The organism is Glutamicibacter sp. BW80, from assembly GCF_002332385.1.
Classification (GTDB): Bacteria; Actinomycetota; Actinomycetes; order Actinomycetales; family Micrococcaceae; genus Glutamicibacter.
On sequence record NZ_NRGV01000059.1, the window covers coordinates 137,105 to 187,992 of the forward strand.

Below are 50,888 nucleotides of genomic sequence, written 5' to 3' on the forward strand. Positions count from 1 at the left end.
GAACCTACCGAGGAACCAACGGCGGAACCGACCGTGGACCCTACTGAGGAACCAACAGTAGAGCCGACAACAGAACCAACAGTTGAGCCAACGGCAGAGCCAACAGAGGAACCGACCGCCGATCCGACGGCAGAACCAACTGATTCCCCAGAGGTCCCCAAAGCTCAAGAACCAGAGTCCGGCGATCAGGTAGCCCCAGGCGAGGAAAACTTGTCGTATGACAGTGAATCCTCTGCACCTGACGAGGGTAAGTTCGTTTTCAACACCGGTACCGATGTTGAAAACGGCGCGATTACCGTCAACTACCGCACTTCACCTGATGCCGAACCTCAGACCACCACCGGCAATGTCAGCGACGGCAAACTCACTTTGCAAGGCGACGATGCCTTCACCGACACCGTAAAGGACTTCAACCAGCTGCTCATCACTGTGCAAGACGCTGAGGGCAAAACCATCTCTTCCGTCCTCTCCGGCGCCAGCGTTCTAGCTTTGCAGTCCGATATCGTTGATAACCGTTTGGGGCTACCACTGGTTGAAGCTGGAGCAGTTGAGCTGGGCTTCGATGTACCCGCAGGGTTCCCAACTGTGGCTGAAGACAACTTCAGATTTGATGTGAAGTTCGTCGACACCCAGGGACAGCCAGTTTCCGTTTCGGACGTGGCTTTTACCGTCGAGGGTGAAACCCTGATCGTCAACGATCCACGAGTCGCAGAACTCACGGCCGGTACCTACTTCCTCTATGGTGAACAGCAGGCCGATGACGCAAACCGCAGCGCAGCAGCGTTTGCCCAGCCTGCAGCTGATCCAGTTGTCAGCGTGTCTACCTGGTTCGGACTGTTCGCCCCAGCGGCTGAGGTAACACCAACCCCTACCGAAGACCCAACGGCGGAACCAACGGCGGATCCTACCGACGATCCAACGGACGAACCTACGGGCGATCCAACCACGGAGCCAACGGACGACGAGGCCCCTACCGCTACGGCCCCTCCTACACAAGAAGCGCCAGAACAGGACAACAGCCCAAAGGACGATAATTCCAATAAAGACGAGCTCGCCGACACCGGCGCGAGCGACGGTTTGCTCATTGCGGGCAGCCTAGCGCTAGGACTCGTCATCTTGGGCGCAGTCGCACTGGGCCTGCGTCGACGCGGGCGCCACGGCTAGGCAGAACAGCAAACTTCGAAAGCACTGCTAGAGCCGTGCAATTGAAGCGAACCGGACGGCCGTTGGATCGATACGACAAAGTATGGATCCAACGGCCGTTTCGCATTCTCCCAAATTTGTTCCCCAGAACGGGACTATTCTCTGGATTACGCATGTTCTACCCATGGACGACTTAAAGACGTTTGGTATCCGCGTGCCGCCATCCGGCGCGCGGAGACAGGCTTACATCAAGACTAGGGAAAGAACTCCTATGACAACCATGGTCAACGCATATGCTTCCCCTTCGGCCACCGAGGGACTCATTCCCACACAGATCGAACGCCGCGATGTCGGGCCTCACGATGTACTAATCGACATCAAGTACTCGGGCATCTGCCATTCCGACATCCACACCGTACGTGGCGAATGGGGCCCGCAGACTTATCCGCTGGCTCCTGGCCACGAAATCGCCGGCATCATTGCGGAGGTCGGCTCAGCTGTCGCCAAGCACAAGGTCGGTGACCGCGTGGGTGTGGGTTGCATGGTCAACTCCTGTATGGAATGCGAGAACTGCCTCGCGGGAGACCAGCAATTCTGCGACAAGTCGGTGGGAACCTACGGTGCCACGGACCGCGACGGCACCATCACCCAGGGCGGCTACTCCACCCACGTGGTCGTCACCGAGAACTTCGTGCTGAGCATTCCTGAAGGTATAGAACTCGATGTCGCCGCTCCTCTGCTTTGCGCAGGCATCACAACTTTCTCTCCGCTGAAGCACTGGGGTGCCGGACCGGGCAAGAAAGTTGCAGTGGTGGGCCTTGGCGGTCTGGGCCACATGGCGGTGAAGATCGCCAGTGCCTTGGGTGCCGAAGTAACCGTGCTGTCCCAGTCCTTGAAGAAAAAGGAAGACGGGCTGCACATGGGGGCAAGCGATTACCGCGCCACCAGCGACGAGAACACCTTCAAGGAGCTGCAAAAGAGCTTCGATCTGATCATCAACACGGTTAGCGCCTCGATCAATGTCAGCGACTACCTTGGATTGCTGCGCGTCAATGGCACCATGGTCAACGTTGGCGCGCCGGCAGAGCCACTGCCGGTCAACGCCTTCGCGCTTATTGGCGGTCGCCGCTCATTCGCCGGCTCGCAGATTGGCGGCATCGAGGAAACCCAAGAGATGCTGAACTTCTGCGCCGAGCACGGAATTGGCGCAGAAATTGAGGTCATTGCCGCCGAGCAGATCAACGAAGCATACGAACGCGTGATGAAGTCCGATGTCCGCTACCGCTTCGTGATCGATACAGCGACGCTCGTCTAGGCGAACAAAACTTGATCGACTGAGGTGCACACGGCGTTCGAACTATTGACCGAAGAGTGAGTGGTTCGAACGCCGTTTTTGGAGGAAACACTTGCATCTACATCTGAACGCCCCGCCACTGCTTGCCGAGAAATCGGGGGAAGTACGGTGACCGCTCCCGATTTCACCGAATATCAGTGGGATTTCCTTGAACGCGGCAGCGTGCTATTGGTAACGCTCAGTGGACCTGCCAACCTCAGGCTCATGGATCCAGAAAATTTCGCGGCCTTCCAAGACGGTGCCGAATATGACTTCCATGGCGGAATGGCGCGCAAGGCACCCTACAGGCTCAAAGTCCCTCAGTCCGGTCCATGGTTCTTGGCGATTGATCTGACGGGACTGAGCGTCCGCGGAGTACGCCACGCGGTGAGCGTGGAACCACCGCAGAAACTCGTCGAGCGACGGTCCTAATCAAAAGCGCTCGGGTGTGCCAAAAGGCAGGTGGCCCGTTGGTCCGAATCAAAGGGTTGCGCGCAGATTGCTGCGATCTCTAACCTGCAAGTTTAAGTGAGAGATCTACTAGGCTCTTAGCGTCGAGCCCCGGCCAGCCATGGAGCTTGTCTAGCCAATCCTCTGGGATAGCCGGCAGCCCATAGGCAGCACCTACCAACGATCCAGCAATCGCCGCTACGGTATCCGTGTCAACTCCGCCACGTACCGCTGCTTCCAGGGAAGCAACTAAATGCGTTGACTTCTCCCCTACGGTATCCGTGGAAACGGCAATGGAGCTCCATGCTCCTTGGAAAGCTTCCACGACCCACCCGTTATGCGAGAAGTCGCGCGGCCGCTTGTCTTCGGCCTGTTGAATGCGCTGTTCCCAAACTACTGCGCGAGCGGGTTCCAAAAGCTGCAGCCCAATTCGGATATCCAGTTCACCGGTGAGCACAGCGTGACGCACGGCAAGAGTCCACAAGCCGCAAGCCTCTGCTGCCTCCTCGTCGAAGTGAGTCAGCCTGCTGATGGCAGTTGCCGCTTGATAGGCCTCGGCCGGCGTGCGCTCTAGATAGGCCAAGGCGACGGGTGCCGTTCGCATGAGGCTTCCGTTGCCAGCCGAGCGGCCGGTTCGCAGGTGAACGGATTCGGCAGCCTTCAGTGCGTCTTCTGCGCTGGGCTCGTGGCGGTTACTTTCACGCGCGCTTTTTTCGGCCTCGCCGAGGACGGCACGCGTCTGGCTGCCAACATCCGGTGCGCTCTGAGCCCAAATGGCCCACTGCCGCACCATGTAATCCGCTGCGTCACTATTGAGTGTTCTTTGGGAGTTTACGAGTGCCCGTGCAATCACGATTGCCATCGAGGTATCGTCCGTCCATTCCCCCGGCGCAAAGTCTCCGAGCCCTCCGCCGATCATGGCAACCGGGGCGTCCTGAGGCATCGGGGCATCGAATTCATAGCCAGCGCCAAGTGCGTCCCCTGCAGCCATGCCCACGAGTGCTCCACAGATACGGCTCTTCATGCCAGACGAAAACTCCATGCGGTCCCTCCACCAGAAAATTTGACTCATACTCAGCTACTGCTGTGTGTCTAAATTACCGTGCGCGCCCGACAAGATGGCCGGAAGCTACTACTTGTTCGAATCAAGAGGGAATACGAGAAGCGAGCTTGATGCGGTCGCAACGACCTTGCCGTTCTTATCTACGACTTCCCCTTCAGCGAAGATCACTCGCCGGCCCGGCTTGGTAACCCTCCCGGTGCATCGCAACGGCCCACTGTCGGCAAGCACTGGACGCAGGTAGTTCACTTTGATCTCGATAGAGGTATAGCCCATTCCTGCAGGAAGCGTCGAGTGCGCTGCGCAGCCGAGCGCCGAATCGAGCAGTGCACACACCAGCCCTCCGTGCACCGCACCAATCGGATTGTAGTGCGACTCCTCCGGAGTGCAGGTGAAGGCCACCGACCCCTCAGATACTTCGGCTACATCCATATTGAGATGCCCTGCGATGGGCGCCCCCGGAATTTCGCCGGAGGCCATCAGTTTCAAATACTCGAGCCCGGAAAACAACGGTAGCTGCTGCAGCGCGCTAGCAGGATCTCGCCACCTCACGACCTTTTCGTGTTCGCCCTGTCTAGCTTCCATCTGTTTTTCCCTCTTCGTTCCGGGCTTCAGTAACTTGCGAAGGCAACGGCACGTTTTGCAACCGCAACTGTCCGCGGGCAAGCACCTTGGAGCTGGCAACATCTGTGATGATGACTTCCCACAATTGCTGAGTAAGTCCTTGGTGTAGCGCGGTGGCTTCCACGCTTGCCAGTCCCGCACTGCCTGGCCGCAAGAAATCTGTGGCGTTATGTACACCGACGGCAAATTGGCCACGTTCCTTCACCGCATAGCTCGCCGCGATGCTGGCGGCGCTTTCAACGATCGTGGTGAACAGCCCGCCGTGCACCACTCCCCATGGGGTGTGGTGGTTTGCCCCTAGCTCCACGTGCCCACGGAGGAACGTCTTGCCGACCTCTTCAACGATAAAGCCGGAAGCGGCGACAAAGTCGCTAGCCGCATCGAGCCCCATGTCAGGAAGTACGTCGTTGCTTGTTTTCATTGATTGGCCTCTCAAAAGCTAACTGTTATATTTGAAGCTAGCTAGATCGACGGGACATGTCAACGGTAAGGAGCGCTCTTCATCATGCAATGGCTCGACTATGACACCGAGAATTGTTCGATTCAGCGCACACTGGACATCATTGGTGAAAAGTGGAGCCTCATGGTGCTTCGTGAAGCTTTTAACGGTGTGCGCCGATTTGACGAGATCCGCAATCATCTAGGGGCTTCCGAGGCGGTCATCGCTGCCAGACTGCGCACCCTAGTGGCAGCTGGAATTCTCTCGGCCACACCGTACAAGGAGCCAGGCCACCGTACTCGAAACGAGTATCGCCTGACGCAAAAGGGCTTGGATCTCTATCCCGTACTTATCTCGTTGCTCCAGTGGGGCGACAAATACGAAGCAGATACGGCTGGCCCACCGCTACTCGTCACGCATCGGGAGTGCGGCGAACCGGTGTCAGCAATTATCCAGTGCGCCGGTGCGCATGTTCTTGATTCACCACGAGAATCGCAAGTCTCCCCCGGCCCAGGGGCAAAACTCCGCAACTCCGTTACCTAAGGCCACGAGACCACAGCCCCGACTTTTTCCGGAACCGCGGCCAACTCGTTCAACACCCCGGTCCTCCAGAACAGATTAGCTGTCGTCAAGGCTCGTTCCTGACCCGAACGCGGACAGCGGTCGATTAGCTTTTAGCGCATTCCCGCCGCAATTTGTCCTTTGAGCTGTCCGAAATCAATTTTGCGTTGGTAGAGGGTGGCTCGGTATAAACCGACTACTTTCTAGCATCGCTAGCGGCGGCGCACCTCATTACCGCGACAAATACCAGCGGCATTCCTGCTATCTGCAGGGTCCAACCGCTTCTGGTCGCATCGACAAAATAAGTACTTTCGAATGACCTGGCGTTCAGCCTCCACACTCGATCATTTGGAGTTTTCAGATGTAGCCTGCATTGAGCTCAGCTACGAAGACCAGAGCCCATCACGCAATTTAGCTTGTTCGGAAAATCTTGCTCAAGGAAATTAGCAATAACCCCAGCAGAACCTCAGGAATTCGATACCTCATTTAGCTGAAATGCAAGAAACAAGTTACTGTGCAGTAACTCACCGAGCGAAAAACCACTGGAATTTAGCTGAAAACCCTGAGAGTTTCTTGCTAACCGCTGAAAATAGCGCGCCCGTGTACGCAGTGCGCTCCAACAAGGAATACGGTAGAGGTAGACGTTTTTTCGTTGATGACTCTAACGCATCAAACGATTGTTACTTCGTCGCGTCCGTGAACGGCGCGACAGCCCCGACACAAAGGCTAAATTTTGAACGGCAATGCCACTTTTAAACACCACAATGTGGCCCTCTTGGCGGTAAACAGCGTACTTGCACCTGAGGTCATGAGTTCGGCAGAATTCGACGAGCGTCTGGCTCCTAGCCTCAAGCGTCTGCGCCTCTCCAAAAAGCTGCTTGAACGCGTGTCGGGTGTCAAAGAACGCCGCTGGTGGTCCGAAGGCATGGAATTTGATGATGCGGCGATTCTCGCTGGCAAGAAAGCGCTGGCTCAGGCCGGCGTTGAACCAGGCCAAATTGGCCTCCTGATCAACACTTCGGTGACCCGACGCAACCTAGAGCCTTCGGTAGCCTCAAAGGTTCACAACGGATTGGGCCTGCCGTCCTCCGCCATGAACTTCGATGTGGCCAACGCCTGCCTGGGGTTCGTCAACGGTATGAGCCTGGCTGCAAACATGATTGATTCCGGACAGATCAAGTACGCGCTGATCGTGGCCGGCGAAGATTCCCGGCCCACCCAGGAGACGACGTTCCAGCGCCTCAACGCCGAGAACTCCACCCGTGAAGACTATATGCGCGAATTTGCAACTCTGACTCTGGGCTCCGGCGCGGCCGCCGCCGTCATTGGACCGGCGGATGTTCACCCTGACGGACACCGCATTCTCGGCGGGGTTTCCCGCGCAGGAACCGAGCACCACGAGCTTTGTGTCGGCGGTCCGACCGGCATGTACACCGACACCAAAGGCCTGCTGGACAACGGCTTGGAGCTGGTAGTTGATGCTTGGGATGAAGCACATCATTCCGGCTGGGACTGGAAGTCCATGGACCGCTACGTCACCCACCAGGTCTCGAAGTCCTACACCAGCGCCATTATCAAAGCCGTGGGCCTAGTAAAGGACCGAGTGCCGATCACCTTCTCCAAATGGGGCAACGTGGGGCCTGCTTCCCTGCCAATGACCTTGTCGCAGGAGGCCGACTCGTTAAAGCCTGGTGACCGCGTGCTCTGCATGGGCGTCGGTTCAGGACTGAACACCGCGATGATGGAGATCGCCTGGTGACCGAGATCTTTCCCGGCGTAGATGCAAAATACTCGGGCTACCTAGACGTCCCTTCTACTTCGGAGGTAGACGATCCAGGAACCACCCACCTGTGGCATTTGCTGGACAACGAAGAAGAACTCATCGCGCGTGGTATCCACCCAGTCGGCACCCTGGTGTGCGTGCACGGCAATCCCACATGGTCCTACCTGTGGCGCAGCCTGCTGAGCCACGTTTCGGACAACGCCTTGCCATGGCGTGTCATCGCCGTAGACCAGCTTGATATGGGATTCTCTGCCCGCACCGGGAAGTTCCGTCGGCTGGCCGATCGAGTCAACGACCTAGGCGATTTGATCGAAGGCCTCGGACTCAACGGCAAAGTCACCACGGTTGGCCACGACTGGGGAGGAATCATTTCCCTGGGCTGGGCCGTAGCCCACCAAGAGCAGCTGGCGAACGCAATCCTTACCAACACCGCCGTACACCCTGCGGGCTTCGAGCTACCAGCCGCCCTGCGTTTGGCTTCGAACCCTGCAGTCCATGGGTGGGGCACCAAGAGCACTGACGCATTCCTTCGAGTGACTCATTCGCTGGCTCAGCCGGCCTTGGAGGCAGACGTCCGCAAGGCATTCATGGCTCCCTACACCAGCGCGGACAAGCGCACAGGCGTCGCAAACTTCGTAGCGGATATTCCTTTTAGCGAAGATCACCCGAGCCGTCCTGCATTGGAGGAGATCTCCGACGCAATTCGCTCGCTCTCCGTTCCGGCGCTCATGCTGTGGGGCCCTAAGGACCCGGTGTTCTCCGATCGCTACCTAAGAGATCTGATGGACCGTCTGCCCCACGCTCAGGTGCACCGTTTCGAAGGCGCCAGCCACCTGTTGCCTGAAGACCGCGATATCGCCTCCCCCATTTTTAATTGGTTGGACGCCGAACGGGATTCTAAGAACTCCTCACGCGCCACCGCCCTGAGCGACTACCGTCCGATGCTCGCCGAGCTGGATTCACGCACAGATGACCACAGCATTGCGGTAGTGGATATCAATCCCCCGCGCTCCCTGTCCTGGTCTGAGCTCGGCGAACGCGTTAATGCTCTCGCCGCTGGCCTCGCACAGATCGGTGTCACCGCCGGATCCCGAGTCAATCTTTTGGTGCCTCCAGGCATCGAATTGACTTCACTGATCTACGCTTGCCTGCGCCTGGGCGCGGTCATTGTGGTGGCAGATGCGGGCCTGGGCACCAAGGGCTTGGGACGTGCCATCAAGGGGGCCGGCCCTAGTTTCCTTATCGGGATCGATCGTGCACTCGTGGGCGCCAGATTCTTTGGCTGGCCCGGCACCCGGATCGCCGTGGAAAACTTGCCGGCTGCCAAGCGCAAACTCCTCGGGGTGGCACATACCGTCCCCGAGCTGCTCGAGTCCGGTAATTCCGCTGCCCATGATGCGCCGACGTTTGACGAAGCCGACCCGGATGCCGATGCCGCGGTGCTTTTCACCTCCGGTTCCACCGGCCCGGCCAAAGGTGTGGTCTACACGCACCGGCAATTGGCTGCCATGCGGGACACCCTGCGCGAAACGTACAACCTCAAGGCTGGCTCCGCTCTGGTGGCCGGATTTGCGCCATTCGCACTTCTGGGCCCAGCCTTGGGCGCAACCTCGGTCACCCCCGATATGGATGTTACGGCACCGCGCACCCTGACCGCCGCGGCGCTGGCGGATGCAGCCTTAGCCGTCGACGCAACCACCGTCTTCGCGTCTCCTGCCGCCTTAGCGAATGTGCTGGAAACTGAAGACGCCCTAGACGGACCCCAACGCAAGATCCTCGAAAATGTCTCCCTGATGCTCTCGGCCGGAGCACCGATTCCAGAGCCTTTGCTGGCCAGGGTCCAGAGCCTGGTGCCCAATGCCCGGGTGCATACCCCGTATGGGATGACCGAGGCACTTCCCGTGACCGACATTGATTTGGCAGGTATTCGTGCCGCTGGATCAGGGAACGGAGTATGCGTTGGCACTGCGGTGGCGGGGGCTCAAGTAGCTATTGCACCGCTTGGTTCCGATGGCCAAGCGGGCAACGAACCATTGGAAGAACCAAACCTCACCGGTGAAATTCTGGTGCGCGCACCCCACGTGAAGGACCGCTACGACAGGCTCTGGATCACCGAGCAGGTTAGCACCTCCATTCCTGGCTGGCACCGCACCGGAGACGTGGGGCATCTCGATGACCAGGGACGACTATGGGTCGAAGGCCGTCTCGGCCATGTGCTGCACACCGCCACGGGCTCGAAAACACCTGTGGCAGCGGAGCAAGCAGCCGAATCTGTAGCCGGCGCCGGACGAGCTGCAGTGGTCGGTGTCGGACCAGCAGGGACTCAAGCCGCCGTAGTGGTGATGGAAACCGTCCCACCGGCCCGCCGCGCGGCTCCAGCCCCGGTGGCATTTGCCCACGCGGTGCGCACTGCGGTGGAACGAACCGGGCTGGAAATTTCGGCTGTACTCGTAGTCCCGGATCTGCCAACCGACATTAGGCACAATTCCAAGATTGACCGTGCGGCTCTGGCAGGCTGGGCGGCGACCACACTGGCCGGCGGAAGGATCGGCAAGCCATGAGTGAAAAGCAAAGTTCCGCGCCAACCCGTCGCGTCCTAGTCACCGGCGCCAGCGGAATGCTTGGCGGCGCCGTAGCAGAGCTGCTACGCACCCAAGGCCATCATGTCCGGACTTTCCAACGCAGACCATCGCAGGGAGCCACGGACGACGTGTTGGGTTCGCTTACGGATTCTGAGGCAGTAGGGCAAGCAACCGAGGGTATGGATGCCGTCATCCATCTGGCGGCCAAGGTTTCATTCACCGGTGCATGGCAAGAATTTGTCGACACGAATATCAATGGAACCAATAATCTGCTCAGGGCTTCCAAAGAAGCCGGAATCAAAGACTTCGTTTTTGTTTCTTCCCCTTCGGTGGCGCACTTCGGAGAACCGTTGGCCGGCGCAACCGCCGGTGCGGCCGATCCTGAGCGGGCCCGCGGAAATTACGCGCGGTCCAAAGCGGCGGCGGAGCTCAATGCTCTTGCCCAAGATTCGGATGGCTTCCGTGTAGCGGCGATCAGACCCCACGTGGTCTGGGGTCCCGGCGACACGCAGCTGGTTGAGCGGGTCATTCAGCGAGCAAAAGCCGGACGACTACCGCTGCTGGATCATGGGGCCGCGCTCATTGACACCACATACATCGACAATGCGGCCACGGCGATTGTCCGTGGCCTCGAGCGCATGGAGTTTGCTCACGGTCGTGCCCTGGTAGTTACCAATGGTGAGCCGCGCCCAGTGGGCGAGCTCATTGCAGGGATCTGCCAAGCGGGCGGCGCACCGGCCCCCCGGCTAAACGTTCCGGGATGGCTTGCACGCGGTGCGGGGTCGGTCATTGAACGCCTCTGGCTTGCGGCTGGCGCCAAGAATCTTGTACACGACGAGCCGCCAATGACTCGGTTCCTTGCGGAGCAGTTGTCAACCGCGCACTGGTTTGATCAGCGCGAAACGCACGAAATCTTGGATTGGAAACCTGAAGTAACCATCACTGAGGGATTGCAAAGACTCGCTTCCCACTACGTTGAGCTTGATCGATAGATTGCATAGGAAATTAGCCGCAGAATAGTCGCCTCTGCCCGGGAGGGTACATCTGGATGGCTCGCAGCGTTCTACAGCTTCTGAGCCCCGGACCTGACGGATTACTTCGAGGTGTTCCCCAAACCCGAATTGGCGTGCATCAGATACCGCTGGGCTCGGCAGACGCCTCGGATTATCCACGAGCGCTTACAGCTTGTCAGCGGGGAATCTCCACATCACGTGTCCATCCTTAATTCTCGCTCACCAGCGGAAGGCCGCAGAGACTGTACTCGGTCGCTAGGATCCGTTCTCCCACGGATAAGTGCTACCAAGCGGTCGACTACTTGGCAACTGCTCCAGCGGCAACCGCGCAGAATTCGAAAATTGGCGCGCATCAGGAAACCTTGATTCACTCTTTCTTGCAGCACGAGTACTCTGCGCTAAGTTGATTCAATGAGCAATAAGATTTCTTATCAGGGCGAAGCCGGATCGAACTCAAACATCGCTTGCACCGAGAGGTTCCCCGATATGGAAGCCGTCCCGTGCGCCAGCTTCGAGGATGCGTTTGCGATGGTCGAAAGTGGCGCGGCAGACCTCGCCATGATCCCGATAGAGAATTCCATTGCCGGCCGTGTTGCCGATATCCACGTATTGCTCCCTGAATCTGACCTTCAAATCGTTGGGGAACATTACCTCAGAATCCGTTTCGACCTGCTCGGAATTCCCGGAAGCAGCATTGAAGCCGCCACCGAGGTCCATAGCCACATCCACGCGCTAGGCCAGTGCCGACGTTTGATCCGCGAACATCAGCTGACCCCGGTCATAGCCGGGGATACTGCAGGGTCCGCCCGCGAGATCCGGGATTGGGATGACCCCCGAAAATTGTCGTTGGCCCCGCCGATGGCCGCCGAACTTTACGGACTCGAGGTCCTGTCCAGCGGGGTCGAAGACGACCCAACGAATATGACCAGATTCGTTGTGCTGGCCCGCAAACAAGCTTTGCCTACCCGGGCGCAACTGCCCGATGAAGTCATCACGAGCTTGGTCTTCCAGGTACGCAACGTGCCCAGTGCGCTGTACAAGGCACTTGGCGGATTCGCGACAAATGGCGTGAACCTCACGCGTATGGAAAGCTACATGGTCGGCTCCACATTCGCCGCGACCACGTTCATGGTTGACATTGAAGGGCACCCGGAAGATCTTCCCGTACGGCTCGCCCTAGAAGAACTGGATTTCTTCACATGGGAAATCAAAACCCTCGGAACCTACGCGGCCAGCGAGCACCGGCAGGCCGGATCAGCTTCTTTCATCTGATGTTGCTCCGTCGCTCTGACACGCTTCGTATCCATTGGACGCAAATGTTCTAGGCCGCAGGGGAATCAGTCTGAGGGACTTTCATAGCCTGCGACCAAGCAGTTCTGCACCATGGCTGCTGGAGAATCGACCGTATCCGGAACGTACCCCGTAGACGTCGCAGATCACCAACGGCGTATTTCCCGTTGCGGCGTTATGCCAGCTATTGGCGAATAGCAGCCAAATTAGCTTCAAGCAGAGCTCCGACGGTTTCGATTGCCTCCCGTACGGCATCCGGATCGGCAACAGTCAGTTGCTGAAACACTAAACCGTCCAAAGCGGCAAAGACCGCTCGGGCCAGCGGTCGTGAGTTGACGTGCCCTTGCCTACCCAAGGCACGCTGCAAAGCGTCGATATATCCCTCATAGAGCGCTTTGGCCTCATCGCGAAGGTCGGGGCGGCGGCGCGACTCCAGCACGAATTCATACTGAAACAGCTGAAGCTGCGGCTCTCGCTCGACCAGTTCGACCAGCGTACGCGCGAACCCCCCGTCTATGGTTTCCGCGGCAGACAAGTCACTTAGTCGTATAGCCCTAGATATTGCCCAGGCCACCGCCTCATGGAGCAACGTGTCCTTGGTCCCGAAGTGGTGGCTAATCAGGGTGTTGTTGACCTGCGCTACCTCGCTGACCGCACGAAAAGTAAGGCCGTGGAGTCCGCGTTCGGCCACGACCGCCACGGTGGCGGCAAGCAGTGCTTCCTTGCCGTCGCCATATTTATTGTTCCGCATCGCTTTCACATACTGAGTCTAACTCCTCAACGTGGCCCTTGACACAACGAACTAAGCGGATGCATAGCTTTAACCATGTGAGGCAGACCACGCCTCGAAACCCGCGAAACACAATTCCCGCGCAGCCTCCAACTCGTGATCGAAAGGCCCCTCATGTCTGCCTCGATAGACCCCAGCAAATCCCCTCCGACGCTTCACCGCACCTTGCGGTGGCAGGATGCATTCGCCTTGGCGATGGCCGTCTCCGGAGGTCTCTTCGTATCCTTCGGTGCAACCATGGCCGCCATCGGTGCGCTGTCGGCCATGTTCATTTGGGCCCTTGCCGCAGGCATCGGCTGGGCGCAGAATCACCTCTTCGCGGAGATGGCATCCATGTTCCCCGACAAGCCCGGAGGGGTCCCGATCTACGCGCATGAGGCTTGGAAAGGACGATTTGCTCCAGCAGGTGCGCTGGCGACTTTCGGATATTGGTTCGGCTGGTCCGCCGTTATTTCAATCGTCAGTCTGACCGCCGGTGCCATCATCCAGGTCCGCTGGTTCCCGGTAGCGACTTGGGTCCTGGACTTGGGAATCCTGCAGGTAGGGCCGGCGCAGTTGATCGGTATTGTGCTAATTCTTGCACTCATGGTGCCGAACCTCTTCGGTGCACAGCCAGCGGCTTGGGTAAACAAAATCTTCGGAGCCTTGCTGCTGATCCCCCTACTTACCTTCGTGGTTGCCCCGCTGGTTAGCGGCCAGTGGGACGTGAGCAACCTGTCTTGGGGTCTAGGACAGGCCGGAGCCGACCACTGGGGAGGCTGGCAAGACGCCGCAGTATGGCTCTACCTCATCGGCTGGACCGCGTACGGCACCGAAATGTGCGCAGCGTTCACGCCCGAATACCGTAGCAAGAAGGACGCCCGCCGCGCGCTCTCCAGCTCCGGGGCCTACACGTTCATGATGTTCGCACTGGTCCCCATTGGCATCGGCGGACTGCTCAGCCAGGCCGACGCCGCAGCAGATCCCGCGGCAGTGTTTGTCAGTGGCTTCGCGGCCGTATTGCCCGCTGGCTTCGCCGGGGATGCGGCGCTGCTTATTACCATTGGAGCGCTGCTCATGGGCGTGAACGCCAGCATGGCGGACGGGTCACGCGCGCTCTTCGGAGCCGCAGTCGATGGGTTGGTCCCCCGCGAGTTCGAGAAGCTCAACCGTCATCAGGTCCCAGCCAGGGCTATCGCTGCCGCCGTGGTCATGAACATCCTGCTGGTCCTCTTCGTCTCCAACCCGATTTCCATCCTCGTGGCGGCAAATATCGGCTACCTCTTAGCCATCCTGCTGGCCGTCTCCGGTTTTCTGCTTCTTCGCTGGGATCGGCCCGACGATCCACGCAGTTTCAAGCTCGGGCGTTGGTCAATTCCACTGGCCATAGTTCTCACCATCTATGGAGCGGCAGTCTTGATCGTCGGGGCCGCTTCGTCCCAGATATCTGGATATGGAGGGCCCTTCGAGTTGACTATCGGCGTCGGCATCCTCCTGCTCTCCCTGGTCCTGTTTGTGATCCGGCGCCGATTCCAGGATCGACTGCCATTGATGCGCGAGCCGCAGGCCCCTTCAGACCTCCACGAAACCCAAGCCTAGAACTCTCTTTATTCACCCCAACAAAGGAAGAACAACCTCATGCCACAGGTATTCCACGCCCATCACACCACCACCGCATTCGAACCGTTCGAACTCGGCACCGTCCAGTGGCTCCGCCGCAATGGCGACAACGGCAATCAGGCGCTCGCCTCCGGCATCTGGAGCATCTCCCCTGAGGAGGCGCCCGTGCCCTTCGACCTGCCCATCGGGGAAGACGAAACCATCTACATCGTCTCCGGGCACATCCGCATCGAGGTCCAGGGCGGAGACATGCTCGAGCTCACCGCCGGATCCATGGCCTCCCTGTCCAAGGGCGCCATGACGCGCTGGACCATCCTCGAACCCACCATCGAATTCTTCGTCTACAGCTAAGGCACTGCCACCATGAAAACCACTGACGTCATCATCGTCGGCGCGGGCTTCGCCGGCCTGACCGCCGCCCGCGAACTGTCCCGCCGCGGATTCAAGACCACCATCCTGGAGGCCCGCGACCGCATCGCCGGGCGCACCCACCTCGAGGAGCATCTGGGCCGGAACCTGGAACTCGGCGGAACGTGGGTGCACTGGACCCAGCCCTACGTCTGGGCCGAAATGGGCCGCTACGGGATCGCCCCGGTCGCCGGCCCCGACTTCACCAAGGCCTATTGGAGCACCGAGGGCCAGCAACATACGGGGCATCCAGACGAGCTGATGGACTTGCTCGACGCCCCCAACCAAGCCCTACTAGCCGATGCTCGCAAGTATTTCCCCTTACCCTGGTCCCCGCTGGCCAACCCCGAGCTCGCCAGCATCGACGGCACCACGCTCTCGGAGGCCATCGACCGCCTGGACCTTCCGGAGAACCAACGCCAGCTGCTGCGCTCCTTCTGGACCTTAAACTTCAACGGCGCCCTAGACCAAGCCGCCTACACGCAGGCACTGCGCTGGTGTGCTGCGGCCAGCGGGTCCTGGCAACTTATGTTCGAAACCTGCGCAACCTTCAAGATCGAGGGAGGAACCCGGCGCCTGGCCGAGGCCATCCTGGCGGACTCTGACGCCGAGTTGCGGCTGAACCAGCCGGTGGCTTCCATCCATCAGGACGAGAACGGAGTCGTCGCCAGCACCATCGACGGACAGCAACTCACCGCCCGCCAACTCATCCTTGCCGTCCCCCTGGGCACCCTGAACGACATCGACATTCATCCTGAACTTTCAGCCATTAAACGCAAAGCCGCAAGCCGCAGCCATGCCGGCCGCGGCGCAAAGCTCTGGATCAAGGTCAAGGGACGGCAGGAACGCTTCGTTGCCATGGGCCCCGAAAACGCCGCCCTGAACTTCGCCCAAGCCGAGTACATCGATGCGGACACCACCACCTTGGTCTGCTTCGGACCCGACGCCGCAGCTGTCAACGTCACCGATACGTCCGCGGCCCAGCGCAGCCTCGATGCTCTCGTCCCCGGATTGGAGGTCTTGGAAGTTGCCGGCCATAACTGGGTCGACGACGAGCATGCACGCTGCACCTGGTCGATGCACTACACGGGATATCTCACCGATTCCCTAGCCGAGCTGCAGCGCTCCGAGGGCCGCATCCGCATCGCAGGCTCGGACCTGGCCAAGGGATGGGGAGGCTTCATCGACGGCGCCATCGAGTCCGGCATTGCGGCAGCCCGCGACGCCGCCCTTGAGCTCACCGATATGCCGCGCGTCAATTCAGCCCTTCCCATCTGATCCGTTGCACTTCGTCTAGGGATTGGCCTCAGGTCGTTGCTACAGATTCAGAGCTATTCATGAGCATCTGCTCGGTTGGATTCTTGGATTGAAAAATGGTTAATTGCTTCTTGTCGATGCAATGGAAACCTAGGTTGGGTAGATAATCTAGGACCGCTAATCGCAGCGATCATGGTCCACAGCGCAAATGCGATTTCCACCAGCAGCAGCGATCCGCCGCTTAGAACCGAATTCAGCAGCACGTCACCAGCCTCCTTCCCAGTCCAATGGACAGGGCGGGGGCTGGTCTCTTCTGGCCCCAAAACGCAAGTCTGCTTGCGCCAAGATAGTGACTGCAGGCAAATCACTTTAACCTGCTTTCAGGCGCTTTCGGTGCTGGGTTCGTAGGCGCAGCTTAACCCTTACCCAGCCTCAAATCAGCACCCATATCTCCGTGGCGATTGTTCCCTGTCCGTCGGTTTCCCGGTCAATAGAATCGGTTACTGGTAAACTCGATAACGATGCCCTTTGGAACAGGGCAGTTTTGCCTCGACATGTGAACGCTTTTTATGCGCGACTGGTCGACTGGTTTAGAGCATTTTTTGTTGATTCGCGTAGCACGCTCGAACCCACAATCGGGATCCGGAGCTGCGCGCGAAACTTGAATAAGGCTTAACAAGCCGGAGAGGTATGTTTGACTCAACGCGTCGCCATCATTGGAGCAGGACCCAGCGGCATCGCCCAGCTGCGGGCATTCGATTCTGCCAAGAAGTCAGGGCGTGAAATCCCCGAGATCATCTGCTTTGAGAAGCAAGATGATTGGGGAGGCCAGTGGAACTACAACTGGCGCACCGGCATCGACAAGCACGGCGAACCTGTACATTCGAGCATGTACCGCAACTTGTGGTCCAACGGCCCCAAGGAAGCCTTGGAATTCGCCGAATATACCTTCGACGAACATTTCGGCCGCCCCATTTCTTCCTACCCACCACGTGCCGTGCTGTGGGATTACATCAATGGCCGCGCAGAGAAGTCTGACGTCAAGAAATACGTCCGCTTTGCGACCGTAGTGCGCTGGGTCGATTACGACGAGAGCACCAAACTATTCACCGTCACCAGCGAAGACCTGAAGACCGGTCTGACGGAAAAGAACGATTTTGATCATGTCATTGTCGGCACCGGTCACTTTAGCTTCCCGAATGTTCCAGATTTCAAGGGAATCGAAGGTTTTCCCGGCGAGCTCATGCACGCCCATGACTTCCGTGGCGCCGAGCGCTTGGCAGGCAAAGACGTTCTGCTGATCGGCGCAAGCTACTCGGCTGAGGACATTGGTGTCCAGTCCTTCAAGATGGGTGCACGCTCGGTGACGTACAGCTACCGCACGGCCCCAATGGGATTCGATTGGCCAGAAGGCATTGAAGAGCTCCCCCTCATTGACCGCTTCGAAGGGTCCACTGCACATTTCAGCAATGGCGTATCCCGCAAATTTGATGCTGTTGTCTTGTGCACCGGGTATCTGCACCATTACCCCTTCTTGCCCTCCGACCTTGCCCTAAGTTCACCGAACAACGTCTACCCGGACACTCTGTACCGTGGTGTGGTTTCCGAGAACAATAGCCAGCTTTACTACCTAGGTGCCCAGGATCAATGGTTCACCTTCAACATGTTCGATGCGCAGGCTTGGTATGTCCGTGATCTGGTTTTGGGAGAAGCCGCGGTCCCTTCAGCGTCCGAACAGCGTGCAAGCATAGATGCGTGGCTGGAGCGATTCAACGCTATTGAGACCGCGGAAGATGAAGTGAAGTTCCAGGCGGACTACATTCGCGATCTCATCGAGCAGACGGACTACCCGATGTTTGATTTGGATGAAGTCACCCGGACTTTCATGGCGTGGAAGATGGATAAGAAGAAAAATATCTTGACCTACCGCGACAAGGTCTACCGTTCAGTCATGACTGGCACCATGGCAGCAGAACACCACTCGCCCTGGCTGAGCGAGCTCGACGATAGCTATCAGCGCTACATGTCATCCCCTCAGGAAGAAAAGCTCGAAGACCTTACGGCAATTGAGAAGGCCAAAGTCCATAAATTCTAGTCAGAATCTGGCTTGATAGTTCAGTTGATAAAGTTCGTATTGCCCTGTGCCGATTTCTTGCCACAGGGCAATACGTTTAAATCCTTCCGTCATTTCATAGCCGCTGCCGATAGGCATCCGGGATGATTGGCTGAACGTTTGAAGGCTCCTATTGCGAAGTTGCGAAAGCTGCATCGAGATTCCGCAATGTTCCTGTGGAATCGGGAGACCGGAGGATTTAGTTTCAGTAATGTCCGGCGAGGCAGTTCCCAACTGAAGTCGGGTGGATAAAACCTCATTTGCACCTTGAGATGTGGAGAGCCTCGTTATTCGACTTAAGGTCCGTTTAAGTACAGTCGGACTGCAATAGACGCGTCGCATGGACGGCAAGCACCTAACTGTTCCACGAATACCTTCGCTCTGGTCTGCCCACTCCCCCGTACCGCAGATTCACCTGAGCCAGGTTCTCTTCGGCCAAATATTCCAGATACCGGCGAGCGCTCACCCGCGAGGTGCCGAGTTTCTCGGCGGTTTCGGTGGCGGAGATGGGATTAGTGGCTTCCTTGACGATGTTTTCCACGAGTGCCAGCGTTTCAGCGCTGCAGCCTTTGGGCAGGGGGCGTCGGTTCTGCCCGCTCAGTCCGAAGAGCCGGTTCACGTCTGCCTGTTCCAGCTCTTGATCTGCCTCTTGCAGCGGCTGGTAAGTTTTCGAATAGTGCTCCAGCCGTTCGCGAAGATCTTCGCGGGAGAACGGCTTCATCAGGTAGTGGACGATTCCGCCCCTCAAAGCACGGCGGACGGTGTCCATTTCTCGGGCCGCGCTAATGACGATGACATCTAAGTCCGGCTGTACCTCGCGTAGCCGTTGGAGCAGGTCGAGCCCGTTCATATCGGGTAAGTGGATATCTAGCAACGCGAGATCCGGCGAAAGCGCGGTTGCGGCTTTGATCGCCTCGTTGGCCGAGTGAGCTACTCCCACAACCGAGAACCCCGGCTCGTTATTGACGAACCCTGAGTGCACCTTGGCGACCATGAAATCATCATCGATCACCAGTACTTTGATCACGAGTTGTTCCCTACTTCCTGAGTGTAGCGGTGAACCGCGCACCGTGGTCGTTAACCGCTTGGACGTCCCCTGCGCGGCGACGGCAGACCAGTCTGGTTAAAGCCAGCCCGAATCCCCTTCCGCCGGAAACGGTCGTGTCTTTGGTGGAGAATCCCTGGGTAAAGATTTCATCGATTGCCGCGTCATCTACCCCCGAACCATTGTCGCCCACCACAACGGTAATTTGCGTATCGCTTTCTGCAATGCGTAGTTCGATGCGTGGTTGGCTCACCGCCGATACCGCGTCTATTGCGTTGTCTACGAGGTTTCCGATAACGGTGGTCAAGTCCCGAGCCAGTTGGTCATCACTGCGGCCCAGGTTGGAATCCTCGGCGACGGTGAGTTGGATTCCGCGTTCGGTCGCGACACTTGCCTTGGCAATGACCAAGGCAGCTATGGTTGGTTCGGTGATTCGCGCTGCGACATCTTCAAAGAGTTTGCTGCGGCTGAAGCTCACTCCATCAATGAATCCTACGACTTCGTCGTACTCTCCTAATTGGATGAGCCCGGAGATGGCGTGGAGCTGATTGGCGAACTCGTGGGTTTGGGCTCGGAGCATGTCCGATGTCGCTTTGCTGTCTCCGAGCTCTTGCTCCAAGAGAGTCAGCTCGGTTCGATCGCGGAAAGTGGTCACCGAGCCGAGGTCCCTGCCGGAAGTCATCACTGGCATGCGGTTGAAGACCAGCACACGTTCGCCGATGAGGAATTGCCGGTCTGCCTGCTGCTGTTGCGTGGTTAGAGCGCGAGTAACCTGCGGTGCCACCTTGAGTTGGTCGAGTGTTTGTCCTACGCAGTTGTTGGGTAGTTGCAACAGCTCTATGGCGATGTCGTTGGCGAGCATGACCCGGTGTTCCGGAGAGACGGAGACGATCCCCTCTTTCACTCCGTGCAGCAAGGCTTCGCGGTGTTCAAAGAGTTCAGAAATTTCTCTTGGCTCCATACCGCGGGTTTGGCGCTTGACGCGTCTGGACAGGAGCACCGAGCCGGTGGCCCCCAAGAGTAGTGAGATGAGGAGGGTGAATAGTGCGCTGGGCGCGATTTCACGAATGACAGCCTGCGTTGAGGGATATTTTTGCCCTGTGCTCACAATGCCCACCATCGACCCATCATCGTCCAAGACCGGCACCTGAGCGATCAGTACGTGCTTCCCTTGGCGCCAGATATCTCCGGTCCAACCTCGTCCTTCGGTGACCTGAGACTCGGGCTGAAGAATTGTGGTGCCTACTTCGTCGGGAAAACTGGACGTGATCGCCTCACCGCTAGGATCCGCAATCGTGACAAATTGCAGGCCCGAGGTACTGCGTACGGCTTCGGCCATGGCTGGCAACGCGGACCCCATTTCCGGTTCGGCCCCCGGGAGGAGGACCCGCAAGAGCGGGTTGGCCGCTAGCGATTCTGCTGCGGAAAGGCTGCGCCGGCCTTCTTCTTTTTCAAAGGTATTCGTTGCCTGGGTAATTGAGACCACCACAAATCCGGTGACCACTACGCCAATGATCAGCAACTGCAATATGAGGTACTGCCCGGCTAGGGACATTCTGTTGGCGAATAGTTCGCTGGGCCAGGCCCTTGTAGTCTTCACTGTTCCTCCTTCCCCATCATCTGCTGCCTTTGCAGTTGCTTCCCGTCCGGCACCGCCCTTGCGGTGCACCTGGCAACTTTACCGAAGTTTGGCATGAGCCAGCTCACAATTTTTAGTTACACAATGAACAGTATTTTCTTTGCGTACGCAAGCGTGACCTACCCCACTCACCTGCTTAGTGTTGAACTATTCGCACCCCAATGAAGACAAAGGCTGAATCCATGAAGAATTTCAAGTCACTCCGCATGCTGACAGCGGTAGCCGCCGCTGCAACGCTCGCACTGACCGCAACAGGTTGCGGCGTCACTAGCTCTGGCAGCGATCCAAGCGCCTCCGGCTCCGCCGCAAGCGGCCCGCTGGAGGGCCTGCGCATTATGGTTCCAAACACTCCTGGAGGCGGTTATGACACCACCGCCCGTGTGGCAGCCAAAGTCATGGATGACGCAGCAATCGCTTCCAACCTCGAAGTCTTCAACCTTGCCGGTGCTGGCGGCACCGTTGGCCTTGCTCGAATCGTCAACGAAAAAGGCAACGGAGACCTAGGGATGCTCATGGGCTTGGGCGTGGTGGGCGCAAGCTACACCAATGAATCTGAAGCCAAGCTGACCGAGACCACCCCGATTGCAAAGCTCATCGAAGAGCCGGGCGCAATCATGGTGTCCAAGGATTCCCCATACAAGACCATTGACGATCTTGTAGCTGCGTGGAAGAAGGATCCAGGGAAACTCTCGGTCGGTGGCGGCTCGTCTCCGGGCGGACCCGACCACCTGCTGCCGATGCAGCTGGCCGAAGCCGTGGGCATTGATCCCAAGGACGTGAACTTCGTTTCCTATGACGGTGGTGGCGATCTGCTGCCGGCCATCCTGGGCAACAAGCTCGACTTTGCAGCTTCCGGTGCAGGCGAATACATGCAGCAGATTGAAGAGGGGTCGGTTCGTGTGCTGGCGACCAGTGGCGAAGAACGCTTGGAAGGCGTTGATTCACCAACCTTGCAGGAATCCGATATTGACTTGGTCTTCTCCAACTGGCGCGGCCTGGTCGCTCCACCGGAGATCTCGGACGAGGACAAGACCAAGTGGACCGAAGCGGTCACCAAGATGCACGAGTCCGATGAATGGCAGGAAGCCCTGGATACCAACGGTTGGACCGACGCGTTCATGACCGGCGACGAGTTCTCGACCTTCCTCAGCGAACAGGACGAGCGCGTAGCCAACGTGCTCAAGACCCTGGGTCTGGCGTGAGCCAAGTAACCACAGCGAAAAAGAAGCGCGTCGAACTCCTGTTCGCCGCGTTTCTTTTTCTGGTGGGAATCATCGTGTTCGTTGATGCGTCGCAGCTGCATGTGACGTACTCCCAGTCCGACGTGGTGGGCCCAAAGGCCCTGCCGTACGGGGTTGCGGGAATCCTGGTACTTTCTTCTATCGCTCTGGCGATCACCGTGCTCCGCGGAAACCTCGCCGAGGGCGAGGAAGGCGAAGACGTTGACCTTAGCCAGCCTTCGGACTGGAAGGTCGTCCTTCCGCTGCTGGCAGTATTTGTGGTCAACATCTTGTTGATCAACACAGCCGGCTGGGTCATCTCGGGAACCATACTGTTCTTCGGAGCAGCCGTTGCCCTAGGAAGCCGCCGCTACTTGCTGACGTTGCTAATCTCAATCGCCATGTCGCTTGGTACCTTTTACGGCTTCTACTTGGGTCTGGGCATCAAGCTGCCGGCCGGAATTCTCTCGGGGGTGCTGTAAGTGGAAACACTGAATCTGCTGATGGAGGGTTTCGCTTCGGCGCTCACTCCCATCAATCTGCTCTTCGCTTTAGTTGGCGTGATCCTAGGTACGGCCGTAGGTGTCCTGCCCGGGATTGGCCCAGCCATGGCCGTAGCGCTGTTGCTGCCGGTCACTTATGGCATGGAAACTTCTAGCTCACTGATCATGTTCGCTGGTATCTACTATGGCGGCATGTACGGCGGCTCGACCACCTCGATTCTGCTCAATACACCGGGCGAGTCCTCCACGGTTATCACGGCTATCGAGGGCCACAAGATGGCCAAGGCCGGGCGTGCTTCCCAGGCGTTGGCTACAGCTGCTATCGGCTCGTTCGTTGCAGGCACCATCGGCACCGCCTTGCTGGTGACCGTGGCACCGTTTGTGGTGAAGTTTGCGGTAAGCCTTGGCGCTCCGAGTTATTTCGCCATCATGGTCCTCGCCCTGGTTACGGTTACCGCGGTTCTCGGTTCCTCAAAGATCCGAGGTTTCGCGGCCCTTGGCCTTGGCCTCGCCATTGGCTTGGTCGGCATGGACCCGGTATCCGGACAGAGCCGTTTGACCTTTGGCTTTGCCCCGTTGATCGATGGCATGGATATCGTAGTGGTTGCTGTGGCGATCTTCGCCATTGGCGAGGCGCTATGGATCGCAGCTCACCTCCGGCGCAATCCTGCACGCACGATACCTGTTGGACGTCCTTGGATGGGCAAGGAAGATTGGAAACGCTCATGGAAGCCATGGCTTCGCGGCACCGCTTTCGGGTTCCCGTTCGGCGCACTGCCCGCAGGAGGCGCCGAAGTGCCCACCTTCCTCTCCTACGTCACGGAAAAGAAGCTTTCAAAGCACCCGGAGGAATTCGGGCACGGTGCAATCGAAGGTGTCGCCGGCCCGGAGGCAGCGAACAACGCTTCGGCCGCTGGCACGCTGACGCCGATGCTCGCCTTGGGCTTGCCCACTAACGCGACCGCAGCCGTCATGCTCGCTTTCCTGACCATGAAGGGTATTCAACCAGGCCCCTTGCTCTTTGAAAATGAGCCGGCCTTGGTTTGGGCGCTGATTGCCAGCCTGTTCATTGGCAATACCCTTTTGCTGTTGCTCAACCTTCCGCTTGCCCCGTTGTGGGCGAAGCTGCTGAAGATCCCGCGTCCGTTCTTATACGCAGGCATTCTGTTTTTCGCCACTTTGGGCGCGTTCTCGGTGAACATGCAAACCGCGGACTTGTGGCTTCTGCTGCTGCTCGGCCTGCTGGGCTTTGCCTTGCGTCGCTTTGGGCTGCCAATCCTCCCGTTAGTCCTCGGCGTGATCATTGGCCCCATGGCCGAAGAGCAACTGCGTAAGTCATTCCAGCTCAGCGCCGGTGAAATCTCCGGGCTTTGGAGTGAGCCGGTAGCGGTGACGATCTACATCATCATTGCCATCTTGCTACTCATCCCAACGGTCCTCAAGATGATTGGCAAGGCACGAGGCGGCGCCTCCGAGCTCACCGCAGGTCTAGCCGCCGGCGGAGCCATCAGCGAAGACGAGTTGGAAAAGACAGAACTTCGTCTGCCAACCGGAGCACGTCATTCGGCCGATGACGAGCAGGACGGAAAGGACAAATCATGACAATTGTTGTGGGCTATCTCCCCTCGCCACAGGGCGAGGCAGCTCTAGATCAGGCAATCATCGAGGCACAACGTGCGCAAGCACGACTTGTAGTGGTCAATTCGTCAAAGGGAGATGCATTAGTAGATGATCGTCTAATCGACGCTAGGGAGTTTCATTTACTGGAAGTGCAGCTCACCTCAGCGGGCCTCGACTTCTGGATCGAACGCTCCACCCAGGGACGTGATGCAGCGGACGAGATTTTGCGAGTTGCACAAGCGCAACGAGCACAGCTCATAGTCATCGGGCTGCGCAAGCGCAGCACAGTGGGCAAGTTTATTATGGGTAGCACCGCGCAACGCATCCTGATGCAGTCCGGGTGCCCGGTCCTCTCGGTAAAGGCTGGCAACGCCTGGTAGAGGATCTAGAACGTTGAAGCCGGGTGCGCAAAGACAATTGTCTTTGCGCACCCGGCTCCGGCTTTTCTGGCTACTCTCTGGACGCCGAACTGGCCCCGTGCGAATAGCAGAGCCGGGCACGTATACTTCCGTGCCCGGCATGGCCTACAAGCAGTTAGGACTTGTATGGATTGGTTGGAGGGGTTGATCCGTCTTCAGGGTCCTGTCGGTTGACCGGACGAGTCGGGTCGGCTTGATTTGCCGGGCGGATGTTAGTAGTCGATGGTCCGGCAGGATTTGGTGGAACTATTCCCGTCGATAGTTCGTTTGGTGGCGTTCCACCGGCCAGGCGCACAAGTTCAGACGTATTTTCAGCGGTACGAATCTGCGCGATCAGCGATTCCAAGCATGCGCGAGCAAACACGAGGTAGATCAAAACGAAGAGCGGGCCGAGAACTAACAGCACCAGGAGGCCAAAGATGGCGTCTTCGTTGAAGGCGGCGATGGTGAACCCGAGGTAGGACACGACCAGCATGATCATGATCAAGATGTATACGATCTTGATAATTGACGGCGTGACAAATTTACGGAACCCGAAATCAAATAATGCTTTCACTGTGCAGCCAACTTTCTTTCATGGACTCAACTGACTTGTAAGAGGCTACCGCAAACCAAAGGGATTGCCCTGACGCATGACAAACTATTTTCTACTGGGTTGGATAAACAGAAAGTCATCGACAATGTTCATCTTGAGTTTCAGCGGCGTCCAATAGTTTCTACTAGACGTGCAGTTTTAGACGAGCTGCTCAAGACGGCGTTTTACGATCCACCATTCAAGTCGATCTGAAGATTAGTCTTGTTGCCTACGCCTCGAGAATGAATCGCGAGATCTGCTGTAGTTTGAGATCGCTTTCTTCGCCTTCTTCACGCCGTGGATACCGGAAATCGATGAGGCAACCAATATTGAACCACGGCTCGACACATGGGATATAGGTGGCTTGCGAAACCGGGCCCTGCGCATCGGGATCGTAGTACCAAAGTTCGCGAGAGTCTCGCTCACGTCCACATAGTTCTTCACCGGCTCACCACCGTAGCCAAACTTGTCGGGTCGATAGCCTCCTGCACGAATTGCCCATTCGGAGAACCCCGAATCAACGTAAACATCCATATTGGCTACCGCACGGAGAGTTTCGATCATGTATTCCGCCATGGCCTGCGGGTCCTGAGCCAATGAACTGCCCAGTTTGGTGGGGATGAGTTTGCCTTTGTACTTTCGAATGAGCTTGAGGCCGGTCACGCAGTCGCGGATTCGAGTCACGGAGTGCATGTTGTTTTCCCGCTTCAACTTGACGCCTTCGAAGTCGACACGGCTAGATCGCAGTGCTTGACCAGCTCGGCGACAATCGCCGGCGGCATCCAGCCCGCCTTGGATAGTGCACCCACTGTGCACTAGGAATAGCTTTGCGTGGCTCGCTGCGCAATACCTGAAATATGCGCTTCCATCGCCGCGTGCACAGCCGAGGAGTCCTTTGTAATGAGAGCTTCGATAATCCGTTCATGCTCTTCGATGGTGTGTTCACCACTCATCGAATTTTGCACAACCAGCCTGAACCTCTGGATATGCCCCTCGATGGCGGAATAGGCCCTGAAAAGGAACTCGTTACCTGCGGCCTCGGCGAGACTTCGGTGGAACTTTTCATCGGCTTTCCAATAGGCACGGTAGTCCGCGAAGGCTTCACCGCCCCGCGCTTCATTCAACTCGCTATTGCAAGCTAGGAGTTCGCTCACCAGCGTCTCGCTTTGGTTCTCGCAGGCGAGCCGTGCCATACCCGGCTCTAGCATTGCACGGGCCGCATTTATTTTTTGTACATCATCGACCGTCGGTTCCGGCGCCACTCGATATCCGCGCAATGCTTCCCGTCGAACCATGCCAGTGGTTTCCAGACGCGCAAGCGCTTCACGTACCGGCGTGGAGGAAACTTGGAATTTTTTGGCCAATCCGTCAATGCTCAGCTGCGAACCGGTGGGCAGTTTATCGTCCAGAAGGAGAACCAAAATCGCGTCAAAGACCTGGTCTGCCAGCATCGGACGCGCGGCGATTAGCGGGGTCGTATCTTCCGACGGCAATGCGTTCATGACGAAATCCTATCCAACGTATGTTTTCTCTTCATCCTTTATTGCCAATTCATCATCGAGACCGCTGAGGATCTGCTATTGCTTCAGAATCGTGCACGATGTACGGTACATGATATCGGGAATCGGGGTGACATGCATCACTAGCGTGTTTCGCAGGTGTTTTTCACGATCCGCTTGGCCCAGTTCCCACCCGTCCATCACTTCACGACAGATAAGGCACGAACATGCGCTCGCAATTCAAGCTCCCTTCATTGGCCCTCACTGGCCTGCTCGCGCTCTCATTGGCAAGCTGTTCAAATCCAGAAGTACCTTCTGGACAGTCAGCCGAATCGCCCGCCGCCAACGAAGCGATCCAAGTCGAGGTAGACCAAGCTGCGCATGATGCACTTCCCGCGAAGTTCAAGGACAGTGGCAAACTCACCGTGACGATGAGCGAGAGTTCACCGCCGTTGCACTTCATCGCGGATGATGGAAGCACGATAGTCGGCGTCGATGCCGACCTGGCGCAATCGCTCGGTGACGCCATGGGAATTGATCTGACCATTGAAAGCGGCACCTTTGATGCAATCATTCCCGGGGTATCTGCCGGAAAATTTGATCTCGTGGTTTCACAAATGTCTCCTTCAGAGGAACGCATGAAGGTGTTGGATTTCGTGGATTATTACCAGTCCGGTAGTGGCATCGGGGTAACTCCAGGAAATCCAAAGAAACTCAATGTTGATGAACTGTGCGGCGTCAAGGTAGGGGTGCTCAAGGGATCCTTCCAAGATCTCAAGCGTGTACCTGAAGCGTCCGCAAAATGCGTCGCGGATTCCCAACCGGCCATCGACGTGATGACCTACCCAGACATGCAGGCACCAATTCTCGCGCTAACTTCCGGACGAATCGATGCCGTCTACGTAGACGGGCCAACACTTGGTTACGCCATCAAACAGGGCGGCGAGGTAGAGCTCCTGGGCGAAAAGAACGTATCACCTGTCAGCATCGCATTTGCCAAGGATGCCGGCCTTGAAGAAGCGGTACAGCTAGGTCTTGAATCGTTGGAGAAAAGCGGTCGATACCAGCAAATCCTGGACGGTTGGGGCGTAGGCAACGGTGCAATAAGTGACTTTGCGTTCAATAAGGCGCAGTAGGTTTTCATGACCAGCGTATCTAAAACTCCCGAGTCCACAGGGCAACCAGTGGATGCTAAACACCACGAGCTGCTGATGACCAGACCGCGCGAAAGCCACAGAATGATGTGGTTAACCGCTGCGGTCGTACTTGGCGCGGTAGCACTCGTGGCCTACTCCCTCATCACTAACCCACGTTATGAGTGGGACGTGGTCTTCAGCTGGTTCCTCTCCGAACGATTGTTTTCGGGTCTAGTCAACACACTGATCCTGACGGTCATCTCCATGGTCGTCGGAATCGTGGCCGGCGTATTGTTGGCACTCGCGCGATTGGCGCCGAATTATGTTGTAGCCTCGGTCGCTGCATTCATGATTTGGTTCTTCCGCGGCGTTCCGGTGTTCGTCCAGCTATTGTTTTGGGGATTCATCGCAGCGATCTATCCCCGGATCGAGATGGGAATTCCCTTCGGCCCCGAGTTCTTCTCAATTGATGCCAACACCTTGATCACGCCTTTCCTCGCGGCAATTCTCGGGCTAGGCCTCAACGAGGGCGCCTACATGTCCGAAATCGTTCGTGCTGGATTGCTCAGTGTGCATAAGGGCCAGACAGAGGCAGCCAAGGCACTAGGCATGAAGCGCGGCCTTATTCTATGGCGTGTTGTATTGCCTCAAGCCATGAAAATCATCATTCCGCCCACGGGAAACCAGACAATCTCCATGCTCAAAACAACCTCTCTGGTCAGCGTTTTAGCTTTCCCCGAACTACTATATTCTGCGCAAATGGTCTACAGCTCGAATTTCAAAACTATCCCGCTGCTCATTGCGGCCAGTCTCTGGTACTTAGCGGTGACCAGCATCCTTAGTCTGGGTCAGTTCTATATTGAGCGGCATTTCAACCGCGGCTCGGGCAATCGGGCACCACAGAAATTATCTGCCCGGTTCAATCCGCTGAAACGATCGCAACCAATAGTCCAGAAAGTTCAGCCATGAATGACGTTATTGCCGAGGCCTATGAAGTCCAGAAACATTTCGGACAGCTAGAGGTCCTCAAGGGGATCAATCTCACCGTGAATCGTGGTGAAGTGACATGCATCCTTGGCCCCTCAGGATCGGGCAAATCGACCTTTTTACGTTGCATCAATCAGCTGGAGACCCTGACTGGAGGATACATCAAAGTTAATGGTCGGCCCATCGGGGTGAAAATCAAGAACGGCAGCTTGCACAAGCAAAACGAAACCGAAATTGCCACGTCACGCGAACACATCGGCATGGTTTTTCAGAGTTTCAATCTCTTCCCGCACATGACCGTTCTCGAAAATATCTGTGAAGCGCCGCTCCGCGTCAGAAAAGAGAGTCGCAAGGCAGTGACTGCCCGGGCCAACGAACTCTTGGCACGAGTCGGCTTGTCAGAAAAAGCCAACGTTTACCCGGTTGCGCTCTCTGGTGGACAACAACAACGTGTTGCAATCGCCCGCGCCCTAGCCATGGAACCCCAACTCATGCTTTTCGACGAACCGACCTCGGCGTTGGACCCTGAGCTCGTTGGCGAAGTCCTTGATGTCATGCGCGACCTCGCCAAAGCCGGCATGACCATGATCGTGGTGACACACGAAATTGGTTTCGCCCGAGAGGTCGGTGACAATCTCGTATTTATGGACGGCGGTTACGTGGTCGAGCAGGGTCACCCTCGCGAAGTTCTCAGCAATCCGCAGCACGAACGCACACAACAGTTTCTCTCAAAAGTCCTCTAGCGCCAGCCCCAAATTGGAGTATTCACACCATGCGTAACAAATGGATCGTCAGCATCGATGACTACCGAAAAGCTTCGCGCTGGCACCTTCCAAAAATGATCACCGACTATTTAGACGGTGGGGCGTTGGATGAGATCACCACTCGCGCCAATCGCGAGAGCCTCGATGCCCTGATGCTCAGGCAACGCTCAATGGTGGACTTGAGCGAATTATCCACCGAAGCAACGGTCCTGGAGCAACCCGTGGACTTTCCGTTGCTGGTGGCCCCCATGGGCATGCTGACCATCTTCCATCCTGGCTCAGACCTGGCGGTAGCCCGTGCCGCGGTCATCGCGGGCTCCATTTTCATTCACAGCGCCTGGGCGGGGTGCGCCCTCGAGGAAGTCGCTCCCATAGCCGGGGACAAGCTCTGGGCCCAGGTCGCTTTCTGGAAGGATCCAGCCGAAACCGAAAACTACATCCAACGAGCGCGGAATGCCGGGGTCAAAACCTTGGTTGTCGCCGGTGACGTCGGATCGTCGAGCAAGCGCGAACGCGATATGCGCCACGGTCTTTCCATGCCGCCTAAACCACCAGTCTTCGACTACTTCACGACCGCAATGCGACCACGATGGATTTACCGGTGGCTGACCGGGCGCAAGATGACCTATGGAAACTACTCCATCGATGGCAAAGCGCTCCGCATGGATCAAATGAATCAGTGGATGGCCAGCAACAAGAATTCGAGTGCTGATTGGGCGGATTTCGCTAAGCTGCGCCAGCAGTGGGACGGGAAGCTGGTGATCAAGGGCATCATGGATGCCGAAGACGCCGCGCGAGCGGTAGCCGAAGGTGCCGATGGCGTCTTCATCTCAAATCATGGAGGTCGACAGTTCGACGCGCAACCAGCCACCATCGACGTTTTGCCTTCGATCGTCGCAGCTGTGGATGGAAAGGCCGAGATCTACCTTGACGGCGGGATACGTCGCGGACATGACATCGTCAAGGCAATCGGGCTGGGTGCCACCGCTGTAATGGCGGGACGCCCATTTGCCTACGCCTTGGCGACCGGTGGTGAGCCAGCGGTGAGCAAGGCCTTCAAGATTCTGCACGACGAGTTCAAAGGCGCCATGGGTTTCGTCGGAAAAACCAGCGTGGAATCAATAGACGAGTCGGTCTTCGCGCTGCGTAGTCGAATCAACGACTACGTTTAGCAAAAGGTCCGGCACGCGAGCGAATACAGGTTCTCAAGACGCGGTTCGTCCCGGTTCCAAGCAATAGGCCTTGGAACCGGGACCGCGGCGAACCTTTTGCATGCTTAGCCAAGAACGGGTTGCCCATCGGGAACGCCCGCATGAGGCTGAATCCGCCACCCAGAACAAGGTTCAGAGTCACTTACCAAACATCTGCAAGGTAGCTATCGCAGCCACTGACTAGGCTGCGCCACATCTCTAGAAACCCGCAGTATGGTTCTGTTAAGCCTTGTCGATTGCTTCCTTCAGCGCAGCAAGAATCAGCGCTACCGAGGTTGGGTTAGCGTTCGGCCCCATCAGACCGATACGCCACACGGTGTTCGCGTACTGTCCGACGCCGCCACCGATTTCAATGTTGAAACGCTCCAGCAGGTAGCCGCGGACCTTGGCCGAGTCCGTCCCTTCTGGAACCTTGACCGTAGTCAATTGCGGAAGTCGGTAGCCTTCGGTTGCAAATAATTCCAAGCCCATGGCCTCGAGACCATCTTGCAACAGCTTGCCAGCTTCCTGATGGCGCGTGGTCACTGCGTCCAGGCCTTCGGCGAGGATCCGGTCGATGCCGGCTTCCAACGAAGTGACCATGGCAACTGGTGCCGTGTGGTGGTAGGTGCGCCCACCGCCGCTTGCGCCGGTGGCATATCCACCGAGCAGACCGAGATCCAGGTACCAGGACTGGGGCTTCTGAACGCGGCGTTCAAACGCGCGGTCAGAGATGGTGAAGGGTGCCAGACCGGGCGCAACACCAATGCATTTCTGGGTTCCAGCGTAGCCGATGTCGATTCCCCACTCGTCTGCCAAGACCGGCATTCCGCCAATGGAAGTCACCGCATCCACAATCAACAAGGCATCACCTTTGATGGCGCCGAGTGCGGCAATATCGGAAACTACTCCGGTGCTCGTCTCAGCATGCACGCCAGCAATTACGGTGGGATTCGGGTGTGCCGCGGCGACTCGCTCGGCGTCGATAGGTGTTCCGTACTCGTGGTCCACACGTACGACTTCGGCGCCCACGCGCGAGGCAACCTCGCACATGCGCTCACCAAACAGCCCGTTGATGGCAATGACTGCCACATCCCCTGGATTGATGGTATTCACGAAAGCGGCTTCCATGCCAGCGGAGCCGGTAGCACTCAGCGGCAAGGTACGAGTGTTCTTGGTCCCCCATAGGGTGCGCAGTCCATCGCCTACACGGTCCATGCGGGCAATGAATGCTGGATCCAGGTGACCGAGCAAGGGAAGCCCCAGCGCGGCGGTTGCTTCTGGATATGGGTTGCAGGGACCTGGGCCGAACAAATGACGTTGCAGAACAGTCGTGCTCATGACTACTCACTTTCATTCAAGGTGGGCGTGCGTTACCTTCACCTTAGAACCAAAAACGCTTGATAGCGAAAACTAAATTTCGTATGTCGGATGTCGAATTGCATTGCGCTATCGACACCGTTGCGCTCGAACCTCAATGACGATACTCGCGCCGACTCCCGCTACCCTGCACGAAACAGCGGAAGGACCACTCTGGGCTGGTCCTTCCTCCGAGTCAACGAGTCTGAATCACCTACGCCTGTACGCGGGCAGCGCCCAGTTGCGCCATAAAATCGGGCAGCTCTCGCACACCTTCCAAGATCGCATCGTGAGGGTGCAGTTCGAGGTCTGCGCGTCCAAGCTTCCCGGTGAGCACTCCCACCGCAATGGCTCCAGCGTTCGTCGCCGCCTGCAGATCGTTGACCGTATCGCCGACAGCAATCACCTTCGCCACGTCTAGTACTCCGGTCTGTTCCATCACCCGGTGGATCATGTACGGCGCAGGACGGCCAGCTGCCACCTCATCGGCGGTGACTACGGCATCAAGCAACCCGCCCTCTCCAACTCGCCAGCCCAGGCCGTTGAGCAAATCGGTGGCCACATCTCTTGAGAATCCCGTCGTCAAAGCGATTTTCACGCCTTGTTTCGCCAAAATCTCGAAAGCCTCTACTACACCAGGAAGGGCGACCGGAGGGTTCTGAGCATAGTAGGAAAACAGTAATTCGCGGAAGCGATTAAAAGTTTCCGCTACTAATTGTTCTTCCGCTTTTCCACCACCCAAACGGATGAGCGCGGTAATGGCTTCACGCTTCTCCGCCCCCATCCAGGTCTGCAGGTTTTCAGGCGATACGTCCACTCCGGTTTCGCGCACTGCATTCTCCAGCGCCCTGTATACATCCGCATGTTCATCGATGGTTGTTCCTGCCATGTCGCAGGCGATCAGTTCGATCATGTTCTTACTCCAAGGTGTTGTTAGGTAACTGAGCTCGGGACGCGAGTTAGTGCGGCACGATGCTCGCTGGTATTTTCGATGCTGAAGTTTGCAAGCTGCGGTAGGTACCTGTCATCGGAATATTCAAGTATTTCTCCCGCACGCGACGAGGTGATCCGTCGTTCGCGCAGTAGCGGTGTGCCCACTTGAACACCTAGAAGTTCGGCATCCGTCTCATCCGCGGCGACTGCGTCAATTGTGTGCCGTCCGCGCGAGAGATCGACTCCCTGCTCACGCAAGTACCCAAAAATGGATCCTGAGTCGCTGTCAAAATCGAACAATAGTCGCCCGGCTTCCAGCGCAAAATTGGAGCGTTCAACCATTGCCGGAGTTTCGTCCAGCAGTCGCAGTCGCAGCACTTGAATCACTTTCTCGTCCGCCCTGAGTCCCATCTGCTCTGCCACGATCGAGTCGGCAACGCGTCGGGCGAGTTCCACCGTGCGCTGTCCCGGAGAGCGTCCAATCGATTGAGCCCATTCGGTAAAGGACATGAAAGTGCTGAAGGACTGGGACGGCACGGTGTGCGCCACCGTAGGCGGCTTCCCTTGCCCACCGGCAATGAGTCCCTCGGAGCGCAGGGTGGCGAGGGCATGGCGAACGGTACCTCGTGAAGCCTCGACTAAGGCACACAGTTCAGATTCACTTGGAAGCTTGTCTCCTTCTCGCCATTGTCCTGACGCAATACGCTGCCTCAGGTCGGCGGCTAATTGCTGATGCTTTGGATAGTTCTTGTTCGGGCTCACAACTTGATCATACAAGTGCGACTACTGAAAATTCGCGGTTTTCATGGACATCGAAACGAATCCTAGGTAAACGGATGGCCCGCAAGTTGAACACTAATCAAACTTGTATAGACAAGTGCTGTTTTAGCTTGAATAGGCTCTCCGAAGAAGTGCATGATCAATTTTGTGATCAACGAAAACACCTTCCACAACGAAACTCCCAACGCCATGCATGCCGATGTAGTGGTCATTGGCGCCGGGATCGTAGGCTTGGCCCACGCCGCCCGCTCGGTCGATGCCGGGCTCTCTGTCCTCGTCATCGATCGTGACCACCAAGCAGTCGGCGCGTCCGTCCGCAATTTCGGCCACTGCTGCATTACTGCCCAAAGCGGTGAACTTTACGAGCTAGCTCAAGCCGGACGGCCCTTGTGGTTGGACTACGCAGATCGCGCAGGTTTCTGGGCCGCCGAGTCCGGAGCACTCGTGGTGGCTACCACCCCGACCGAGCTTCAGATCCTGCGCGAGCTGTCAGATCGGCGTGCCCCTGGTCAGATCACTTTGCTCACGGCTTCCCAAGTCGCTCACGAACTGGGGCGTTCCGAAACCCAGGGGCTCCTCGGTGGTGCCATGTTGCGTGATGACCTTCGTGTGGATCCCCGAACCACAGTTGCGAAATTGGCAGGGTGGATCGATTCGCTGCCACAGGCTTCGGTACGTTGGAACACTTCGGCGCTCGGCTTCGGCATCGGAGAGCAGCGCCGCGCTCGAGTCGAGACCAGCCGGGGGCCTATCGAAGCGGATCAGATATTTGTTTGTGTGGGCCACGACGTTGATTATTTGTTCCCCGCTCTGGCCGAAGAACACCGTATCAAGCGCTGCGCACTGCAGATGGCAAGTTCCGAAAGCCCTGCAGATCTCAAACTAGAACCAGCGGTGCTCACCGCAACGTCAATGCTGCGCTATGAAGCGTTCACCGAGGTCCCCTCGGCTCAGAAATTACGCGCCGAGGTGCGCTCCAAGCATCAAAACCTATTGGATATTCAAGCAAATGTGATGTTTACCCAGCGGCCGGATGGAACGCTGCTCTTAGGCGACTCTCACGACTACGAATTGACCCATCCGCCTTTTATCCAGGAAGACATTTCAAACACCCTGCTGAGCTCCATCGAATCCGTTCTTCACCGCGAACCGCTGAGCATTCTCGAACGCTGGCAGGGAGTCTATGCCTCCAGCGACGTTGGACCGCTCTTGATTCACAACGTCGCCGAGGCCATCACCGTAGTGTCCGTCACCGCCGGTGTCGGTATGACGCTGTCCTTCGGCTTGGCCGACCGCAACGTTCGCTCGCTCATTCAGGAGCCCTCGCTGAGCGCCCCATCGAAGTGACACAAAGTTACCCATTTCTTTCTTCAGGAGTAATCATGTAACTTTCACGCACCGTCGCAGTGGCGGCATCTGCCCTAGGGCTCGTAGCGTTGTCGGCCTGCGGTAGCCCGCAGACCCAATCGGAGGCGGTAACTGACGTCCCGGCATTTTGCGCCGATGGTCCGCTGATGTTTGGCATAGAACCGTTCGAAGCCCCAGCGAAACTCGAGCCCGCTTATGGGGTCCTGGCAAATGCACTTGAACGTGAGTTGGGTTGCAAAGTTGAGATGCAGGTAGTCGAAGATTATTCGGCCGAAGTGCTCGCCATGCGCAATGGCAAGCTGGATCTAGGTCAGTTCGGTCCCGTGGGCTATGTCTTCGCAAGCGAGCAGGCAGGTGCCGAGCCACTGGTATCCTTCGGCACCGCTGAGGGCGAGTTGAGTACCTACACGGCCGGCATCTGGGTTCCCAAGGACTCGGATATTACCTCCATCGAGCAGCTTCGCGATGCTGATCTGGCCTTGGGCGGTGTGGGTTCCACCTCCGGGGATGTGCTACCCCGCTATGCGCTCAAGACCGCGGGCGTTGCCGAATCCGAGCTGAATCTGAACTATGCCGGAGGCCACCCCGAGTCATTGCTCGCGCTGACCAACGGCACTGTTGACGCCGCCCAGATTAACTCGCAGACCCTGGCCGTGGCAAAGGCTGAGGGAACCTTCGACCCTGCGGACTACCGCGAGATCTGGACCTCTGAACCAATCCCCAATGACCCCATCACCATTCGTGCCGATGCCGATCCGGCGCTGAAGGAAGCAGTCAAGACCGCATTGCTTGAATTGCCCGAGGCGGACATCGCCCAGGTAGGTGCATTCCTTGATGTCACTCCTCCAGGTCCGCTGCTCGAAGTCACCAAGGATACCTATCAGCCATTATTTGATCTTGCCGCCGAAATGGGCCTAACCGAGAAGGACCTCTAAGTGCGCGATTCAGTTCCTGCCCCACCCTCAACTCCCGCTCGAGCGCTAACAGTTACCGGTCTGGCAAAGTCATTCAATGACCGCAAAGTGCTAGACCAAGTGAACTTCCATGTGAACCGCGGAGAGCTGGTTGCCTTCCTCGGGGCCAACGGATCTGGTAAGTCGACCACGCTTAAATGTGTTGCCGGATTATCCGCACCGGATTCCGGAATCGTTGAGCTTGAGGGAACCGATCTGGCAACGCTCCATGGCCGGGCCCTGATCGAGTCGCGCAGTAGGGCCGCCATGGTTTTCCAGAAAATTCATCTGGTGCCACGCCGCACGGCGCTGGAAAATGTTTGCGCTGGAGGTTTGGCACGCGTCTCCGGATTAGCTTCGATCACTCCGGTTTTCTTCTCTCGTCAATTACGTGAAGAAGCCATGGCTTGTCTTGATCGGGTGGGGATGGCAGACCGTGCCTTGGATAAAGTCGGACGCCTTTCGGGAGGGCAGCAGCAACGTGTAGCCGTGGCCCGAGCACTCTGCCAGCGGGCCTCAGTGTTGTTAGCCGATGAACCGGTATCCGCCCTAGACCCACATGCTGCGGAGAACATCATGGAGCTGCTGTCCGAACTCGCCCATCAGGAGAACCTAGCTGTCGCAGCGGTATTGCATCAACCAGATTTGGCACTGCGCCACGCGGATCGCGCTATTGGCCTGATGCACGGTCGCATTATTTTTGACGGTCCGGCTAGCTCGTTGAACGAACCGGTCCTGGATACGCTCTACTCCCCTGAACGGAGCGCAGCATGAGCCTGCAGATTGAACCTCGAATCGAAAGTCACCCCATGGACGAGTCCAGCTCAGTCATAGCTTCCCGGCCGGCAACGCTCAGCGTGCCACACGACCGGAACCGAGTACGCAGACGCCTGCTCTGGGGCGCGGCCACTGTCCTCATCGTGATACTGCATCTCTTGGCTATACGTGGCACGGATTTTGACCCGGCAGTACTCGTTGAGGGTTGGCGGGGCATGGCACGTTTTCTCGGTGATGCCTTCCCGCCGGATCTGAACTGGGAAACCGTCGTGAAGCCAGGGTTGGAGGCCACCCTCGTCACGCTATGGATTGGCCTGTTGGGTACCACGTTATCCATTCCTACTGCATTGCTCTTGGCAGTTTTGGCGGCGCGTAGCACTTCCCCACATCCGCTGGCCTACCAAATTTCCCGTGCGATTTTGTCGTTCTTCCGGGCGGTACCAGATATCGTCTTTGCGCTGATCTTCGTCACCGCGGTTGGGCTTGGCCCATTTGCCGGGGTGCTGGCACTGATCTGCCACAATACTGGCGTGATGGGAAAGTTGTGGGCGGAGTCAATGGAAGAAACTGACCATGGTCCGCAAGAGGCCCTCTCCACGACCGGTGCATCAAGGTTGCAACAGATAGCGCATGGTTCCCTGCCTCTGGTTGTCCCTCAGTTTATTGGCTTGTTGCTGTACCGCTTCGACGTGAACGTTCGCTCGTCACTCGTGTTGGGGTTGGTGGGTGCCGGAGGTATTGGCTTGCTCATCAATCAGGCGATCAAGTCTTTCCAGTTCGACACCATGCTCACCCACATCATCATCGTTCTGTTGCTTATTATCGTGGTGGACCAGGCCTCAGGGTTTATCCGCCGCAGGCTGGCAGTCTAGGACGCCTCGCGGGTTTTCCGCTCGGAGGATCCAACCAACTGTTCGCTAAGATTGTCCGGCTCCCGCAGGAGCTGGGCGATCTTTTGCTTTCAATGATCTACTCGCGCCACCAATTCTCAGCCGATTCCTCAGTGCTCGGCGACAGCAATGAGCAGAACTGCTAGAACCTAAATGGAGCATTGCTTCTTGAAAAGGTTGTCGGCATAACCGCCACATATTTTCCGTACCGGTCGGTAATTTCTTGTGCCAGTAGCAACGGTTCGGTTAATACCAAAGGCAAGGCAGCGGCAGGAACCTGCAAGAGGTGTGTGCCGCCGCTAAGCCCTCTGCACAATACGAGTTTATTGAGCTTTCGCAGCTCAGTGCTGCATGACGTTTAATGAGAACTCGATGAATCCGTCATCTTCTACTGCAACGAATCCCAAGTCCGGGGCTTCAACACCGAAGTCGGCCCAGTTCACAGGTATCTGGCCGACCAGCTGGGCCTGTCCGTCATTAAAGACGGCCTCCACGTCAGTGGTCACCGCAACGGTCTGTCCATTGAGAGTCAGTTCACCAGTCATGTTGAAAGATTGAGCGCCGCCGACATGTGACGCAGACACGTCAACTGGTTCGACAAGGCTGAAGGTTGCTTCAGGGAACTGCTCGGTATCGATGGCAGTAGTCCGGAAGTACTGGTCGCGTCGGTCGGAGTCAGTTGAGATGGTATCCACTTGCAGGGTGAGATCCGCTGCGATGAGCTGATCTTCTTGAACTGTGAGAGACCCGGTAATGTCTTCGGTACGCCCAGTGACTGTCACGTCGGCACCGTTGAGAACTTCATCGAGACGGTATCCGGCGAAGGAACCCGAACCGACGGACCAAGTTCCAGAGGTGTCCCCGGCACTCGAATCACTGCCAGTTTCCGGCGCACCGTTGGACTGTTCAGCCGCAGGGGTCTGGGAAAGTGTTGGCACGTCTTCGGCCTGAGCCGAGACGGTGGAGGCATAGATACGACTGCCAATAAAGACGCCCGCAATAATGGCTACTGCTGCCAAAGCAATAATCCATACTCGCCGTATCTTTTTGGATTTCTTCTCGACGGACTGGACTGAATCTGTCTGCTCTGTCATTGCAACTCTCGATTGATCACGCCGTCCTTCGACGACAATTTACTTGACCATTCAATTGTTCCATCGGCAATGTGAGTCGGTGTGGAATCCATAGGACTTCACCAAATATCCACAGCCGCTAAACAGGGAATCGGTTTTGGAACACCACATCTCAGCTTCAAAGGCGCCAAAAGGAAAATCCCCGCCCCCCCATGAAGGGAAGCGGGGATGTTCACACCGAAGCGTGAGACTACTTGCGCAGGCCCAAACGCTCGATCAGCGCACGGTAGCGCTCGATGTTGGTGTTCTTGAGGTAGCCGAGCATACGACGACGGCGACCAACCAGAGCCATCAGGCCGCGGCGGGTGTGGTGATCGTGCTTGTGCATCTTCAGGTGCTCGGTCAGGTCCTTGATACGACGGGACATAACGGCAATCTGAACCTCAGGCGAACCGGTGTCACCCTCGTGGGTGGCGTAAGCCTTGATGATTTCGTTCTTTACTGCGGCATCTAATGCCATAACAAACTCCTGGAGTTGGACCGCGTTTCATTCGGTGTGAGCGTCAGACACTCACGACGGCGTCTCGCAACCGCGGACTGCAGCGAGAACCATCGACAATCATATCACCGACGGACCCGTCGGCGCGCCCTCCAAGCATGGGTGAGATAGGGCACCTCGACGATTTGTGCCGCTTCAAAGCCCAGATGCTCGCACCAATACCAGATCAGATTCTGCTCAACTTTGGCTCTGGTTTCTTCCTTGGAGCGCCGGTAGTAGCTGCGCGAACGAGTCAGTTCCAAGATGCCTTGAAGGTCCAGTTCCATCGGCCAATGCCAGATCCCCGATTCCGGGGTGTCGAATTCTTTGCCTAGCGGTGGCGCAATTTCCGGACGGTGCACGTCCCCGGCATGCATGATGCGAGCCAGTCGATGAACCCAAGGCACTTCTACGTCCAGTTGGTTCCAAAGCAAAACAAGCGAACCATCGTTGCGCAACAACCTGGCGGCTTCGGCGCTAGCAAGAGGCGGATCAACCCAGTGCCAGGCTTGGGCATAGGTGATCAAATCCGCACTATTCTCCGGCATCCCGGTCGCTTCTCCGGAGGCACATACCGTATGCACTTGCGGTATGCGCTCCTTGAGCACGGCTAGCATGTCTTCGGACGGATCCACCGCCCAGACATCTATCCCCGCCCCGAGGAGCTGTTCGGTGAAAATTCCAGACCCGCAACCGATGTCTATGGCGCGCTCCACGAAATCGCCGGAAACTGTAAATTCCAACGCTTCGCGTGGATACGCCGGACGAATTTTGTCGTAATTCGCGGCCCCAGCCTCATATGCGGAGGCCAGGTCCGCGCGACGCTCGGGTTTCATGGTGAACGCACGGCGAGGCAGTGAAGGAATTTCCGGCATGTTCCTAGTGGGATTCGGTGGCCAGCACGCTGCGCGCCTGGACCACATCTTCATTCATCTGCTCGATCAGCGCTTCGATGCCACGGTAGGCCACCATGGGGCGCAGATGAGAGATGAACTCAACAACAATTTGCTGGCCATAGAGGTCAAATTCCTCGTAGCCCTCTACGGGGCGATCAATCACGTGGGCCTCGACGACGCGCGCAACACCGTCAAAGGTCGGGTTCGAACCCACCGAGATGGCCGCAGGCCAGCGCACTTCGGCTTCGTCGATCACCCAGCCGGCATACACGCCATCTGCCGGGATAATACCGGCAGCCTCTGGCGCCAGGTTTGCTGTGGGGAACCCCAATTCGCGTCCACGGGCTGCCCCGTGGACTACTTCGCCGCGCATCCGGTGCGGACGTCCAAGGATGGCCGCTGCGGCTTCGACGTTGCCTGCCGCCAGTTCTTCGCGGACCCACGTGGAGGAAAGACGACGCTTATCGCCTACGTCTTCGACACCGATGACATCAAAACCGTATTTTGCGCCCAGCTCGCGCATGAAGTCGAAGTCGCCGGAGTTGCCATGGCCGAAGCGGACGTCGTGGCCCACCACCACTGCCACCGCATTGAGCTTCTCTACGATGATGGAATGCACGAATTCTTCGGCCGACTGTTCGGCGAATTCGAGGGTGTAGTTGATCATTAAAGTCGCATCCAGGCCAACACTGGCCAAGGTGTCGATACGATCTTCCAGACCCATGATGAGCTCGGGAGCAGAGTCAGGGCGGTGCACCTGTGCTGGATGTGGGTCAAAGGTGATCGCTACCGATTTAGCCGAGCGCCTTTTGGCATGCGAGACCGCAGAATCTAGAACTTCACAATGCCCGAGGTGGACGCCGTCGAAGTTACCAATGGTCACGACAGCGGGAGCCATATCCGTGGGGACTGAGTCCAGGCCCTTCCAATAGTGCACTTTGCTCCTCTTGACTCTGCAACGAAAGATAAATAGTTTACCGAGGTAATTCTTGCACGTCTTTAGACGTGACGCTCATTACGGTTACGGAAGAGCCACCACAAACCAATCAGTGGCAGCACCAGCGGAATATAGCCATAACCCTTGCCGAAGTAGCTCCACACGGAGTCGTGGCCGAAGTGATCAGGTAGCACGAAGGACAGCAATCCAACCACGAGCACGCCCAGCAATTCGAAGCTCACCGCAAACAGGGAGAGCTTCCAAGCCCCTGGCTTAGCGGAGGACAGAGTAAAAGTAGCGAGGATATAAACCAGACCTGCAAGCAATGACAAAAGGTAAGCCAGCGGGGCTTCAGAGAAGTCACGAAAGAAAATCTGGTACAGCGCACGCACTGTGGCCGAAAGCGCTAGCACACCGTAAACGGCGATAATAATGCGGCCCAGTCCGGTGGTTCTTCCCGGACGTGGCGCTTTGTCAACGCCACGAGCTTGCGCAGCTTGTACGATGCGTGAATTACGTGGTTTCTCGCTCATGCAACAACTCCTACGTGCCAGATTTGCTCCATGCGGAACAACATAACAAATGTGATGGCTCCCGAAACAGCCAGTACTGTATTTGCCCAGCGGCTCTTATCGCTGACCGCCCAGAAGAACGCTATCGGCGGCATGATTGCCGCGGTCAGCAAATAACCCCAGAATTCCCAAGGCTCACCGAGAATAGCTTCTCCCCCGGCCTGGCGAATACCCGCAGCTACCGCATAGACAATCAGAAAAATCTCGGTTCCTGCTGTTGCGATCAACGCCCAATCATCCGGATAACGCCGGATGATGGTGGCAATGATTCCGAGCAACACGGCGAGCGCACACACGATGGCGCCGGCGATAAAGAAGCCGTTAAGGGCAAACAAGACTGAGCCTTTCTGAAAGTCTCACGAAGAAATGAGTTACTGCTTTCCGGTGAAGACTATTTGGCCGCGAGCTTTCTCGCCCTTATCTGCAATGAGTGCCACCAGTCCGCCGTCCGGTGCGAAAGCCGCTACGAGCTCGCCCTCGGGCAGTTCCATAACATTCTTGGAAGCGGTGATGGTTCGTCCGTAAGAGAGCTCGGAAGCTTCGTCTTCGGTCAGTTCGCGGCTTGGGAATAGAGCCGCGGCTGCCTTGTCGAGCGAGAGGATCTCGAACTCTTCGGCGAGCTGTTCCAAACGCTTTGCTTTTGCTATCGGATATGGGCCGACCTCGGTGCGACGCAGCGCGGTGAGATGACCGCCAACGTTGAGCGCTTCGCCCAAGTCTCGGGCCAATGCCCGGATGTAAGTTCCTGATGAGCAGGAGACGGTGACGTCTACGTCCAACACCTTGCCACCCACTTCGCGGCTGATTTCATGGATGTCGAAGCGGGAGATGGTGACCGGGCGGGCTTTGAGTTCTACTTGCTCGCCGGCACGGACTCGAGCATAGGAACGCTTGCCATCTACCTTGATCGCCGAGACCTGGCTTGGGATCTGCTCGATATTGCCGCGAAGCTTGGCGATTTCGCGTTCAATATCCTCGTCGGTCACCGCTGCCGCAATGCGTTCGGAGATAACCTCGCCTTCAGCGTCATCGGTGACGGTGTTCTGTCCCAGACGGATGGTGGCGGTGTAGGTCTTGTCGTGTCCCACAATGTAGGTCAGTAGACGTGTTGCCTTGTTAACACCGATCACCAGGACACCCGTTGCCATGGGATCAAGGGTGCCAGCGTGGCCTACCTTGCGGGTTCCTGCAAGCCGACGGATTCGGCCCACCACGTCATGGGAGGTCATTCCCTGATCTTTGTCGACTAATACGAGGCCCGAGGCCTGCTCTTCAGTGTTCTGCCCGGCTTTACTCACGCCTACCAGTATAGGCGTTATGAAGGCCGCCCTTGCGGTGATGCGTGTCATGCGGCCACAGCCCTCGTCCCGAAAATCGGCTACGAATAGAAATCCAATCCAAATTTCATTCCCGGCGCGGCAAGCACAGATCATTCCGTGCCTAAGTTCAGCGGTGGACAGAGAACCCCGGCTCGATAGGTTCGAAGCACCTGGAAGGAAGAGAATTTCCTAGGACCCAATGCCAGATAACAGACTAGAACCCCGCGAACTGATCAAGTTCATTCTTTTCTTGGCGGGTTGCTTACTGCGCTCGGGGCTACCCGTAGCGCTTGGTTTTTGACACAACTAGCATTCCCGCAATTGGGTGAACTCAACGCTGGACTCTAGGGATGAGTACCGCTACTGTCCCTCGTGTTCATACTGACGATTCTTGGAGCCGGCAAAAATCAGATGCCGCTGGCGACGATTGGCGCCGCGATGGGTTCCCATGTCCGTGTGGGTCTAGAAGACTCGCTGTGGATCGGCCCGGGGCAGCTTGCGGCGTCGAATGCCGAACAGGTGACCCGTATCCGAACTATCCTCGAAGCACTGAATTTTGAGGTGGCCACTCCCGATGAAGCACGCGAAATGCTGGCGCTCAAGGGGCGTGAAAACGTAGCCTTCTAGCCCCCTGGCAAGCTTTCGAAACACGCAAACGAAAATTTGGCTCCGGCTCCTCAAGGATTGCGCAGCACAGTCTGCGTCTGCCTTGAGCAGCTCAAGCGGGCTAAGCGCAGCCCCCTATTGAGCGGCGATCGGGTTTGGCCGACGCCTCAGGTATAGCCGGGCTAGCGGCACTACTTGTTCGAATCCTCCGGACGTTTCCGGAACTGATCGGAGATGAGGTTGGCGTTCGCGTGGTCCCATTGTTCAATCATGCTCTTACCGCCGTGTCCATCTCCTTCGTCAATGATGTGTGACTGTTAGTTTCAATTGGCGGTTTATTACCGTTAAAAATGGCGCATCGCACAGCACGGTTCACTCTGGTTCTAAATGGTTGAAGGCGGGGCGCTAATTTCCCGGTGGAAATAGTGCCCCGCCTTCAACAGCAACGAAACCAGCGCTAATGCAGGACGTTGCCCGGCTGCTGGGTGAGCTGCTTGCGGTGGACGCGGGCAGCACGAAGGCCGTTGGCAATCACGATGACTTCTGCGACCTCGTGAACCAGCACTACCGCGGCTAAACCCAGCACTCCGGTAATAGCCAAGGGCAGCAGGACAACGATGATCGCCATTGACAGGACGATGTTCTGATTCATGATCGCTCGGCCCCGTCGAGCATGGGACAAGGCTTGCGGGATCAGTCTCAAATCATGGCCGGTGAAGGCTACGTCGGCTGATTCTATGGCGGCATCGGCACCGGTAGCGCCCATCGCAATCCCCACGGTAGCGCTAGCCAAGGCAGGGGCATCGTTGATCCCGTCACCGATCATCCCTGTAGGAACCTGCTGCACCGACGAAGCGATTTCACGGGCCTTGTCTTCAGGCCGCAGTTCGGCATGAACGGTGTCTATGCCGGCGATTGAAGCCAGCGCGTGGGCAGTACGTGAGTTATCGCCGGTGAGCATCACCACATCGATCCCCTGGTCCTGCATGTCTCGAATTGCCTCGGCCGCTTCAGGGCGTAGTTCATCGCGCACGCCGATCACGCCAATGGCCTGCTCTGCACGAGTGACCATGACGCAGGTTTGCCCGGAGGCCTCCATGGATTCAACGGCGGAAGCAAGCGATCCTGGGGCAATCCATCGAGGACTGCCGACCCCGACCTGAACACGATCCAGGACGCCGGTAATGCCGTGTCCTGGCTCTTCATTAACCTCCGTTGCTTCAGGGATCATGGACACTGCTGCGGTGATGGCCGTAGCTAGTGGGTGGGTGCTGTGCTGTTCCAGGGCGGCGGCAACGGCGAGCACCTCTTCGCGGGTCGCATCATCAACGGTCTGGACTTGCGTGACCACTGGCTGATTGCGTGTGAGCGTTCCAGTTTTATCTACCGCGATGCGGCGCAGGGAACCAAGCCGTTCGAACGCTGCTCCGCTTTTGATAATGACACCGAACTTGCTGGCAGCTCCGATAGCGGAAACAACTGTGACAGGAACGGCGATGGCCATCGCGCAAGGCGAGGCTGCAACCAGCACGATCAGTGCGCGGGTGATCCAGGTTTCGGGATCGCCGAAGGTCGCTCCAAGCACAGCGATCAGTACAGCCAGGACGATGACGCCGGGAACCAGCGGGCGGGCAATGCGGTCAGCGAGCCGTGCCCGTTCGCCACGTTCCGACTGGGCTTGCTCGACTAGGCTCACCAACGTGGTCAGGGAGTTGTCCGTGCCGTTAGCCGTTGCAGTGACTACTAGCGCGCCGGATGAATTGATGGAACCAGCAGCAACCTGGTCACCCACTGTTACTTCCACGGGAATTGATTCCCCTGTGATAGCGGAGGTGTCTAAGCTGCTTGATCCCTGGCTGACCACGCCATCGGTTGCCAAGCGTTCACCAGGCTTCACGCGCAGGGCATCGCCAATCTTGATCTCTGCTGCACTGACCACGACCGGTGCGCTGTCACGGATGATGGTGGCGGTTTCCGGGACGAGCTTCAATAAAGAGCGCAGGCCCGAGCGTGCCCTGTCCATGGCTTTGTCTTCCAGTGCTTCGGCAATGGAATACAGGAATGCCAGGGCTGCGGCTTCTTCGACATAGCCGAGGATGACCGCACCGGTGGCGCTGATGGTCATCAGCAGCCCAATGCCGAGTTTCCGTTTCGTGAACAGGTTTCGTAGGGCGCTGGGAACAAAGGTAAAAGCGCCCAGCAGCAGGCCGATCCAAAACAGCACCATGGCCACGATGGCGGCGCTCTCGCCGTGGGTGCTCCATTCAAGGACGAGCCCAGCGAGGAAGAAAACGCCGGAGGCTATGGGTACGAGCACATGCCAATCCCGCCACCAGGGCAGTTCCTCTTCGAATTCTTCGGTGGGTTCCGGTGAATCGCAACCGCAGGCGGAACTCATGCTTGCTCCTCGTGTTCTCGATCGGCGCTGGTGGCGCAGTCAGGGCAGGAAGAGTCCAGGCAAGGTACTTGATCATCGACGGCCAGCGTCACGTCAACCAGGGCGCTCAGAGCGGTGGTGAGGTGCGGATCGGTGATTTCGTACCGGGTGTTGCGGCCTTCCAGTTTCGCCACGACAATTCCGCAGCCGCGCAGGCAGGTCAGATGGTTGGAGACGTTGGCGCGGCTCAGTCCCAGGGTCTGGGCAAGTTCCGCTGGGTATCCGGGTTCGTGCAGCAAGGACAGGAGGATGCGTGACCGGGTGGGGTCGGCCATGGCGCGGCCAAGCCGGTTCATCGCATCGATCCGCGATTCAATGTTCATCATACGATGTACTATACAGCACTTGATGTACTAGTGGCACCGCCCAAAATCGATCGTTTCTGAGAACCTGAAAAGCGCATTCCGAGCATCAGTTCGAAGTGCGCTTTTTCAATGTTCTTGGATTCCCAAAACCTGGTACCGAAAGTCGACCGGGCTTGAAGGGGCACGGAAGGTTTTTGGGATGTTTAGTGGTCTAACTCTTTAATTCTGCGGTAGAGGGTCGCTCGGGACATTCCCATATCTTTGGCGACTTGGGTGGCTGGATCGCCTGCCTGGATGAGCTTGGCTGCGGTTCGGATCTGGGATTCGGTGAAGGTAGGTCGGCGACCGCCGAGGTCCCCTCCGGCGGTGCGGCGTTTGGTCACAGAGTCGTTGATGCGTTCACGTTTGATCTCCAGCTCCATTTGCGCGAGTGCTGCCATGACAGTGAAGACCATGGCTCCCATGGGTGTCTTGGTATCTACATCGCCGCCGCCGAGGTTTAGCACTCGCAGTCCGATATTCCGTTCGCGCAGTTCTTGGGCGAGTTCGAGCATTTTCTGGGTGGAGCGTCCGAGCCGGTCCAGGGTAGTAATCACCAGGGTGTCGTCTGGGTAGAGTGCTTCGAGGGCTTTATCGAGTCCAGGACGTTTGGCCAGCGCCCCGGAGAGTCCACGGTCGGTGTAGAGGTCATCGCGCCGGATGCCAGCCGCCAATAGGTCTTGGATTTGCCGGTCGGCGTCTTGGACTTTGGTGGATACGCGAGCGTATCCGATCAGCTTGGTCATGGAACCCTTGAAAGTGTCTCGCAACTAATAGTGTCAATATGATTCTACGACATTGGTTGTGACACATAGTTGCGAGAATTTAGAACCGTTGAGTTTTCAAGGATTTTCAGCTGGGGGAGCGGCGCTCGGTGAGACGTCTTGCAACCCATGGGTTGCAAGACGTCTCATCCAGGTGGAAGCCTCTTTTTGGGAAATAGAAGATACGGATACGTTCTAGTTTTGCAGTGGCCTAGTTTCTACTGTTCTGCGTTCGAGAACTAGCGTAGGAGCATCCTCATCGTGCGTGATGGTTGCGTTTTCTTCTAGGCAACAGTCGTTGGGAATGTCTAGAACGCAAGCTAGACCTCCAGGACTGGCGGTGGAATTGTAGAGGAGCCCAATGACAGGTTCGTTATTCGCACGCATGTGAGCTTGCATGAAGAATTCGGTGACTAATTGGGTGGGGATGTAATCAATAGGCTGATCTTCATTATCAATCTTCAGTCCAAGCTGCTCTACAAATTTATGTAGAAAGCGGATTTCACGGCGCAAATGGCCAAGTTGGGGGCAGAAGATCGATGGTTCTGCCGGTAACTTAGTTAGGTCTAGGACCGCTATGTCTTTTTCTAGCCTAAAGCGTCCGAAAGTGACATGATCAGATTCTAGTGGCGTATGAGCTGAGACTTCTTTGATGGCTGTTATCTGATCCTCGGCGCCGTAGAACATCGGAATGCCAGCAGGACTCATCCTGTTAGGCGATTTCGCATATTGACGCGGCGATGTCCCCAACTCACCCGCTGGTACGTCTGTATTAAGTTTTCCCTCGGGGTGGGTTCTGGCTCGCCAAAACGTGGTTCCCCGCTCTAATGTGGAAATCAGGCCTAGCTGGCTATCTACTACTTCGCCGATATGATCCAGGACTTCGGCTGGTGTAATCTCACCTGCAGATGGATATGATTCGGTTTTCCTGCTATCCGCGAGCCAGAAAACATATCGCGTCTTATACTTCACCTGCTCACATAGATTCTCCCATGCGTCAGCCATAGCGATGTCGGGTCCTAGTGAGAAAACGTCTCGTTTGACCCAAATTCTGTCCTGCATCGAATCTCTGAGCGATTCGACGATGTCTTCCCGTGCGAACGAGTCACTGAAATCCCCAATGAGATCCCATGTATCCCATCTCTGGTTATCCGAGATTTGGTATCCGCCTTCTCGGCTATCGTAGGCAACACTTTCATCATCGATGTTGTTGAACTCGTTCTTAATTCCATCTGCAAACATGCCAACAACGAGATCAAATGTGGCTGCGTTTTGCCGTCCGCAGAAGGAACACTCATCTTGTGCGGAAGCAGAGCCGCTCACGGCGTTTTTTAGTGCTCGATCCTCAACGCAGTCGACGCAAATGGATAAGTCTGTTGGTGCCCATCCTTGCTCGTCAATTTCAATTTGTAGTCTTTTAGCCATTCCCATGGACATCATCTTAGAGTTATTGCGATGCGATAACCGCAAGGCTGCAGGGCGTCCATGTGGCTAGTGAGCTCCGGATGGATCTTCCGAGTAGGTCGAGGCACCAGACTATGAGGGTGCCGCCGGGGCGGATCTGGCTCAGGAGCTCATCGAGCTCGGGCCGGGCGCGAATGCGCGGGAGGCGATGCCCCATGTTTAAATGTCTCAATACTCGTGGAATGCAAAACTTTCGATACATAGTTTATAGCACTGTGTTTCGCGACCAATCGAGTTCGAAAATCTGTTGAGTTTTCAACTGTCTATGATTTCTACCAAGTCGGTGGGTCAGTGTGTCGTAAACGACCGTTTTTGGCGTCCGTATAAGGCCCCTTCACCGGGCATTTTCTCGGGCGGGGTATATGGGAATCTGAAATCGTTGAAAACTCGGAGTTTCGAAAACTTAACAAGTCAACGGATCGAGTGTCCCGTATGGCGACCGTCTTACGGGACACCCGAGTTCCTATTCGGAAAACTCTCTGACAGGATGCCGAAACTCGCTTGAGGCGAAATACGACTGTTCGTCACGAGATGTGTTCCTCACGGAATGCTGTCTGGGGTTGCTCAGCTGGAAATTGAATCGGCTTCCGCAATGTCGGCTAGAGCCGAATCCTCCACGCTCAACATCACACTGCTATCCCGACGGTTGAAGAGGTGTGTAATAATTGTCCGGCCGTTTGCTTCCCAGATGCAGGGTGGCGTCTCTTCGTTGTCCCACGGATGATCCGGTTTTCCAAAGAGTTCGGTGAGTTCCATCCGCAGTTTGTTGTATCCGCTTTGAGCAGCTGGATCCTCGGAGTCTTGAGTGCCGTAGAGGTGGACGGACACACCTAGGAACTCCTTGTTATAGGTGTCCCACGAGCTAGGTGCTTGTCCGCCGAGGCCTATATCCAGCTCAGTCATCTGGTGGGGCGATTCTTCGTTCTCCAGCTTGTACTGGCTCCCTGATTTGAATCCAAGGTGCGCGAATAGATTTTCACGTTCTTCATCGGACTGGGGCCAAGGCTCGTCGACCAATTTCTTGACGAGTTCCACCACGGTGTAAGACGCGGGATTCAATTCCAATACAGGTTCAGTCTCGGACATAGTGCGAGCTTACCTGGCAAGAATTGAGACATAGACCTTATGGGTTCGTCTTATGGGAATGGAACAGCTGTTCCCGAAGCAAATCTAGTGGGTGGCTCTAAGATGATCACATGATGACAGTTATTTCAGCCCCAGGTGATCTCGTTGTCGCAACCAATGATGGCGTGGACGTACGGTTTGCCGGCATCGAGTCGATTGCCGATGTTCCGATCGACTCCGCCGGATGGCTGGGAAGTGAAGGCATCAAAATCTACTTCCAAGGAATTCGCAGCCACGAGACCTGGCAACGCGACGTTCGCTACGAAGAGCAACTGACGCAATGGGCTGACATGAGAAAGCGTAAGGGGGAGGAAGCAGCGGGCGACGCACCTTCAATGCCCGGCCAGCTCATTCTTGGACCGGTTGGAGCTGTCATCTCGGACGACGTGGGAACCAATTATCGGTTGACATCCGGACAGGTCGCCGGGAGCGCGACAGAGTGGGAGTCCACCTGGGTATATCTTCCTAACCCGCCGAGAGCAGCCCGATTCTTAACACTTGAATTCACAGTTGACGATGAACCGACCGGTAAGACATGCACAGTGCGACTGGACTGACTCCGAAATTTCCCGTTTAGCGTTCCTTCTACGGGCATGCCCTAGCCCAGATTTTTCATGAGGTCTCTGACGGCCGCCGAAATCCGATACCCAGGATTCCCGGCGGCCGTTACTGATTCCGCCCACGCCAAAGAACGCCGAAACACCAGCGCTGG

General features: G+C 57.1%; 52 protein-coding genes. 26 read left to right on the plus strand and 26 right to left on the minus strand.

Annotated features, from left to right (window positions below):
• The 3 genes from CIK76_RS19935 to CIK76_RS15990 all read left to right on the plus strand — a co-directional run.
• Window positions 1–1,164, plus strand: a 1,164-nt coding sequence (locus CIK76_RS19935; protein WP_255248510.1) for a PT domain-containing protein, incomplete at its 5' end; no start/stop codon positions are given.
• Window positions 1,165–1,414: 250 nt separating this feature from the next.
• Window positions 1,415–2,458, plus strand: a complete 1,044-nt coding sequence (locus CIK76_RS15985) for an NAD(P)-dependent alcohol dehydrogenase (RefSeq protein ID WP_096288219.1) — start codon at window positions 1,415–1,417, stop codon at window positions 2,456–2,458.
• Window positions 2,459–2,605: 147 nt separating this feature from the next.
• Window positions 2,606–2,908, plus strand: coding sequence for a DUF1883 domain-containing protein (locus CIK76_RS15990; protein WP_176484260.1), 303 nt, complete (start codon window positions 2,606–2,608; stop codon window positions 2,906–2,908).
• Window positions 2,909–2,987: 79 nt separating this feature from the next.
• Here the strand turns inward: CIK76_RS15990 and CIK76_RS15995 are convergent, their stop codons facing one another.
• From CIK76_RS15995 to CIK76_RS16005, 3 genes are all read right to left on the minus strand, one after another.
• The gene (locus CIK76_RS15995; protein ID WP_217990416.1) at window positions 2,988–3,968 is read right to left on the minus strand and encodes an ADP-ribosylglycohydrolase family protein; all 981 of its coding nucleotides are present in this window, start codon (window positions 3,966–3,968) and stop codon (window positions 2,988–2,990) included.
• 90 nt (window positions 3,969–4,058) lie between these two features.
• Complete coding sequence (locus tag CIK76_RS16000; protein WP_096288225.1) at window positions 4,059–4,571, minus strand: PaaI family thioesterase; 513 nt, start codon at window positions 4,569–4,571, stop codon at window positions 4,059–4,061.
• A complete protein-coding gene (locus CIK76_RS16005) occupies window positions 4,561–5,031 on the minus strand; it encodes a PaaI family thioesterase (protein ID WP_096288227.1) in 471 nt (156 codons plus the stop codon). The genes CIK76_RS16000 and CIK76_RS16005 overlap by 11 nt, the downstream gene beginning before the upstream one ends.
• A gap of 84 nt (window positions 5,032–5,115) precedes the next feature.
• On the opposite strand from CIK76_RS16005, the gene CIK76_RS16010 reads away from it, so the two are divergent.
• From CIK76_RS16010 to CIK76_RS16030, 5 genes are all read left to right on the plus strand, one after another.
• The gene (locus tag CIK76_RS16010; RefSeq protein WP_096288229.1) at window positions 5,116–5,592 is read left to right on the plus strand and encodes a helix-turn-helix domain-containing protein; all 477 of its coding nucleotides are present in this window, start codon (window positions 5,116–5,118) and stop codon (window positions 5,590–5,592) included.
• A gap of 751 nt (window positions 5,593–6,343) precedes the next feature.
• Window positions 6,344–7,369, plus strand: coding sequence for a 3-oxoacyl-ACP synthase III (locus tag CIK76_RS16015; RefSeq protein ID WP_176484261.1), 1,026 nt, complete (start codon window positions 6,344–6,346; stop codon window positions 7,367–7,369).
• Window positions 7,363–9,954, plus strand: coding sequence for an alpha/beta fold hydrolase (locus CIK76_RS16020; RefSeq protein ID WP_255248519.1), 2,592 nt, complete (start codon window positions 7,363–7,365; stop codon window positions 9,952–9,954). Before CIK76_RS16015 ends, CIK76_RS16020 begins: the two co-directional genes overlap by 7 nt.
• Window positions 9,951–10,967, plus strand: a complete 1,017-nt coding sequence (locus tag CIK76_RS16025) for an NAD-dependent epimerase/dehydratase family protein (RefSeq protein WP_096288235.1) — start codon at window positions 9,951–9,953, stop codon at window positions 10,965–10,967. The genes CIK76_RS16020 and CIK76_RS16025 overlap by 4 nt, the downstream gene beginning before the upstream one ends.
• 432 nt (window positions 10,968–11,399) lie before the next feature.
• Entirely contained in the window at window positions 11,400–12,260 is an 861-nt protein-coding gene (locus CIK76_RS16030) for a prephenate dehydratase (protein WP_096288237.1), read from the plus strand.
• 202 nt (window positions 12,261–12,462) lie between these two features.
• Here the strand turns inward: CIK76_RS16030 and CIK76_RS16035 are convergent, their stop codons facing one another.
• Window positions 12,463–13,029, minus strand: coding sequence for a TetR family transcriptional regulator (locus CIK76_RS16035; RefSeq protein ID WP_096288318.1), 567 nt, complete (start codon window positions 13,027–13,029; stop codon window positions 12,463–12,465).
• Window positions 13,030–13,182: 153 nt separating this feature from the next.
• On the opposite strand from CIK76_RS16035, the gene CIK76_RS16040 reads away from it, so the two are divergent.
• From CIK76_RS16040 to CIK76_RS16050, 3 genes are read left to right on the plus strand one after another with little or no spacing between them, the layout of a single operon-like run.
• Window positions 13,183–14,646, plus strand: a complete 1,464-nt coding sequence (locus tag CIK76_RS16040; protein WP_096288239.1) for an APC family permease — start codon at window positions 13,183–13,185, stop codon at window positions 14,644–14,646.
• A gap of 39 nt (window positions 14,647–14,685) precedes the next feature.
• On the plus strand, window positions 14,686–15,018 hold the full coding sequence (locus CIK76_RS16045; protein ID WP_096288241.1) for a cupin domain-containing protein: 333 nt from the start codon (window positions 14,686–14,688) through the stop codon (window positions 15,016–15,018).
• Window positions 15,019–15,030: 12 nt separating this feature from the next.
• On the plus strand, window positions 15,031–16,353 hold the full coding sequence (locus tag CIK76_RS16050; protein WP_096288243.1) for an NAD(P)/FAD-dependent oxidoreductase: 1,323 nt from the start codon (window positions 15,031–15,033) through the stop codon (window positions 16,351–16,353).
• Window positions 16,354–16,406: 53 nt separating this feature from the next.
• Here CIK76_RS16050 and CIK76_RS19155 read toward each other — a convergent pair whose 3' ends face one another.
• Window positions 16,407–16,595, minus strand: coding sequence for a hypothetical protein (locus CIK76_RS19155; RefSeq protein WP_141393591.1), 189 nt, complete (start codon window positions 16,593–16,595; stop codon window positions 16,407–16,409).
• A gap of 431 nt (window positions 16,596–17,026) precedes the next feature.
• Here CIK76_RS19155 and CIK76_RS16055 point away from each other — a divergent pair, with 431 nt between their 5' ends.
• Entirely contained in the window at window positions 17,027–18,427 is a 1,401-nt protein-coding gene (locus CIK76_RS16055) for an NAD(P)/FAD-dependent oxidoreductase (protein ID WP_096288245.1), read from the plus strand.
• A gap of 373 nt (window positions 18,428–18,800) precedes the next feature.
• Here the strand turns inward: CIK76_RS16055 and CIK76_RS16060 are convergent, their stop codons facing one another.
• The gene (locus CIK76_RS16060; protein ID WP_096288247.1) at window positions 18,801–19,472 is read right to left on the minus strand and encodes a response regulator; all 672 of its coding nucleotides are present in this window, start codon (window positions 19,470–19,472) and stop codon (window positions 18,801–18,803) included.
• 10 nt (window positions 19,473–19,482) lie between these two features.
• The gene (locus CIK76_RS16065; protein WP_308727263.1) at window positions 19,483–21,090 is read right to left on the minus strand and encodes an ATP-binding protein; all 1,608 of its coding nucleotides are present in this window, start codon (window positions 21,088–21,090) and stop codon (window positions 19,483–19,485) included.
• Between the two features lie 221 nt (window positions 21,091–21,311).
• On the opposite strand from CIK76_RS16065, the gene CIK76_RS16070 reads away from it, so the two are divergent.
• From CIK76_RS16070 to CIK76_RS16085, 4 genes are read left to right on the plus strand one after another with little or no spacing between them, the layout of a single operon-like run.
• Window positions 21,312–22,331, plus strand: a complete 1,020-nt coding sequence (locus tag CIK76_RS16070) for a tripartite tricarboxylate transporter substrate-binding protein (protein ID WP_176484262.1) — start codon at window positions 21,312–21,314, stop codon at window positions 22,329–22,331.
• Window positions 22,328–22,831 carry a tripartite tricarboxylate transporter TctB family protein gene (locus tag CIK76_RS16075; protein ID WP_096288249.1) on the plus strand — a complete coding sequence of 168 codons (504 nt, stop codon included), beginning with the start codon at window positions 22,328–22,330 and terminating at the stop codon, window positions 22,829–22,831. Before CIK76_RS16070 ends, CIK76_RS16075 begins: the two co-directional genes overlap by 4 nt.
• Entirely contained in the window at window positions 22,832–24,454 is a 1,623-nt protein-coding gene (locus CIK76_RS16080; RefSeq protein WP_255248511.1) for a tripartite tricarboxylate transporter permease, read from the plus strand.
• Entirely contained in the window at window positions 24,451–24,852 is a 402-nt protein-coding gene (locus CIK76_RS16085; protein ID WP_096288251.1) for a universal stress protein, read from the plus strand. The genes CIK76_RS16080 and CIK76_RS16085 overlap by 4 nt, the downstream gene beginning before the upstream one ends.
• A 154-nt stretch (window positions 24,853–25,006) precedes the next feature.
• Here the strand turns inward: CIK76_RS16085 and CIK76_RS16090 are convergent, their stop codons facing one another.
• The 3 genes from CIK76_RS16090 to CIK76_RS16100 form a co-directional block, all read right to left on the minus strand.
• Window positions 25,007–25,447 carry a DUF4282 domain-containing protein gene (locus tag CIK76_RS16090; RefSeq protein ID WP_096288253.1) on the minus strand — a complete coding sequence of 147 codons (441 nt, stop codon included), beginning with the start codon at window positions 25,445–25,447 and terminating at the stop codon, window positions 25,007–25,009.
• 234 nt (window positions 25,448–25,681) lie between these two features.
• A complete protein-coding gene (locus CIK76_RS16095) occupies window positions 25,682–26,158 on the minus strand; it encodes a hypothetical protein (protein WP_105554759.1) in 477 nt (158 codons plus the stop codon).
• Window positions 26,159–26,280: 122 nt separating this feature from the next.
• The gene (locus CIK76_RS16100) at window positions 26,281–26,967 is read right to left on the minus strand and encodes a GntR family transcriptional regulator (RefSeq protein WP_096288257.1); all 687 of its coding nucleotides are present in this window, start codon (window positions 26,965–26,967) and stop codon (window positions 26,281–26,283) included.
• A 224-nt stretch (window positions 26,968–27,191) separates the two neighbouring features.
• Between CIK76_RS16100 and CIK76_RS16105 the strand changes: the two genes are divergently transcribed.
• The 4 genes from CIK76_RS16105 to CIK76_RS16120 are packed head-to-tail and all read left to right on the plus strand — an operon-like array spanning window position 27,192 to window position 31,023.
• The gene (locus CIK76_RS16105; RefSeq protein WP_096288259.1) at window positions 27,192–28,100 is read left to right on the plus strand and encodes an ABC transporter substrate-binding protein; all 909 of its coding nucleotides are present in this window, start codon (window positions 27,192–27,194) and stop codon (window positions 28,098–28,100) included.
• Window positions 28,101–28,106: 6 nt separating this feature from the next.
• Window positions 28,107–29,069 carry an amino acid ABC transporter permease gene (locus CIK76_RS16110; RefSeq protein WP_217990417.1) on the plus strand — a complete coding sequence of 321 codons (963 nt, stop codon included), beginning with the start codon at window positions 28,107–28,109 and terminating at the stop codon, window positions 29,067–29,069.
• Window positions 29,066–29,830: an amino acid ABC transporter ATP-binding protein gene (locus CIK76_RS16115; protein ID WP_096288261.1), complete on the plus strand. Its 765-nt coding sequence runs from the start codon at window positions 29,066–29,068 to the stop codon at window positions 29,828–29,830. The genes CIK76_RS16110 and CIK76_RS16115 overlap by 4 nt, the downstream gene beginning before the upstream one ends.
• 29 nt (window positions 29,831–29,859) lie before the next feature.
• Entirely contained in the window at window positions 29,860–31,023 is a 1,164-nt protein-coding gene (locus CIK76_RS16120; RefSeq protein WP_096288263.1) for an alpha-hydroxy acid oxidase, read from the plus strand.
• A gap of 261 nt (window positions 31,024–31,284) precedes the next feature.
• Here CIK76_RS16120 and CIK76_RS16125 read toward each other — a convergent pair whose 3' ends face one another.
• The 3 genes from CIK76_RS16125 to CIK76_RS16135 all read right to left on the minus strand — a co-directional run bounded on the left by CIK76_RS16125 (window position 31,285) and on the right by CIK76_RS16135 (window position 34,095).
• Window positions 31,285–32,382: an alanine--glyoxylate aminotransferase family protein gene (locus tag CIK76_RS16125; RefSeq protein WP_096288265.1), complete on the minus strand. Its 1,098-nt coding sequence runs from the start codon at window positions 32,380–32,382 to the stop codon at window positions 31,285–31,287.
• Between the two features lie 232 nt (window positions 32,383–32,614).
• Complete coding sequence (locus CIK76_RS16130) at window positions 32,615–33,313, minus strand: phosphonatase-like hydrolase (protein ID WP_096288267.1); 699 nt, start codon at window positions 33,311–33,313, stop codon at window positions 32,615–32,617.
• A 20-nt stretch (window positions 33,314–33,333) separates the two neighbouring features.
• Window positions 33,334–34,095, minus strand: a complete 762-nt coding sequence (locus tag CIK76_RS16135; RefSeq protein WP_096288326.1) for a GntR family transcriptional regulator — start codon at window positions 34,093–34,095, stop codon at window positions 33,334–33,336.
• 153 nt (window positions 34,096–34,248) lie between these two features.
• On the opposite strand from CIK76_RS16135, the gene CIK76_RS16140 reads away from it, so the two are divergent.
• From CIK76_RS16140 to phnE, 4 genes are all read left to right on the plus strand, one after another.
• On the plus strand, window positions 34,249–35,460 hold the full coding sequence (locus tag CIK76_RS16140) for a TIGR03364 family FAD-dependent oxidoreductase (protein ID WP_096288269.1): 1,212 nt from the start codon (window positions 34,249–34,251) through the stop codon (window positions 35,458–35,460).
• Between the two features lie 59 nt (window positions 35,461–35,519).
• A complete protein-coding gene (locus tag CIK76_RS16145) occupies window positions 35,520–36,416 on the plus strand; it encodes a phosphate/phosphite/phosphonate ABC transporter substrate-binding protein (RefSeq protein WP_096288271.1) in 897 nt (298 codons plus the stop codon).
• Between the two features lie 87 nt (window positions 36,417–36,503).
• Window positions 36,504–37,208 carry an ATP-binding cassette domain-containing protein gene (locus tag CIK76_RS16150; protein ID WP_255248512.1) on the plus strand — a complete coding sequence of 235 codons (705 nt, stop codon included), beginning with the start codon at window positions 36,504–36,506 and terminating at the stop codon, window positions 37,206–37,208.
• Window positions 37,205–38,083, plus strand: a complete 879-nt coding sequence (gene phnE / locus CIK76_RS16155; protein ID WP_255248513.1) for a phosphonate ABC transporter, permease protein PhnE — start codon at window positions 37,205–37,207, stop codon at window positions 38,081–38,083. The genes CIK76_RS16150 and phnE overlap by 4 nt, the downstream gene beginning before the upstream one ends.
• Before the next feature lie 359 nt (window positions 38,084–38,442).
• On the opposite strand, the gene CIK76_RS16160 is transcribed toward phnE, so the two are convergent.
• From CIK76_RS16160 to truB, 7 genes are all read right to left on the minus strand, one after another.
• Window positions 38,443–39,195 (minus strand): YceI family protein, encoded by a 753-nt coding sequence (locus tag CIK76_RS16160; protein WP_096288275.1) that lies wholly within the window; start codon window positions 39,193–39,195, stop codon window positions 38,443–38,445.
• Between the two features lie 229 nt (window positions 39,196–39,424).
• The gene (gene rpsO, locus CIK76_RS16165; RefSeq protein WP_096288277.1) at window positions 39,425–39,694 is read right to left on the minus strand and encodes a 30S ribosomal protein S15; all 270 of its coding nucleotides are present in this window, start codon (window positions 39,692–39,694) and stop codon (window positions 39,425–39,427) included.
• 104 nt (window positions 39,695–39,798) lie between these two features.
• Complete coding sequence (locus CIK76_RS16170) at window positions 39,799–40,587, minus strand: class I SAM-dependent methyltransferase (protein WP_096288279.1); 789 nt, start codon at window positions 40,585–40,587, stop codon at window positions 39,799–39,801.
• Between the two features lie 4 nt (window positions 40,588–40,591).
• On the minus strand, window positions 40,592–41,545 hold the full coding sequence (locus tag CIK76_RS16175; protein ID WP_096288281.1) for a bifunctional riboflavin kinase/FAD synthetase: 954 nt from the start codon (window positions 41,543–41,545) through the stop codon (window positions 40,592–40,594).
• Window positions 41,546–41,607: 62 nt separating this feature from the next.
• A complete protein-coding gene (locus CIK76_RS16180) occupies window positions 41,608–42,078 on the minus strand; it encodes a hypothetical protein (RefSeq protein ID WP_096288283.1) in 471 nt (156 codons plus the stop codon).
• Window positions 42,075–42,452 carry a hypothetical protein gene (locus CIK76_RS16185; protein WP_096288285.1) on the minus strand — a complete coding sequence of 126 codons (378 nt, stop codon included), beginning with the start codon at window positions 42,450–42,452 and terminating at the stop codon, window positions 42,075–42,077. The genes CIK76_RS16180 and CIK76_RS16185 overlap by 4 nt, the downstream gene beginning before the upstream one ends.
• Window positions 42,453–42,488: 36 nt before the next feature.
• Complete coding sequence (truB, locus tag CIK76_RS16190) at window positions 42,489–43,415, minus strand: tRNA pseudouridine(55) synthase TruB (RefSeq protein ID WP_255248514.1); 927 nt, start codon at window positions 43,413–43,415, stop codon at window positions 42,489–42,491.
• 393 nt (window positions 43,416–43,808) lie between these two features.
• Between truB and CIK76_RS16195 the strand changes: the two genes are divergently transcribed.
• On the plus strand, window positions 43,809–44,063 hold the full coding sequence (locus tag CIK76_RS16195; RefSeq protein WP_255248515.1) for a 3-keto-5-aminohexanoate cleavage protein: 255 nt from the start codon (window positions 43,809–43,811) through the stop codon (window positions 44,061–44,063).
• Between the two features lie 436 nt (window positions 44,064–44,499).
• Here CIK76_RS16195 and CIK76_RS16200 read toward each other — a convergent pair whose 3' ends face one another.
• The 6 genes from CIK76_RS16200 to CIK76_RS16220 form a co-directional block, all read right to left on the minus strand.
• Complete coding sequence (locus CIK76_RS16200; RefSeq protein ID WP_096288289.1) at window positions 44,500–46,440, minus strand: cation-translocating P-type ATPase; 1,941 nt, start codon at window positions 46,438–46,440, stop codon at window positions 44,500–44,502.
• Window positions 46,437–46,805: a metalloregulator ArsR/SmtB family transcription factor gene (locus tag CIK76_RS16205; RefSeq protein WP_096288291.1), complete on the minus strand. Its 369-nt coding sequence runs from the start codon at window positions 46,803–46,805 to the stop codon at window positions 46,437–46,439. The genes CIK76_RS16200 and CIK76_RS16205 overlap by 4 nt, the downstream gene beginning before the upstream one ends.
• Before the next feature lie 182 nt (window positions 46,806–46,987).
• Window positions 46,988–47,569, minus strand: a complete 582-nt coding sequence (locus CIK76_RS16210) for a recombinase family protein (RefSeq protein WP_096288330.1) — start codon at window positions 47,567–47,569, stop codon at window positions 46,988–46,990.
• Window positions 47,570–47,782: 213 nt separating this feature from the next.
• The gene (locus tag CIK76_RS16215; RefSeq protein ID WP_176484263.1) at window positions 47,783–49,018 is read right to left on the minus strand and encodes a HEPN-associated N-terminal domain-containing protein; all 1,236 of its coding nucleotides are present in this window, start codon (window positions 49,016–49,018) and stop codon (window positions 47,783–47,785) included.
• 16 nt (window positions 49,019–49,034) lie between these two features.
• Window positions 49,035–49,253: a recombinase family protein gene (locus tag CIK76_RS19990; protein WP_141393592.1), complete on the minus strand. Its 219-nt coding sequence runs from the start codon at window positions 49,251–49,253 to the stop codon at window positions 49,035–49,037.
• Window positions 49,254–49,615: 362 nt separating this feature from the next.
• Entirely contained in the window at window positions 49,616–50,137 is a 522-nt protein-coding gene (locus CIK76_RS16220; RefSeq protein WP_096288295.1) for a hypothetical protein, read from the minus strand.
• 110 nt (window positions 50,138–50,247) lie between these two features.
• Between CIK76_RS16220 and CIK76_RS16225 the strand changes: the two genes are divergently transcribed.
• Window positions 50,248–50,733: a hypothetical protein gene (locus CIK76_RS16225; protein ID WP_096288297.1), complete on the plus strand. Its 486-nt coding sequence runs from the start codon at window positions 50,248–50,250 to the stop codon at window positions 50,731–50,733.
• Window positions 50,734–50,888: the final 155 nt, after the last annotated feature.

Excerpts from the sequence above, each read along its gene's own strand:
- CIK76_RS16120 (WP_096288263.1), top strand. The coding sequence starts at position 29,860 with ATGCGTAACAAATGGATCGTCAGCATCGATGACTACCGAAAAGCTTCG.
- CIK76_RS16200 (WP_096288289.1), bottom strand. The coding sequence starts at position 46,440 with ATGAGTTCCGCCTGCGGTTGCGATTCACCGGAACCCACCGAAGAATTC.
- CIK76_RS16095 (WP_105554759.1), bottom strand. The coding sequence starts at position 26,158 with ATGCACTCCGTGACTCGAATCCGCGACTGCGTGACCGGCCTCAAGCTC.
- CIK76_RS16010 (WP_096288229.1), top strand. The coding sequence starts at position 5,116 with ATGCAATGGCTCGACTATGACACCGAGAATTGTTCGATTCAGCGCACA.
- CIK76_RS16130 (WP_096288267.1), bottom strand. The coding sequence starts at position 33,313 with ATGATCGAACTGATCGCCTGCGACATGGCAGGAACAACCATCGATGAA.
- CIK76_RS16045 (WP_096288241.1), top strand. The coding sequence starts at position 14,686 with ATGCCACAGGTATTCCACGCCCATCACACCACCACCGCATTCGAACCG.
- CIK76_RS16085 (WP_096288251.1), top strand. The coding sequence starts at position 24,451 with ATGACAATTGTTGTGGGCTATCTCCCCTCGCCACAGGGCGAGGCAGCT.
- CIK76_RS19990 (WP_141393592.1), bottom strand. The coding sequence starts at position 49,253 with ATGTATCGAAAGTTTTGCATTCCACGAGTATTGAGACATTTAAACATG.
- CIK76_RS16115 (WP_096288261.1), top strand. The coding sequence starts at position 29,066 with ATGAATGACGTTATTGCCGAGGCCTATGAAGTCCAGAAACATTTCGGA.
- CIK76_RS16000 (WP_096288225.1), bottom strand. The coding sequence starts at position 4,571 with ATGGAAGCTAGACAGGGCGAACACGAAAAGGTCGTGAGGTGGCGAGAT.
- CIK76_RS16050 (WP_096288243.1), top strand. The coding sequence starts at position 15,031 with ATGAAAACCACTGACGTCATCATCGTCGGCGCGGGCTTCGCCGGCCTG.
- CIK76_RS16205 (WP_096288291.1), bottom strand. The coding sequence starts at position 46,805 with ATGATGAACATTGAATCGCGGATCGATGCGATGAACCGGCTTGGCCGC.
- CIK76_RS15995 (WP_217990416.1), bottom strand. The coding sequence starts at position 3,968 with ATGGAGTTTTCGTCTGGCATGAAGAGCCGTATCTGTGGAGCACTCGTG.
- CIK76_RS15985 (WP_096288219.1), top strand. The coding sequence starts at position 1,415 with ATGACAACCATGGTCAACGCATATGCTTCCCCTTCGGCCACCGAGGGA.
- phnE (WP_255248513.1), top strand. The coding sequence starts at position 37,205 with ATGAGCCTGCAGATTGAACCTCGAATCGAAAGTCACCCCATGGACGAG.
- CIK76_RS16035 (WP_096288318.1), bottom strand. The coding sequence starts at position 13,029 with ATGCGGAACAATAAATATGGCGACGGCAAGGAAGCACTGCTTGCCGCC.
- CIK76_RS16025 (WP_096288235.1), top strand. The coding sequence starts at position 9,951 with ATGAGTGAAAAGCAAAGTTCCGCGCCAACCCGTCGCGTCCTAGTCACC.
- CIK76_RS16170 (WP_096288279.1), bottom strand. The coding sequence starts at position 40,587 with ATGCCGGAAATTCCTTCACTGCCTCGCCGTGCGTTCACCATGAAACCC.
- CIK76_RS16160 (WP_096288275.1), bottom strand. The coding sequence starts at position 39,195 with ATGACAGAGCAGACAGATTCAGTCCAGTCCGTCGAGAAGAAATCCAAA.
- CIK76_RS16070 (WP_176484262.1), top strand. The coding sequence starts at position 21,312 with ATGAAGAATTTCAAGTCACTCCGCATGCTGACAGCGGTAGCCGCCGCT.
- CIK76_RS16180 (WP_096288283.1), bottom strand. The coding sequence starts at position 42,078 with ATGAGCGAGAAACCACGTAATTCACGCATCGTACAAGCTGCGCAAGCT.
- CIK76_RS16030 (WP_096288237.1), top strand. The coding sequence starts at position 11,400 with ATGAGCAATAAGATTTCTTATCAGGGCGAAGCCGGATCGAACTCAAAC.
- CIK76_RS16125 (WP_096288265.1), bottom strand. The coding sequence starts at position 32,382 with ATGAGCACGACTGTTCTGCAACGTCATTTGTTCGGCCCAGGTCCCTGC.
- CIK76_RS16215 (WP_176484263.1), bottom strand. The coding sequence starts at position 49,018 with ATGGGAATGGCTAAAAGACTACAAATTGAAATTGACGAGCAAGGATGG.
- CIK76_RS16100 (WP_096288257.1), bottom strand. The coding sequence starts at position 26,967 with ATGAACGCATTGCCGTCGGAAGATACGACCCCGCTAATCGCCGCGCGT.
- CIK76_RS16210 (WP_096288330.1), bottom strand. The coding sequence starts at position 47,569 with ATGACCAAGCTGATCGGATACGCTCGCGTATCCACCAAAGTCCAAGAC.
- rpsO (WP_096288277.1), bottom strand. The coding sequence starts at position 39,694 with ATGGCATTAGATGCCGCAGTAAAGAACGAAATCATCAAGGCTTACGCC.
- CIK76_RS16040 (WP_096288239.1), top strand. The coding sequence starts at position 13,183 with ATGTCTGCCTCGATAGACCCCAGCAAATCCCCTCCGACGCTTCACCGC.
- CIK76_RS16225 (WP_096288297.1), top strand. The coding sequence starts at position 50,248 with ATGATGACAGTTATTTCAGCCCCAGGTGATCTCGTTGTCGCAACCAAT.
- CIK76_RS16005 (WP_096288227.1), bottom strand. The coding sequence starts at position 5,031 with ATGAAAACAAGCAACGACGTACTTCCTGACATGGGGCTCGATGCGGCT.
- CIK76_RS16105 (WP_096288259.1), top strand. The coding sequence starts at position 27,192 with ATGCGCTCGCAATTCAAGCTCCCTTCATTGGCCCTCACTGGCCTGCTC.
- CIK76_RS16140 (WP_096288269.1), top strand. The coding sequence starts at position 34,249 with ATGATCAATTTTGTGATCAACGAAAACACCTTCCACAACGAAACTCCC.
- CIK76_RS16220 (WP_096288295.1), bottom strand. The coding sequence starts at position 50,137 with ATGTCCGAGACTGAACCTGTATTGGAATTGAATCCCGCGTCTTACACC.
- CIK76_RS16110 (WP_217990417.1), top strand. The coding sequence starts at position 28,107 with ATGACCAGCGTATCTAAAACTCCCGAGTCCACAGGGCAACCAGTGGAT.